Annotated in this window: 60 protein-coding genes (2 of these 60 running past the window's edge); 42 read left to right on the forward strand and 18 right to left on the reverse strand. The window is 71.0% G+C overall.

The genetic code is table 11. The features are described from left to right. The 12 genes from fbaA to BFN33_RS36630 form a co-directional block, all read left to right on the forward strand. Positions 1-291 carry the 3' portion of a class II fructose-bisphosphate aldolase gene (fbaA, locus tag BFN33_RS36575; RefSeq protein ID WP_069764494.1) on the forward strand. 741 nt of this gene lie to the left of the window's left edge, so only the last 291 of its 1032 coding nucleotides appear in the window; its start codon lies beyond the left edge, outside the window; it ends in the stop codon at positions 289-291. Between the two features lie 66 nt (positions 292-357). Further along, entirely contained in the window at positions 358-1827 is a 1470-nt protein-coding gene (locus BFN33_RS36580; protein WP_069764495.1) for an MFS transporter, read from the forward strand. 192 nt (positions 1828-2019) lie between these two features. Continuing rightward, a complete protein-coding gene (locus BFN33_RS36585; RefSeq protein ID WP_057614715.1) occupies positions 2020-2433 on the forward strand; it encodes a DUF3151 domain-containing protein in 414 nt (137 codons plus the stop codon). A gap of 149 nt (positions 2434-2582) precedes the next feature. Then, a complete protein-coding gene (locus BFN33_RS36590; protein ID WP_069764496.1) occupies positions 2583-3425 on the forward strand; it encodes a tryptophan 2,3-dioxygenase family protein in 843 nt (280 codons plus the stop codon). Then, a complete protein-coding gene (kynU, locus tag BFN33_RS36595; protein WP_069764497.1) occupies positions 3418-4614 on the forward strand; it encodes a kynureninase in 1197 nt (398 codons plus the stop codon). The genes BFN33_RS36590 and kynU overlap by 8 nt, the downstream gene beginning before the upstream one ends. Positions 4615-4782: 168 nt before the next feature. After that, positions 4783-5712, forward strand: a complete 930-nt coding sequence (locus tag BFN33_RS36600; protein ID WP_069764498.1) for an alpha/beta hydrolase — start codon at positions 4783-4785, stop codon at positions 5710-5712. A 245-nt stretch (positions 5713-5957) separates the two neighbouring features. Beyond that, entirely contained in the window at positions 5958-6929 is a 972-nt protein-coding gene (locus tag BFN33_RS36605; protein ID WP_069764710.1) for an alpha/beta hydrolase, read from the forward strand. Between the two features lie 10 nt (positions 6930-6939). Then, positions 6940-8175, forward strand: coding sequence for an acyltransferase (locus tag BFN33_RS36610; protein ID WP_069764711.1), 1236 nt, complete (start codon positions 6940-6942; stop codon positions 8173-8175). A 10-nt stretch (positions 8176-8185) separates the two neighbouring features. Then, on the forward strand, positions 8186-9538 hold the full coding sequence (locus BFN33_RS36615; protein WP_069764712.1) for a sensor histidine kinase: 1353 nt from the start codon (positions 8186-8188) through the stop codon (positions 9536-9538). Then, positions 9535-10218, forward strand: coding sequence for a response regulator transcription factor (locus BFN33_RS36620; RefSeq protein ID WP_069764499.1), 684 nt, complete (start codon positions 9535-9537; stop codon positions 10216-10218). The genes BFN33_RS36615 and BFN33_RS36620 overlap by 4 nt, the downstream gene beginning before the upstream one ends. Positions 10219-10317: 99 nt before the next feature. Continuing rightward, complete coding sequence (locus BFN33_RS36625) at positions 10318-11688, forward strand: sensor histidine kinase (RefSeq protein ID WP_256122954.1); 1371 nt, start codon at positions 10318-10320, stop codon at positions 11686-11688. Then, positions 11685-12350, forward strand: coding sequence for a response regulator transcription factor (locus BFN33_RS36630; protein WP_069764500.1), 666 nt, complete (start codon positions 11685-11687; stop codon positions 12348-12350). The genes BFN33_RS36625 and BFN33_RS36630 overlap by 4 nt, the downstream gene beginning before the upstream one ends. A 49-nt stretch (positions 12351-12399) precedes the next feature. Here the strand turns inward: BFN33_RS36630 and BFN33_RS36635 are convergent, their stop codons facing one another. Further along, a complete protein-coding gene (locus BFN33_RS36635; protein WP_079141211.1) occupies positions 12400-13470 on the reverse strand; it encodes a MerR family transcriptional regulator in 1071 nt (356 codons plus the stop codon). A gap of 92 nt (positions 13471-13562) precedes the next feature. Next, positions 13563-14030: a MarR family winged helix-turn-helix transcriptional regulator gene (locus BFN33_RS36640; RefSeq protein ID WP_062049298.1), complete on the reverse strand. Its 468-nt coding sequence runs from the start codon at positions 14028-14030 to the stop codon at positions 13563-13565. 102 nt (positions 14031-14132) lie between these two features. Here BFN33_RS36640 and BFN33_RS36645 point away from each other — a divergent pair, with 102 nt between their 5' ends. The 5 genes from BFN33_RS36645 (at position 14133) to BFN33_RS36660 (ending at position 17708) form a co-directional block, all read left to right on the forward strand. Then, on the forward strand, positions 14133-15347 hold the full coding sequence (locus BFN33_RS36645; protein ID WP_069764502.1) for an amidohydrolase family protein: 1215 nt from the start codon (positions 14133-14135) through the stop codon (positions 15345-15347). A 79-nt stretch (positions 15348-15426) separates the two neighbouring features. Then, positions 15427-15603: a DUF397 domain-containing protein gene (locus BFN33_RS50480; protein WP_079141189.1), complete on the forward strand. Its 177-nt coding sequence runs from the start codon at positions 15427-15429 to the stop codon at positions 15601-15603. A gap of 47 nt (positions 15604-15650) precedes the next feature. Then, positions 15651-16856 carry a cytochrome P450 gene (locus BFN33_RS36650; protein WP_069764503.1) on the forward strand — a complete coding sequence of 402 codons (1206 nt, stop codon included), beginning with the start codon at positions 15651-15653 and terminating at the stop codon, positions 16854-16856. Between the two features lie 152 nt (positions 16857-17008). After that, positions 17009-17461, forward strand: coding sequence for a DUF5707 domain-containing protein (locus tag BFN33_RS36655; RefSeq protein WP_069764504.1), 453 nt, complete (start codon positions 17009-17011; stop codon positions 17459-17461). A 19-nt stretch (positions 17462-17480) separates the two neighbouring features. After that, on the forward strand, positions 17481-17708 hold the full coding sequence (locus BFN33_RS36660) for a hypothetical protein (RefSeq protein WP_256122955.1): 228 nt from the start codon (positions 17481-17483) through the stop codon (positions 17706-17708). 41 nt (positions 17709-17749) lie between these two features. Here BFN33_RS36660 and BFN33_RS36665 read toward each other — a convergent pair whose 3' ends face one another. The 3 genes from BFN33_RS36665 to BFN33_RS36675 are packed head-to-tail and all read right to left on the reverse strand — an operon-like array spanning position 17750 to position 20501. Beyond that, a complete protein-coding gene (locus BFN33_RS36665) occupies positions 17750-17995 on the reverse strand; it encodes a hypothetical protein (protein ID WP_256122956.1) in 246 nt (81 codons plus the stop codon). 44 nt (positions 17996-18039) lie between these two features. Continuing rightward, positions 18040-19608: an ABC transporter permease gene (locus tag BFN33_RS36670; RefSeq protein WP_069764507.1), complete on the reverse strand. Its 1569-nt coding sequence runs from the start codon at positions 19606-19608 to the stop codon at positions 18040-18042. Then, positions 19605-20501 carry an ABC transporter ATP-binding protein gene (locus tag BFN33_RS36675; protein WP_069764508.1) on the reverse strand — a complete coding sequence of 299 codons (897 nt, stop codon included), beginning with the start codon at positions 20499-20501 and terminating at the stop codon, positions 19605-19607. The genes BFN33_RS36670 and BFN33_RS36675 overlap by 4 nt, the downstream gene beginning before the upstream one ends. A 74-nt stretch (positions 20502-20575) precedes the next feature. Between BFN33_RS36675 and BFN33_RS36680 the strand changes: the two genes are divergently transcribed. Next, positions 20576-21064 carry a GbsR/MarR family transcriptional regulator gene (locus tag BFN33_RS36680; RefSeq protein WP_069764714.1) on the forward strand — a complete coding sequence of 163 codons (489 nt, stop codon included), beginning with the start codon at positions 20576-20578 and terminating at the stop codon, positions 21062-21064. Here BFN33_RS36680 and BFN33_RS36685 read toward each other — a convergent pair. After that, the gene (locus tag BFN33_RS36685; protein WP_069764509.1) at positions 21061-22569 is read right to left on the reverse strand and encodes an APC family permease; all 1509 of its coding nucleotides are present in this window, start codon (positions 22567-22569) and stop codon (positions 21061-21063) included. The genes BFN33_RS36680 and BFN33_RS36685 overlap by 4 nt on opposite strands. A gap of 149 nt (positions 22570-22718) precedes the next feature. On the opposite strand from BFN33_RS36685, the gene BFN33_RS36690 reads away from it, so the two are divergent. From BFN33_RS36690 to BFN33_RS36720, 7 genes are all read left to right on the forward strand, one after another. Continuing rightward, the gene (locus BFN33_RS36690) at positions 22719-24107 is read left to right on the forward strand and encodes an ethanolamine ammonia-lyase subunit EutB (protein WP_069764510.1); all 1389 of its coding nucleotides are present in this window, start codon (positions 22719-22721) and stop codon (positions 24105-24107) included. Then, the gene (eutC, locus tag BFN33_RS36695) at positions 24104-24877 is read left to right on the forward strand and encodes an ethanolamine ammonia-lyase subunit EutC (RefSeq protein ID WP_069764511.1); all 774 of its coding nucleotides are present in this window, start codon (positions 24104-24106) and stop codon (positions 24875-24877) included. Before BFN33_RS36690 ends, eutC begins: the two co-directional genes overlap by 4 nt. A gap of 159 nt (positions 24878-25036) precedes the next feature. Then, positions 25037-25552 carry a SigE family RNA polymerase sigma factor gene (locus tag BFN33_RS36700; RefSeq protein WP_079141190.1) on the forward strand — a complete coding sequence of 172 codons (516 nt, stop codon included), beginning with the start codon at positions 25037-25039 and terminating at the stop codon, positions 25550-25552. Between the two features lie 53 nt (positions 25553-25605). Then, positions 25606-26043: a hypothetical protein gene (locus tag BFN33_RS36705; RefSeq protein ID WP_256122957.1), complete on the forward strand. Its 438-nt coding sequence runs from the start codon at positions 25606-25608 to the stop codon at positions 26041-26043. A 201-nt stretch (positions 26044-26244) separates the two neighbouring features. After that, positions 26245-26478 (forward strand): hypothetical protein, encoded by a 234-nt coding sequence (locus BFN33_RS36710; protein WP_069764513.1) that lies wholly within the window; start codon positions 26245-26247, stop codon positions 26476-26478. Continuing rightward, positions 26475-27227, forward strand: a complete 753-nt coding sequence (locus tag BFN33_RS36715) for an ABC transporter ATP-binding protein (protein ID WP_069764514.1) — start codon at positions 26475-26477, stop codon at positions 27225-27227. Before BFN33_RS36710 ends, BFN33_RS36715 begins: the two co-directional genes overlap by 4 nt. Positions 27228-27231: 4 nt before the next feature. Further along, positions 27232-29772: an FtsX-like permease family protein gene (locus BFN33_RS36720; protein WP_069764515.1), complete on the forward strand. Its 2541-nt coding sequence runs from the start codon at positions 27232-27234 to the stop codon at positions 29770-29772. A gap of 47 nt (positions 29773-29819) precedes the next feature. Here the strand turns inward: BFN33_RS36720 and BFN33_RS36725 are convergent, their stop codons facing one another. Continuing rightward, positions 29820-30668, reverse strand: a complete 849-nt coding sequence (locus tag BFN33_RS36725) for a diacylglycerol kinase family protein (protein WP_069764516.1) — start codon at positions 30666-30668, stop codon at positions 29820-29822. A gap of 188 nt (positions 30669-30856) precedes the next feature. Here BFN33_RS36725 and BFN33_RS36730 point away from each other — a divergent pair, with 188 nt between their 5' ends. Beyond that, positions 30857-32140 carry an adenylosuccinate synthase gene (locus BFN33_RS36730; protein WP_069764517.1) on the forward strand — a complete coding sequence of 428 codons (1284 nt, stop codon included), beginning with the start codon at positions 30857-30859 and terminating at the stop codon, positions 32138-32140. A gap of 159 nt (positions 32141-32299) precedes the next feature. Beyond that, entirely contained in the window at positions 32300-34108 is a 1809-nt protein-coding gene (locus BFN33_RS36735; RefSeq protein WP_069764518.1) for a bifunctional UDP-sugar hydrolase/5'-nucleotidase, read from the forward strand. Positions 34109-34332: 224 nt separating this feature from the next. On the opposite strand, the gene BFN33_RS36740 is transcribed toward BFN33_RS36735, so the two are convergent. Both BFN33_RS36740 and BFN33_RS36745 read right to left on the reverse strand, forming a co-directional pair. After that, positions 34333-34584 (reverse strand): hypothetical protein, encoded by a 252-nt coding sequence (locus BFN33_RS36740; protein ID WP_069764519.1) that lies wholly within the window; start codon positions 34582-34584, stop codon positions 34333-34335. Continuing rightward, positions 34545-35405 (reverse strand): NAD(P)H-binding protein, encoded by an 861-nt coding sequence (locus tag BFN33_RS36745; RefSeq protein WP_069764520.1) that lies wholly within the window; start codon positions 35403-35405, stop codon positions 34545-34547. The genes BFN33_RS36740 and BFN33_RS36745 overlap by 40 nt, the downstream gene beginning before the upstream one ends. A 182-nt stretch (positions 35406-35587) precedes the next feature. Here BFN33_RS36745 and BFN33_RS36750 point away from each other — a divergent pair, with 182 nt between their 5' ends. Beyond that, positions 35588-35881, forward strand: a complete 294-nt coding sequence (locus BFN33_RS36750) for a DUF3303 family protein (RefSeq protein WP_069764521.1) — start codon at positions 35588-35590, stop codon at positions 35879-35881. A 2-nt stretch (positions 35882-35883) separates the two neighbouring features. On the opposite strand, the gene BFN33_RS36755 is transcribed toward BFN33_RS36750, so the two are convergent. The 3 genes from BFN33_RS36755 to BFN33_RS36765 all read right to left on the reverse strand — a co-directional run bounded on the left by BFN33_RS36755 (position 35884) and on the right by BFN33_RS36765 (position 38813). Then, on the reverse strand, positions 35884-36534 hold the full coding sequence (locus BFN33_RS36755) for a hypothetical protein (RefSeq protein WP_069764522.1): 651 nt from the start codon (positions 36532-36534) through the stop codon (positions 35884-35886). Between the two features lie 130 nt (positions 36535-36664). Continuing rightward, positions 36665-37366: a GntR family transcriptional regulator gene (locus BFN33_RS36760; RefSeq protein ID WP_069764523.1), complete on the reverse strand. Its 702-nt coding sequence runs from the start codon at positions 37364-37366 to the stop codon at positions 36665-36667. A 91-nt stretch (positions 37367-37457) separates the two neighbouring features. Continuing rightward, positions 37458-38813, reverse strand: coding sequence for an aspartate aminotransferase family protein (locus tag BFN33_RS36765; protein ID WP_069764524.1), 1356 nt, complete (start codon positions 38811-38813; stop codon positions 37458-37460). A 169-nt stretch (positions 38814-38982) separates the two neighbouring features. On the opposite strand from BFN33_RS36765, the gene BFN33_RS36770 reads away from it, so the two are divergent. From BFN33_RS36770 to BFN33_RS36785, 4 genes are all read left to right on the forward strand, one after another. Next, positions 38983-39615, forward strand: a complete 633-nt coding sequence (locus tag BFN33_RS36770) for a type 1 glutamine amidotransferase family protein (RefSeq protein ID WP_069764525.1) — start codon at positions 38983-38985, stop codon at positions 39613-39615. Then, complete coding sequence (locus tag BFN33_RS36775; RefSeq protein WP_069764526.1) at positions 39612-40070, forward strand: MarR family winged helix-turn-helix transcriptional regulator; 459 nt, start codon at positions 39612-39614, stop codon at positions 40068-40070. The genes BFN33_RS36770 and BFN33_RS36775 overlap by 4 nt, the downstream gene beginning before the upstream one ends. Before the next feature lie 49 nt (positions 40071-40119). Next, positions 40120-40383: a hypothetical protein gene (locus tag BFN33_RS36780; RefSeq protein ID WP_069764527.1), complete on the forward strand. Its 264-nt coding sequence runs from the start codon at positions 40120-40122 to the stop codon at positions 40381-40383. A 124-nt stretch (positions 40384-40507) separates the two neighbouring features. Beyond that, a complete protein-coding gene (locus tag BFN33_RS36785) occupies positions 40508-42070 on the forward strand; it encodes a substrate-binding domain-containing protein (RefSeq protein ID WP_069764528.1) in 1563 nt (520 codons plus the stop codon). A gap of 18 nt (positions 42071-42088) precedes the next feature. Here the strand turns inward: BFN33_RS36785 and BFN33_RS36790 are convergent, their stop codons facing one another. Further along, positions 42089-42814, reverse strand: a complete 726-nt coding sequence (locus BFN33_RS36790) for an SLATT domain-containing protein (RefSeq protein WP_069764529.1) — start codon at positions 42812-42814, stop codon at positions 42089-42091. 240 nt (positions 42815-43054) lie between these two features. On the opposite strand from BFN33_RS36790, the gene BFN33_RS36795 reads away from it, so the two are divergent. The 3 genes from BFN33_RS36795 to BFN33_RS36805 all read left to right on the forward strand — a co-directional run bounded on the left by BFN33_RS36795 (position 43055) and on the right by BFN33_RS36805 (position 44748). Continuing rightward, on the forward strand, positions 43055-43399 hold the full coding sequence (locus tag BFN33_RS36795; protein WP_069764530.1) for a YbaB/EbfC family nucleoid-associated protein: 345 nt from the start codon (positions 43055-43057) through the stop codon (positions 43397-43399). Positions 43400-43496: 97 nt separating this feature from the next. Then, positions 43497-44096 carry a recombination mediator RecR gene (recR, locus tag BFN33_RS36800; RefSeq protein WP_020124031.1) on the forward strand — a complete coding sequence of 200 codons (600 nt, stop codon included), beginning with the start codon at positions 43497-43499 and terminating at the stop codon, positions 44094-44096. Continuing rightward, positions 44089-44748 (forward strand): DUF5063 domain-containing protein, encoded by a 660-nt coding sequence (locus BFN33_RS36805; RefSeq protein WP_069764531.1) that lies wholly within the window; start codon positions 44089-44091, stop codon positions 44746-44748. Before recR ends, BFN33_RS36805 begins: the two co-directional genes overlap by 8 nt. Before the next feature lie 100 nt (positions 44749-44848). On the opposite strand, the gene BFN33_RS36810 is transcribed toward BFN33_RS36805, so the two are convergent. After that, a complete protein-coding gene (locus BFN33_RS36810; protein WP_088245466.1) occupies positions 44849-45583 on the reverse strand; it encodes a sulfite exporter TauE/SafE family protein in 735 nt (244 codons plus the stop codon). Between the two features lie 112 nt (positions 45584-45695). Here BFN33_RS36810 and BFN33_RS36815 point away from each other — a divergent pair, with 112 nt between their 5' ends. After that, complete coding sequence (locus BFN33_RS36815) at positions 45696-45887, forward strand: hypothetical protein (RefSeq protein ID WP_069764532.1); 192 nt, start codon at positions 45696-45698, stop codon at positions 45885-45887. Positions 45888-45998: 111 nt separating this feature from the next. Beyond that, entirely contained in the window at positions 45999-46499 is a 501-nt protein-coding gene (locus BFN33_RS36820; protein ID WP_069764533.1) for an SgcJ/EcaC family oxidoreductase, read from the forward strand. Here the strand turns inward: BFN33_RS36820 and BFN33_RS36825 are convergent. After that, on the reverse strand, positions 46465-47805 hold the full coding sequence (locus BFN33_RS36825; protein ID WP_069764534.1) for a HAMP domain-containing sensor histidine kinase: 1341 nt from the start codon (positions 47803-47805) through the stop codon (positions 46465-46467). The genes BFN33_RS36820 and BFN33_RS36825 overlap by 35 nt on opposite strands. Beyond that, on the reverse strand, positions 47802-48488 hold the full coding sequence (locus BFN33_RS36830; RefSeq protein WP_069764535.1) for a response regulator transcription factor: 687 nt from the start codon (positions 48486-48488) through the stop codon (positions 47802-47804). The genes BFN33_RS36825 and BFN33_RS36830 overlap by 4 nt, the downstream gene beginning before the upstream one ends. Positions 48489-48701: 213 nt before the next feature. On the opposite strand from BFN33_RS36830, the gene BFN33_RS36835 reads away from it, so the two are divergent. The 4 genes from BFN33_RS36835 (at position 48702) to BFN33_RS36850 (ending at position 53197) form a co-directional block, all read left to right on the forward strand. Further along, the gene (locus tag BFN33_RS36835; protein ID WP_057612334.1) at positions 48702-49979 is read left to right on the forward strand and encodes an aspartate kinase; all 1278 of its coding nucleotides are present in this window, start codon (positions 48702-48704) and stop codon (positions 49977-49979) included. Further along, complete coding sequence (locus BFN33_RS36840) at positions 49976-51028, forward strand: aspartate-semialdehyde dehydrogenase (RefSeq protein WP_069764536.1); 1053 nt, start codon at positions 49976-49978, stop codon at positions 51026-51028. Before BFN33_RS36835 ends, BFN33_RS36840 begins: the two co-directional genes overlap by 4 nt. Before the next feature lie 376 nt (positions 51029-51404). Further along, complete coding sequence (locus BFN33_RS36845) at positions 51405-52061, forward strand: SigE family RNA polymerase sigma factor (RefSeq protein ID WP_176742543.1); 657 nt, start codon at positions 51405-51407, stop codon at positions 52059-52061. Positions 52062-52168: 107 nt separating this feature from the next. Beyond that, positions 52169-53197 (forward strand): hypothetical protein, encoded by a 1029-nt coding sequence (locus BFN33_RS36850; RefSeq protein WP_069764717.1) that lies wholly within the window; start codon positions 52169-52171, stop codon positions 53195-53197. A 63-nt stretch (positions 53198-53260) separates the two neighbouring features. Here the strand turns inward: BFN33_RS36850 and BFN33_RS36855 are convergent, their stop codons facing one another. Both BFN33_RS36855 and BFN33_RS36860 read right to left on the reverse strand, forming a co-directional pair. Continuing rightward, complete coding sequence (locus BFN33_RS36855; protein ID WP_069764538.1) at positions 53261-54067, reverse strand: SURF1 family protein; 807 nt, start codon at positions 54065-54067, stop codon at positions 53261-53263. A 43-nt stretch (positions 54068-54110) separates the two neighbouring features. Beyond that, positions 54111-54485: a nuclear transport factor 2 family protein gene (locus BFN33_RS36860; RefSeq protein ID WP_069764539.1), complete on the reverse strand. Its 375-nt coding sequence runs from the start codon at positions 54483-54485 to the stop codon at positions 54111-54113. 151 nt (positions 54486-54636) lie between these two features. Here BFN33_RS36860 and BFN33_RS36865 point away from each other — a divergent pair, with 151 nt between their 5' ends. Continuing rightward, a protein-coding gene (locus BFN33_RS36865; RefSeq protein ID WP_069764540.1) for a prolyl oligopeptidase family serine peptidase crosses the window boundary here: on the forward strand, positions 54637-55100 show its start. Its footprint extends 1360 nt past the window's final position; 464 of the gene's 1824 nt are visible here — the first part of the coding sequence; it begins with the start codon at positions 54637-54639; its stop codon lies off the right edge, out of view.

Raw genomic sequence — 55100 nt, forward strand, 5'->3', positions numbered from 1 at the left:
GACTTCGTCTTCCACGGCGGCTCCGGCTCCACGGAGGAGGAGATCCGCACCGCGCTGGAGAACGGCGTCGTCAAGATGAACATCGACACCGACACCCAGTACGCCTTCACGCGTCCGGTCGCCGACCACATGTTCCGCAACTACGACGGCGTCCTGAAGGTCGACGGCGAGGTCGGTTCCAAGAAGACCTACGACCCGCGCACCTGGGGCAAGCTGGCCGAGGCTTCGATGGCCGCCCGTGTCGTCGAGGCCACGCAGAACCTGCGCTCGGCGGGCACGAAGATCAAGTAAGGCCCATTACGGCTGATTACAGTGAGCCCGGTGCTACGGCACCGGGCTCGTTGTATACCTGGGGTCATGCCCGACGTCCGGTTGGCCTCGCCGCAAGGCAAGTGGATCCTGCTCACCACCATCCTCGGCTCCAGCATGGCGCTGCTGGACTCGACCGTCGTCAACGTCGCCCTGCCGGCCATCGGCCGCGACCTGGACGCCGACCTCGCCGCCCTGCAGTGGACGGTCAACGCCTACATGCTGACGCTCGCCGGGCTGATCCTGCTCGGCGGCTCCCTCGGGGACCGGTACGGCCGCCGCAAGGTCTTCGTCATCGGGGTGGTGTGGTTCGCGGCGGCCTCCCTGCTGTGCGGCCTCGCCCCGAACGCGGGCGTCCTCGTCGCTGCCCGGGCCCTGCAGGGGGTGGGCGGCGCCCTGCTCACACCGGGTTCGCTGGCGTTGATCCAGGCCACCTTCCACCCCGACGACCGGGGCCGGGCCGTCGGCCTGTGGTCCGGGTTCGGCGGAGTCGGGGCGGCCGTCGGCCCCTTCGTGGGCGGCTGGCTGGTGGACGGCCCGGGCTGGCGCTGGGTGTTCCTGCTCAACGTCCCGCTGGCCCTGGTGTGCGCGCCGATCGCCGTACGGCATGTGCCCGAGTCGGCCGACGGGCGGGCCGACCACGGCCGGTTCGACGTGCTCGGCGCGGTCTTGGGCGCGCTGGCGCTCGCGCTGGTGACGTACGCGCTGATCGAGGCGCGAGGCGGTTCCTGGGCCGTGGCGCTGGCGGCGGTGGCCGGGGTCGCGGCCGGGGTGGCCTTCGTCGCCGTCGAGAAGCGCCGTCCCGACCCGATGATGCCGCTCGGGATCTTCGCGTCCCGGCAGTTCACCGCGGTCAACCTGGTGACCCTGTGCGTGTACGCGGCCTTCGGCGGGTTCTTCTTCCTGGGCGCCGTCCAGCTCCAGGTGGTGGTCGGCTACTCGGCCCTCCAGGCCGGTACGGCCCTGCTGCCGACGACGGTCCTGATGCTGCTGTTCTCCGCCCGCTCGGGCGCCCTTGCCGACCGCATCGGGCCGCGCATCCCGCTCACCGTCGGCCCGCTGCTGTGCGCCGCCGGGATGCTGCTGATGCTGCGGGTCGGCCCGGGCGCCTCGTACCTGGCCGACATCCTGCCCGCGCTGCTGGTCCTGGGCGCCGGCATGGTCACCCTGGTCGCCCCGCTGACGGCGACCGTGCTGGGCTCGGTGGACGCCTCACGGGCCGGGCTGGCCAGCGGCATCAACAACGCGGCCGCCCGGGCGGCCGGCCTGATCGCGGTGGCCGCGCTGCCGCTGGTCACCGGGATGGGGGAGGAGGCGTACCGGTCGCCCACGGCGTTCGACAGTGCGTTCGGGCGAGCGATGACGGTGTGCGCGGGGGTGCTGGTGGTGGGGTCCGTGGTGGCCTTCGCGACGGTACGGTCGCTGCCGCCGGGGTGTCGTCGGCCGGAGTGCCGTACGTACGGGGCCGTGCTGTCGCCGCCGCTGGAGGGGGAGAGGACGCGGAGGCGACTGTCGTAGTGCGGGTGCGGGTGCGTTGTGGCTGGTCGCGCAGTTCCCCGCGCCCCCAAACAGGTGGGTACAGCTCGACAGGCCTTCCCTGCACCCACCCAGGGGCGCGGGGCTGTGACTTCAGTGGCTCCGCCACGGGGCGCGACCAGCCCCACGGACCCGCAGACGAAAACCCGCCCCCCGGCGAGGGACACTGGACCCATGTCCATTCACGAGAACCTTCTCGGGGGCCCGCCCCCGACCCACCTCCCCGACGACCCGGAGCCCCGTGAGCTCCTGGCCAACGGCACCGCGCCCGCGGATGTCGCCGCGAAGTACCCGACCTCCTCGCTGGCCTGGGCCCAGCTGGCCGACGAGGCGTTCGAGCGGGGCAGCGTCGTGGAGTCGTACGCCTATGCCCGTACGGGCTACCACCGCGGCCTGGACTCGCTGCGCCGCAACGGCTGGAAGGGCCACGGCCCGGTCCCGTGGGAGCACGAGCCGAACCGCGGCTTCCTGCGCGCCCTGCACGGCCTCGCCCGTGCCGCCGGTGCCATCGGTGAGCAGGCGGAGTACGAGCGCTGCTCGCAGTTCCTGAAGGACTCCTCACTCACGGCGGCCGAGACGCTGGGCTGATCCGTCACCGCTTTCCGGGCCCGCCTGTGTGACCAGGCGGGCCTTGCCATTTCCGGGGAGCATGGAAGAGGATGCCCGGCGGGGACCGGGGCCCCGTGTCGGTAACGGCAGGGCGGACCGCTACCCGGAGTACACAACAGGAGACAGCGATGTCGTCCCATGAGGCTCAGGAATCGCAGGAGCCGGAGACCCCGCATCTCGACTTCCAAGGCACGACGCCGTACGAGGACTACGTCAAGGCGGACGTGCTCACCCACCTCCAGCACACCCTCTCCGACGATCCCGGAGAGATGGTCTTCCTGGTCACGACCCAGGTCATGGAGCTGTGGTTCACCGTCATCGTGCACGAGTGGGAGACCGCGGCGGCCGCGCTGCGCTCCGACGACGTGCCCACGGCCGTCGCCGCGCTGAAGCGTTCCGTACGGGAACTGGAGGCGCTGACCGCCTCCTGGAAGCCGCTCGGCCAGCTGACGCCCGCGCAGTTCAACTCCTACCGCTCGGCGCTCGGCGAGGGTTCCGGCTTCCAGTCGGCGATGTTCCGCCGCATGGAGTTCCTGCTCGGCGACAAGTCCGCGTCCATGCTCGTCCCGCACCGGGGCGCGCCCCGCGTCCACGCCGAGCTGGAGAAGGCGCTGCACGAGCCGAGCCTGTACGACGAGGTGCTGCGGCTGCTCGCGCGGCGCGGGCACGCGATCCCGTCCGCCGTCCTGGACCGGGACGTGTCGCGCCGGTACGAGCCGTCGGAGGAGGTCGAGGCCGCCTGGACGGCCCTCTACTCCGGCCCCGAGAACGACGAACTGGCCCGCCTGGGCGAGGCGTTGACCGATGTCGCCGAGCTGGTGTGGCGCTGGCGCAACGACCATCTCGTCGCCACCCGGCGCGCGATGGGCTCCAAGGCCGGCACGGGCGGCTCCGCCGGGGTGGCCTGGCTGGAGAAGCGCGCGCAGAAGAACGTGTTCCCGGAGCTGTGGACGGCGCGGTCCCATGTCTGAACTGGTTTCGCGTGCGGAGAAGTTGGACGCTTCGGACGAACTGGCCGGCCTGCGCGCACAGTTCGTCCTGGACGACGTGGTGTATCTCGACGGCAACTCGCTGGGCGCGCTCCCGGCCGCCGTCCCGGGGCGTGTCGAGGACGTCGTACGCCGTCAGTGGGGGTCGCTCAGGATCCGGTCCTGGGACGAGAGCGGCTGGTGGACCGCGCCCGAGCGGATCGGTGACCGGATCGCCCCGCTGGTCGGGGCGGCGGCCGGGCAGATCGTGGTCGGCGACTCGACAAGTGTCAACGTCTTCAAGGCACTTGTGGGGGCCGTGCGGCTCGCGGGTGGACCGGACTCCGGTCGTGACGAGGTGATCGTGGACGCGACCACCTTCCCCACGGACGGCTACATCGCCGAGTCCGCGGCCCGGATGACGGGCTGCACCCTGCGGGCGGTGGCCCCGGCGCAGGTGCCGGGCGTGCTGAGCGGCCGTACGGCGGCCGTCCTGCTCAACCACGTCGACTACCGCACCGGGCGCCTGCACGACCTGCCCGGTCTCACGGCCGCCGTGCACGCGGCGGGCGCGATCGCCGTCTGGGACCTGTGCCACAGCGCGGGCGCCCTGCCGGTCGGTCTCGACGCGCACGGCGTCGACCTCGCGGTCGGCTGCACCTACAAGTACCTGAACGGCGGCCCGGGCTCACCGGCGTACCTCTATGTGCGCCGCGAGCTCCAGGACCGCTTCGACTCCCCGCTGCCGGGCTGGACCTCGCACGCCGACCCCTTCGGCATGAGCCCGTCCTACGCCCCTGCCGACGGCGCGCTGCGGGGCCGCGTGGGCACGCCGGACATCCTCTCCATGCTCGCCCTGGAGGCCGCGCTCGAGGTCTGGGACGGGGTGTCGATCGAGGCGGTGCGCGCCAAGTCCCTCGTTCTGACGGACTTCTTCCTGGAGTGCGTCGCGTCGTACGTCGGTGAGGGCCGCGTCGAGTGTGTGACCCCCCTGGCCCACGGGGAGCGGGGCAGCCAGGTCGCGCTGCGCTGCGAGGACGCGGGCGAGGTGATGGAGCGGCTCATCGAGCGGGGCGTGGTCGGCGACTTCCGGCACCCGGACGTGCTGCGGTTCGGGTTCACGCCGTTGTACGTCGGGTTCGCGGACGTGGAGCGGGCGGCGCGGGTGCTGGGGGAGACGCTCGTCCGCTGATCGCTCGTCGTGGCGTCGGGCCGGGGTGGCGTACACCCCGGCCTTCGCCGTCGCCACCGCCGCGTCCGCGCACGTCATCTGCCTGATAGCGTCCCGGCCAACGGCCGGATTCCCTTCCGGGAGGCTTCACGGTCCGTCAAATCCGTTTCACCGCTGAGAGGTTGGAGCATGCCGGACGACGCCGCAGCCCGTGCCGCCGCAGAAGCCCGTGCCGCGGCAGAGGAGGAGTCGGCCTTCTCGCACGCGGCGGTCGACCCCGACGTCACCGCGGCGTACGGCGCCGATCCCGACCAGGTGATCGACTTCTACGCCCCGCGCGAGGCGGTGTCTCCCGGGGGCGGTCTCGCGCCGCTCGTCGTCGTCCTGCACGGCGGGGCGTGGCGGGCTCCGTACGACCGGCGCCATGTGACCCCGTTCGCGGACTTCCTGGCGCGGCGGGGATTCGCGGTGGCCAATGTGGAGTACCGGCGGGGCGGGGTGTCCGTTCCGGGGCAGGGCGCTGCCGCCGGGGCCGTCGCGGGTGGCGTCGGCCCCGTCGCCGGGCGCTGGCCCGAGACCTTCGACGACGTGGCCGCCGCGATGGACGCGCTTCCGGCGCTCGTGCGGGAGTTCCTGCCGCAGGCCGACCCGCGCCGCATGGTGGTCACCGGTCACTCCGCGGGCGGTCACCTCGCGCTGTGGGCCGCGGCCCGGCACCTCCTGCCGGACGACGCCGCCTGGCGCATCGACCGCCCGGCTCCCTTGCGCGGGGTCGTCGCCCTGGCCCCGATCGCCGACTTCACGGTCGCCGAGAAACTGGACGTGTGCGGCGGGGCCTGCCGTCAACTCCTGGGCGGTGAGGAGGAGTTCACCGCGCGCGTGCCGTACGCCGACCCCGCCCTGCTGCTCCCCACGGGCATCGCGACCACGCTCGTCCAGGGCCGCGCCGACACGGTCGTCCCGCAAGCGGTCGCCGAGGCCTACGCCGACGCGGCGGCCAAGGCGGGCGAGGTGGTGGGCCTGACGCTGCTGGAGGACGTCGGCCACTTCCCCCTGATCGACCCGGCGGCGGACGCGTGCGCGGTGGTGGCGGAGGAGATCGCACAGTTGGCGTGGTGACGTCGGTTTCCGGCGTCTTTCCGCCCTTCCCGGCACCTGTCCGCCCCCTTCCCGCCTCCCGGTGATACCCGTAATACCTGAGAGCTACGACCTCAGAGAGCTCCCTGGCGTGACGCGGATGACAGTCTCCGCTCCGTAACTTCCCTTCCAGACAAGCCCGATGGCCGGGTGGACGGGGAGGGGCGAGGACTGTGGGGAGCAGCTCGAGGGGTTGGCGCGAGGGCCGCGGTGACGCGCGGCAGCACCTGGTGGACGACCGGCGCTTCCATCGATGGCGCCGGGCCCTTTTCGCCACCCTCATCACCGTCGCGGTGGTGGCCCCCCTCTCGGCGGCCGCCCGCCCGGAAATCCCCGCCCCGCCCCCGGCCGTCCTCCCGGGACTCACCGCCTCCACCCTCGACCGGGCCTACGCGGCCAACACCGCCAACGCGGCAGAGGCCGCCCGCATGGCCGCAACCCACGGGGACACCCACCGCGCCGAGGCGGATCGCGAGATGGCCGCGCCCGCCCGGCATCTGCTCGCCTTCGACGGCCGGGGCCCGGGAATGGCGACAGAGGTCCTCGGCGACCTCTCCCGCGCCGACCACGTGGCCGTCCTGGTGCCGGGCTCCGACACCTCACTGGACACCTACGACCGCTTCCGGGCGACGGCGACGGCCCTGCAGCGGCAACTCACCGGCACCGCCGACCACGGCACCCGGACCGCGGTGGTCGCCTGGCTCGGCTACCGCACCCCGGACACGATCAGCACCACGGTCCTGACCACGGACAGGGCGGACCAAGCGACCCCCCACCTGCGCGCGTTCATACGCCGACTCCAGGGCGTCGTCGGCCGCTCCACCACGGTCTCCCTCGTCTGCCACTCCTACGGCACGGTCGTCTGCGCCCGGGCCGCGAGCCACCTGGACATCGACGACCTGGTCCTCGTCGGCAGCCCCGGCACCGGCAAGGACACCGCCGCGGCCCTGCGCACCCACGCCCGGATCTGGGCGGCCAGGGGCAAGGACGACTGGGTCGGCGAGGTCCCCCATGTGAGGACCGACTTCTTCGGCGTCACCGTCGGCTTCGGCACCGACCCGGTCTCCCCGGCCTTCGGCGCCCACGTCTTCGCCGCCGGCGAGGGCGGCCACAGCGACTACTTCAGCCCGGGCTCGGTCTCCCTGAGCAACCTCGCCCGGATCGTCCTCGGAGACACCGCGGCGGTGACCCGTGCCTGAGACCCAGCGCATCCGGGGCGGCGTACGCGACGGCATACGTCACGGCATAGAGCACGGCGTTGACGGCATACGCCGGTCCGCCGGCCGGATCGACGCGGCGACGCCCGCCGGGCGGGACCGTGCCGTCGACGCCCTGCGCGCCTTCGCGATCCTCGGCGTCGTCCTGGGCCACTGGCTGGTGACGGCCCTGGTCGCCGACGGCGGCGCCCTGCATACCGCGAGCCCGTTGCAGCACATGCCCTGGCTGGCCCCGATCTCCTGGGCCTTCCAGACCCTGGCGGTGTTCTTCCTGGTGGGTGGCCATGTGGCGACACGCGGCTACACCTCGGCCCGCGCCCGTGGGACGACGTACGGACAATGGCTGACGAGCCGTCTGGCGCGGCTCTTCAAGCCGGTGGCGGTCGTCCTCATCCTGTGGACGGTGGCGGCGACGGCCCTGCTGCTGACGGGAGCTCAGTTCGAGACGGTCCGCACGCTGGTCAAGCTCGCGCTGTCCCCGATGTGGTTCCTCCTGGTCTTCAGCGCTCTGACGGCGGCGACCCCGCTGCTGCTGCGGCTCCACCCGCTGTGGCCGCTGGCCGTCGTCCTGCACGTGGACATCGTGCGCTTCGGGCTCGGCGGCCCGGACCGGCTCGGGTGGGTGAACCTGGCGGCCGGCTGGCTGGTGCCGTACACCCTGGGCGCCGCGTGGACGCGGGGCGACCTGGAGGGGCGGCGCGCCGGGTGGCTGCTGTTCGGGGGCGGTGCGGTGGTGACCGCGGTGCTCGTCGGGTGGGCGGGGTATCCGGCGTCGATGGTCGGGGTGCCGGGCGCCTCGGTCTCCAACCTGAACCCGCCGACGCTGGCCGCCGTCACCTTCGGACTGGCCCAGTGCGGTCTCGCCCTGCTGCTGCGTGACCGGTTGCGCAGCGGTATGCGACGCCCTGCGGCTTGGGCGGCGGTGGCGCTGGTCAACCTCTCCGCGATGACGATCTTCCTCTGGCATCAGACGGCGCTGATGGCCACCACGGCCACCGGCCTCGCCGCGGGCAGGTTGCCCGGCCTGCACACCGTCCCCGACGGACCGGGCTGGGTGGCGGCCCGGCTGGCCTGGCTCCCGGTGTTCGTCCTCGCCCTGGCGGTGTGTTGGTCGGCCTTCCGGTCCTTCGAGCAGGGGCCGCGCAGGGTCGGCGGCCGTCCGTCACGGGTGATCCGGGTCCACCGCCGTACGGAACCGGCCGCAGTGAAGGAGGCGCGGCGTGCCTAGGGTGGTCGGCGTGACGGAGACGGGGAGCCGGCAGCTGGTGGTCGGCCGTATACGGCGCTGGCTGCATGTGCTGCGCGAGGACCTGTGCACGCTCCGGGTCGATCCGCTGCCCCCGTCGGTGTGGCTGCGGTGGCTGCCGCACGGGGTGCTGTGCATGGTGGCCTTCGGGGTCACGTTCGACGCCGTGGCGCAACTCCCGGGCAGCGGCGGGGTGGGGCTCACACTCGCCTTCGCGATCGGTCTCGCACAGGGGGCCGCCGTCGTTTTCGCGCTGTGGCGGCCGGTCCCGGCGTGGTGGCTCTCGACCATCACCATGGTGGTCGGCGCCATCGAGGTGCGCCGCCAGTTGCTGGCCGGCGGCGCGCACGACTTCACCTGGCCCTGGAGCGCCGGCGGACTCATCGGGCACATGGCCGTGCTGCTGCTGCTCGCCCTGCGGGTGCCCATGCGCGTGGCCGTCGAGGCGCTGGCGGTGACCCTGCTTCTCACGTACCTCATCGAGGGCGTGCTGGGTGCGGCCGACTTCCAGCCCACAGGGGTGCTCGCAGTCACCCTGTTCACCGTGGTGGTGGTGCTGGGCACCGCCCTGCGCGGCCGCCGTGAGGCCCGCGCGGAGCTCGGCCGGCAGACCACCCTCACCGCGGAGGAGCGGGCCCGCCGCACCCTGCTGGAGGAGCGCAGCCGTATCGCGCGCGAGCTGCACGACGTCGTCGCCCACCACATGTCCGTCATCTCGATCCAGGCTCAGGTCGCCCCGCACCTCGTCGAGAACCCGTCCGAAGAGCTCCGGGAGAACCTCGACGGCATCCGGCAGAACGCGCTGGAGGCGCTGACCGAACTGCGCCGGGTCCTGGGCGTGCTGCGGGCCGAGCACCCCGAGACGCCGGAGCGGCCCGCCGACCCCGCCACCGGCACCGCGCCGCACGCCCCGCAGCCCACCCTCGACCGGCTCGACGCGCTGGTGGAGAACACCCGGGCGGCCGGAACGGCCGTCGAGGTCGATGTGCGAGGTGCCCGGCGGCCGCTGCCGCCCGGCGTGGACCTGTCGGCGTACCGGATCGTGCAGGAGGCGCTGAGCAACGTCCTGCGCCACGCGCCCGGCGCGACCGCCTCCGTCGCGCTCGTCCACTACGTGCACGGGGTGGACGTGCGGGTCGTCAACTCACGGCCCACCCGCAGCGTGCCGTCCTCCCCGGGCGCGGGGCACGGCCTGCTCGGCATGCGGGAGCGGGCCGCGATGCTCGGCGGCACCCTGCGCGCCGGCCCCCGGCCCGACGGCGGCTACGAGGTGGCCGCGTATCTTCCGACGGCACCCCCGGGCGCGCCCGACCAGGTCACCGACTCGAAGGACGACACCGCATGACGAGCGGCACGAGCAGCCCCATCCGCGTACTCATCGCCGACGACCAGCAGATGGTCCGGCAGGGCTTCAGCGTGCTACTGGGTGCCCAGCCCGGTATCGAGGTGATCGGCCAGGCGGTCGACGGCCTCGACGCGATCGCCAAGGTCGCCGAACTCGTCCCGGACGTCGTCCTGATGGACATCCGGATGCCCGAGCTGGGCGGCATCGAGGCCACCCGCCGCATCACGGGTGAGCGCCCGGAGATCAGGGTCCTGGTGCTGACCACCTTCGACCTCGACGAGTACGTCTACGAGGCGCTGCGGGCCGGCGCGTCCGGGTTCCTGCTGAAGGACGCCTCAGCCGAGCAGCTCGCCGAGGCGGTGCGGGTGGTGGCGGCCGGGGACGCCCTGCTCGCGCCCGGCATCACCCGGCGGCTGCTCGCCGAGTTCTCCCGCCTCGACAACCGGCCCCGCTCCCCGCTCAAGAGCCGGGTCGGCGAGCTGACCGAGCGGGAGACGGAGGTCCTCGCCCTGATCGCGCAGGGCCTGTCGAACGCGGAGATCGCCGAGCGGCTGGTCGTGGCCGAACAGACGGTGAAGACCCACGTGGGCCGCATCCTGGTGAAGCTGGGCCTCAGGGACCGGACGCAGGCGGCGGTGTTCGCGTACGAGTCGGGTCTGGTGCGACCGTCGGGCTACTGAGCAGCCGCCCTCCGGTACCCGTAGTACCTGAGAGGGACGCCGAAGGACCCGTCTCGCTGGTGACGACGGTGACCGCCGCCCGCGCCTACCTTTTTGACTGTGACCGAGACGACCGAGACATACATGACACCCCCGCACGGCGACAGCGGCGAGTTCGACGCGTACCAGCCCCGCAGCCCGGAGTTCAGGGCCGCCGTGGACGCCCTGCGTGGCCTGCGGCACGACTTGATCAGCGATGCGTTCGCCTATCGCCCGCTGCCCCCGATGCGCGTCGACAGGGGGCTCTCCCGCAGGTTGCCCGGCCGAGCGCGGGAGTACGTGGCCTGGACACCGCACGTGCTGATCACCGCGGCCGGCCTGGTCGCGATGCTCATCGGCTCGGCCAACAGTGACGCCGGCGAGATCACCAGTCTCTTCGTCGGCGTGCTCGCCCTGGCCCCGGTACTGCTGACCATGGTGCGGCCGGTCCTGGCCTTCTGGGTCTCGATGGGCGCGACCGCGGCCACCTACGCGGTGGCTTTCACCGCCTGGGACGAGTGGCCCTGGCTGGACGGCAGCTTCGCCTGCCACCTCATGGTGCTCACGCTGGTGGCCATACGCACCAGGCCGCGCACAGCGGCGTGGATGTGGCTGCTGACCGGGGTCTACGGCCTGATGTGGGAGGGAGCCTTCAGCGGCGGGCACTACAACAGCTCCGACACGGTGCAGCTGCTGTTCGTCTCCGCCCTGTCCCTGCTCGCCGTCAGCGTCTGGCACATACGCCGTGACGCCCAGGAGACGGTGACCGCCCAGCAGACGGTGACCGCGCACGAGCGCTCCCGCCGCACGCTGCTGGAGGAGCGCACGACCATCGCCCGCGAGCTGCACGACGTCGTCGCCCACCACATGTCGGTCGTCGCCATCCAGGCGGAAGCCGCGCCCTACCGGGTGGAGAACCCGCCCCCGGAGCTGGAGAAGGCGTTCGCCACCATCCGGGAGAACGCGGTGGCGGCCCTGACCGAGCTGCGCCGGGTCCTCGGAGTGGTCCGCGCCGAGGACTACGAAGCACCGGACGCCCCGCAACCCACCCTCGCCGACCTCGACGGGCTGCTCGACAATGTGCGGGAGGCGGGCCTGAGCGTCGACAAGGCGGTCACCGGGGCGGTGCGTGAACTCCCGCAGGGCGTCGAGCTGTCGGCGTACCGGATCGTCCAGGAGGCCCTGAGCAACACCCTGCGCCACGCCCCCGGGGCGAGCGCACGGGTCGAGATCGGATACGTCCTGGGCGGCCTGGGCCTGCGCATAGTCAACGGCCCGCGGCCCGAGCTGTCACTGCTGAAGCCTTCGCCCGGGGCGGGCCACGGCATCACCGGCATGCGGGAGCGGGTCTCCATGCTGAACGGCGAGATGACGGCGGGTGCCACGGACGAGGGAGGGTACGAGGTGGCGGTGTTCCTCCCGGTGCCGCTCAGGGACGAGGGTGACGCATGACGATCCGGGTCCTGGTCGCGGACGACCAGATGATGGTCCGCGAGGGTTTCTCCGTCCTCCTGAACGCGATGCCGGGCATCGAGGTGGTCGGCGAGGCCGTCAACGGCCGCGAGGCGGTCGACCGGGTCCGTGAACTCGCACCCGACGTGGTCCTGATGGACATCCGGATGCCGGAGCTGAACGGCATTGAGGCGACCAGGGAGATCGTCGCGGCGGACGGCACGGCGAAGGTCCTGGTCCTGACGACCTTCGACCTCGACGAGTACGTCTACCAGGCCCTGCGCGCGGGAGCCTCGGGCTTCCTCCTGAAGGACGCCTCGGCCCGTCAACTCGCCGAGGGGGTAAGGGTGGTGGCCTCCGGCGAGGCCCTCCTCGCACCCTCGGTCACCAAGCGCCTGATCACGGAGTTCTCCAAACTCTCCGAGTCCCCCCGCCTCATGTCCTCGGCGCACTCGGCCTACGGCGACCTCACCGACCGCGAGACGGAGGTCCTGATCCTGATCGCGCAGGGCCTGTCGAACTCGGAGATGGCCGAGCGGCTGATGGTCGCCGAGTCGACGATCAAGACCCACGTCAGCCGCATCCTGGTGAAACTGGGTCTCAGGGACCGTACGCAGGCGGCGGTGTTCGCGTACGAGGCGCGGCTGGTGACGCCGGGGTAGGGGGTGCGGTCCTCTCGGCGGCGTGGCGTGGCGTGTTGGCGGCTTGGCCTCAGTCCTCCAGGCGGACCGGCATCAGGATCGAGAAGCCGCTCTCGTCGTCGGGTCGGCGGATCGCGATCGGCGCCGTGGGGGCGGTGAGCTCCAGGACCAGCCGGTCCCGGGCTCCGGCGGTCAGTGCGTCGAGCAGGAACTCGCGGTTGACCGCGACGCGGTCCGGGTCGTCGGCGTCACCGTCGGCGCAGAGGACCACCGTGCCGTCATCCGTCACCCTGAGCACGCTGAGGTCATGCGTTCCGGTCTCGTCGCGGCGGACAGGACCCGTTTCCAGGGCCTCCCGGAAGTCCGCGAGCTCGACGAGGGCGCGGCGGTCACCGGTCTGGGGGAGGAGACGACGGTAGTCGGGGAAGTCGTGGTCGAGACACTGGCCGGCCGTCTGCCTGTCCCCGGCCTCCAGTGTCACGCGGTCCCCGTCGAGGGAGAGCCGCACGGATCCCTCGCCGTGCGCCAGCGCACGCATCGCGTCGGCGAGCGGGGTGGGCACGATGACCTGCACCCGGCTCCCGTCGTGTGCGTCGACGGCGGCCCTCGCGACGGCCAGGCGGTACCGGTCGGTGGCCACGACATGGAGGGTCTCGCCCTCGATGTCGAACAGGAGCCCGCCGAGCATGGGCAGTTCCGGGTCGGTGCTCACCGCGAAACGGACGGTGTCCAGCGCGGCCGCCAGTTCGGGTGCGGCGATGGTCAGCCGGAGGGTGGCGCTGCGGAGCGAAGTCATGGGGTTCTCCTGTTGATCGAGTAGCACTCGGAGTGCGGAGAACTCGCGGCGGGCATCGGACAGCCCCTGTTCGAGGCGGCGCAGGTGCGCCTCGAGCAGTTTCCGGACCAGATCGTTGTCCGTGCCGGACCAACTGGCCAGCACCAGGCGGATGTCCGCCAGCGGCATCCCGGCCCGGCGCAGGCGGGCCAGCAGCAGGGCCTCTTCGAGCTGCTCGGGCTCGTACCAGCGGTACCCGCTCACCGGATCCACCCAGGCCGGCACGAGCACCCCGGCACGGTCGTAGAACCGCAGGGCGCTCACACCCAGTCCGCTGTCGCGAGCCATCTCGCCAATGCTGCGCATGTCGTTCTCCACGCCCTGAACTCTGGGCCCTGCACAAGGTCGAGGGTCAACTCGGCTCGGGCACGTCAACAGGCTGGTGGGGCGCTGCTCGTTCAATCGCGGTGTGGGGTCCGCTTCCTGGACCAGGCGGTGGCGTCGGCTCCGTAGCGAGTCAGGAGCTGTGCGAACTGGGTCCGCTCCTCCGGTGACCAGGCTGCGGTGATCTCCAGGAACGCTTGTCGCTGTTCGGCGGCGAAGCGGTTGCGTTCGGCCTCACCGTGCTCGGTGAGTTCGAGCACGGTGCGGCGTCCGTCGGACTGGGATGCCGCCCGCCGCAGCAGACCGTCCGCTATGCAGGCGGCGACGGTCCTGCTGGCCACCGGCTGCGCGACGCCCATCTCGGCGGCAAGCCCGCCGACGGTCGTCTCGCCCGGAGCGTCGGCGATGACGTTGAGCACGAGGTTGCGGGAAAGGTCCTTGCTCGATGCCGGTACGCGTCGCCGCAGACGGGACAGCGCCGGGCCGATCTGATCCAGAGCCGGGTCGTCGGGGGGCTGCTCGGAGGAGGACGTGCTGCTCATGTGCCGAGTCTAGGTCCGACCGGCACATTTGCATACCGCTCGATAAGTGCATAGCGTTAGGTATGTAAATCTTGGACGAGCCAGGAAATGAGGCGGATCGCCATGGCGCTCACCGCGATCACCAACGCGCAGATCTTCGACGGGGAGAAGGCGGTCGGCGTGCGGACCGTGGTCATCGACGGCGGGAAGATCGCCCGCGTCGGTGGCGAGGCTCCCGAGGGCAGTGAGATCGTCGACGGCAGCGGCGCCACCCTGCTGCCGGGACTCATCGACGCTCACGTCCACTCCGCCCCGGGCTCCCTGGCGCTCGCCCTGCGGTTCGGGGTGACGACCGAACTGGAGATGCAGGGGATGAACACCCGGGAGAACCGGGGGGCCATCACCGACGACGACGCGCAGGCCGACGTGCGCTCCTCCGGCTTCGCCATCACACCGCCCCGTGGTCACCCGAGCGAGCTGATGCCCGAAGGGTTCCGGCCCAAGTGGGACCTTCCCCCGGTGATGCCCCTGATGCCGTTCTCCACCACACCCGAGGAGGCCGCCGCTTTCGTGCCGCAGCTCCTCGCCCGGGGCTCCGACTTCATCAAGTTCATGATCGACGACGGCAGCGTGGAGGGACATCCCGGGCTGCCCGTGCTCGACCAGGCCACCGTGCACGCCGGTGTCGCCGAAGCCAAGAAGTACGGCGCACTGACCGTTGCCCACGCGCTGACCGTGGAGGCCACCAGGACAGCCGCCGAGGCCGGCGTCGACGGCGTCACCCACGTGTTCATGGACCAGCCGCACACCGCCGAGATCATCAGCCTGATCAAGGACTCGGGCATGTTCGTCATCCCCTGCGTCACTCTCAACGCTTCGATGATGGGGATCACCGGCGGCGAACTTGCCGACGACCCGCGGGTCGCCGCACGCCTCGACGCCGCCTGGGACCGGACCCTGCGCTCCAGCTACGACCGCTACCCGCAGGGCAAGCTCCACGACGTGTACGACACCGTGCGCGCGCTGGATGCCGCCGGTGTCGACGTGCTGGCCGGCACCGACGCCTCCATACCCGAGACGTTCTTCGGGGGCCTGGCACACGGAGCGAGCCTGCACCAAGAACTGCAATACCTGGTGGCGGCCGGCCTCACACCCGAACGGGCCCTGCGCGCGGCCACGGCGACCACGGCCCGCCGCTTCCGCCTCAGCGACCGGGGCCGCATCGCCGAGGGCCTCCGCGCCGACCTCCTGCTGGTCGACGGCGATCCGACCAGCAACATCAGCGACACCCTCAACACCCGTGCCGTCTGGCGCCGCGGCACCCGCCTGGCGGCATGACCGCGGTCCCTCCCCTTCGAGGGAGGGGCTGAAGGAGTCGTCGCTGGACCCTTCGGAGTCCCGGGACGAAGGAACTCTGATGAACTGGCGAAAGTCCACCTACTCAGGCGGCGGTGAGGGCAATATCTGCGTCGAGATCGCGGAGGCGGGTCCCCGAATAGCCGTCCGCGACCCAAGGCCCCGGCCCGAGCCACCCTCTCCTTCCCCACCCTCTCCTTCCCCACCCCCGCCTTCACCGCCCTCATCGACCACCTGAAAGAACACCCCTGGTCAGAAGGCCGCCTCCCGGGCTAGCGTCCCCGTATGACCGCCTTCGATCCCTGGGACCCGGCGTTTCTCGCCGACCCCTACCCCGCCTACGCCGAGCTCCGCGCCCACGGCCGTGTGCAGTACTACGAGCCCACGAACCAGTGGCTCGTCCCGCACCACGCGGACGTCTCCGCGCTGCTCAGGGACCGCAGGCTCGGGCGGACCTATCAGCACCGGTTCACGCACGAGGACTTCGGGCGTACGGCACCGCCGGCGGAACACGAGCCCTTCCACACGCTCAACGATCACGGGATGCTCGACCTGGAGCCCCCGGACCACACCCGGATCCGGCGCCTGGTGTCGAAGGCGTTCACGCCGCGTACGGTCGAGCAGCTGAGGCCGTACGTGACCAAGCTGGCCGGTGAGCTGGTGGACCGGCTCGTCGCGGAGGGCGGCGGTGATCTGCTCACCGATGTCGCCGAGCCGCTTCCCGTCGCGGTGATCGCCGAGATGCTGGGGATCCCCGAGTCCGACCGGGCGCCGCTCAGGCCCTGGTCGGCGGACATCTGCGGGATGTACGAGCTGAACCCTCCGGAGGACGTGGCGGAGAGGGCCGTACGGGCGTCGGTCGAGTTCTCCGAGTACCTGCGGGAGCTGATCGCCGAGCGGCGCAAGAACCCCGGGGACGACCTCATCTCGGGGCTCATCGCCGCCCACGACGAGGGTGACCGGCTCACCGAGCAAGAGATGATCTCCACCTGCGTCCTGCTGCTCAACGCGGGCCACGAGGCCACCGTCAACGCCACGGTCAACGGCTGGTACGCCCTGTTCCGGAACCCGGAGCAGCTGGCCGCGCTGCGCACGGATCACTCCCTCGCCCCCCGGGCCGTCGAGGAGCTCATGCGCTACGACACCCCCCTCCAGCTCTTCGAACGCTGGGTCCTGGACGAGATCGAGGTCGACGGGACGACGATCCCGAGGGGTGCCGAGATCGCCCTGCTCTTCGGCTCCGCCAACCACGACCCGGCCACTTTCCCGAACCCCGAGCGCCTCGACCTCACCCGCGCCGACAACCCGCACATCTCCTTCAGCGCCGGCATCCACTACTGCATCGGCGCCCCCCTGGCCCGTATCGAGCTGGCCGCCTCCATGACGGCCCTGCTGGAGAAGGCCCCGACGCTGACCCTGGCGGCGGAGCCGCAGCGCAAGCCGAACTTCGTGATCCGGGGACTGGAGGGTCTGCGCGTCCACACCGCTTGAACACGGCTGACCGGCTGACGCAACAGCCGTTACTCAGAACGCAGTTGAGTACGCGTGCTCATACCCGGCGCTCGCCGCGCGGCCAGTATTGGAACCACGGCGCCGACGAGAGCGCCGGTGGGATCCAACTGAGTGTGTCGGGAGAATTTCTCATGTCGCGTCGTATCGTCGTGTCCGTCGCTGCCGGTGTCGTCGTCCTCGGAGGTGCCGGTGCCTTCGCCCTCGCCTACGCCGGGGACCAGTCGCCGGCGCTGGCGCACAGCACGGCTCGCTACACCGCTCCCGCCGCCGACCGCGACGGTTCGTTGACCTTCACCACCGACGTCACGGCGTCCTCCGACGTCAAGAGCGTGAAGGTGCTGGCCTGGCCGGCGAACTCGTCCTTCGCGAAGAAGGGGCTGACGGCCAAGGACATGGCCGGTGTCGAGTCCGCCGTCTGCAAGTCCTCGGGCGGGGACGTCGAGCGGTGCACCTACAAGGTGGCCGTCACCCGCGCCGACGCCGAAGGCTCCCCGAAGGGCCAGTGGCACGTGGCCGTCCTGGTCACCGCCAAGGACGGCGACACGACCCTGGACACCAAGGCCGCCGACTTCACGGTCGCCTGAGCCGAACGTAGACATCATCGTGGCGAACGAGCCGTGGCGGATGTCGGTGGACGGCGAGGAGTTCGAGGTCAGCCGGCCGGACGGCAGACCGGGAACCTACAACTTCACATGGCTGACCGGGCCCAACCCCGGATACGGGTTCGGGTTCAGCACCCACCCACCGGTGCCCGCCGACAGGGAACAACTGGAAGAGGCCGTGCGGGACTTCCTCGCGCAGGTGGACCCCGACACCGGCCACATCGAGTGATCACCGGTACCGGGTCGCAGCCGCACCGCTCGCCGAGGCCATCAGTCCTCCCTCGGCCGTCGCCGGCCCGTCAGCCGCACCAGCAGGGTGAGGACCAGGAGCGGCAGGAAGGCTCCGCCCAGCACCACCAACGGCAGCTCCGTCAGCAGGACCGAGAGATCCATGCCCTCGTTCTCGAAGCCGCCGCCCAGGTGGCGCCGGGTGCGGGGCATGGACAGCCACAGCAGCGGGGCCGCGGTCGCCCCCGCCGCCGACAGCGCGCAGCCCCCGCAGGTCACTCCATCCATATGCCGTTTCATGACTGGAGGGACGAGCGTCGCCCGGCCGCGGTTCAGGTCGTCAGGTCCCGGCGCCGCAATGCCGCCAGGCCCCCGGCCACCAGTACCGCCGCGAGCGCGAGCAGTACCAGTACCGGCCCCCACTCCATGTCCCCGCCCGGCAGCTTCGGCAGGTGGCCGAAGGGGGACAGGTCCAGGACCGTCCGCGGGACGTCGAGGGCCGGGCCGACCCAGCCGATCAGCAGCACCGCCCCGGCGACTCCCCAGGCCAGCGGAGCGACGCGCGGGGCCAGGCCGTACAGCAGGACCGCCAGTCCGCCGACCACCCACACCGCGGCCACCTGCACCAGGCACGCGCCCACAACGGGGCCGACCTCCTTGCCGTAGCCCACGGCGAAGCCGAGACCCGCGAGCAGCATGATGAGCGCCGAGCCTCCGAAGGCGATCACCAGGTGGCCCGAGGCCCACCGCAGGCGGCCCACCGCGTTCGCCAGCACCGGTTCCGCCCGCATCGACGTCTCCTCACCGTGCAGCCGCAGCACCGACGCGACGACGTACAGCGCGGCCACCAGCCCCAGCATCCCGGTCATCGAGGCGAGGAAGGCGTCCGTGATCCCGGAGTGTCCGCCCATCCGCTCGAAGATCTCGCGGGCCTTCTCGTTGTCGCCCACCAGATCGGCCACGCCGTCCGTCAGGCCGCCGTAGACCACCCCGGCCAGGAAGAACCCGACCGACCAGCCGAGCACGCTGCCCCGCTGGAGCCGCCAGGCCAACGCCCCTGCCGTGCCCAGGCGGCCGACCGAAGGTCCCGGGCGCGTCGGCACGAAGCTCATGCCCACGTCCCTGCGGCCCGCGAGGACGTAGGCCAGTGCCCCCTGGCCCGCGATCGCCGCCGCGAACAGCAGCAGCACCCACCAGCGTTCGCCCGCGAAGGGGCGCAACTGCGACAGCCAACCGAGCGGCGACAGCCAGGTCAGAACGGACGACCCGTCGGTGGAGGCCGCGTCCCCCGACGCCCGCAGCACGAAGGCCACGCCCAGCACTCCCGCCGTCAGGCCCCGGGCCAGCCGCGCGCTCTCCGTCAGCTGCGCGATGATCGCGGCCATCGTGGCGAAGAGCATGCCCACGGCGGCGAGCCCCAGGCCGAACGCCAGCGCGCCCATCACTCCCTGGTCCGCCAGACCCGCCGTCACCAGCAGGGCCGGCACACCGCTCGCCACCCCCGCCGCCAGCAGCGCCGCCGTCAGCGAGGCCCGTCGGCCCACCACGCCCGAGGAGAGCAACTCCTGCCGCCCGCTCTCCTCCTCGTCACGGGTGTGGCGTACGACGACCAGGAGACCGGTGACGGCGGCGAGCGCCCCCGCGTAGACGCCGACGCGCCAGGCGGTGAGGGCGCCGAGGGAGTCGTCGAAGACGGGGCCGATCAGTGCGCGGAAGGACGAGTTGGTGGCCACCTGGCGCAGCAGGTCGGCGCGCTCCGCCTCGGTGCCGTACATGCCCTTGAGGGTGTTCGGCATGGACAGGACCATCAGGGTGTTCACCGCCACCCACGCCGGGATCATCAGCCGGTCGCGGCGCAGGTTGAAGCGGAGCAGGACGCCCGTGCCCACCAGGGAGGTCATGACGTCGCCTCCTCGTTCTGGTAGTGCCGCAGGAACAGTTCCTCCAGCGTCGGCGGCGTCGACGTCAGCGAGCGCACCCCCGACTCGCTCAACTGCCGTAGCACCGCGTCGAGTCCGTCCGTGTCCACCTGCAGCCGGACCCGACGGCCCTGGACGTCGAGGTCGTGGACGCCCGGCAGATGTGCCAAACCGTTGGGGGTGCCCGCGAGTTCGGCCGTGACGCTGGTGCGGGTCAGGTGGCGCAGGTCGGCGAGGGAGCCCGTCTCGACCGTGCGGCCGCGCCGGATGATGCTCACCCGGTCGCACAACTCCTCGACCTCGCTGAGGATGTGGGACGACAGCAGGACCGTACGGCCGCGGTCCCGCTCCTCCTCGACACAGCGCTGGAAGACCTCCTCCATCAGCGGATCCAGACCTGATGTCGGCTCGTCCAGGATCAGCAGGTCCACGTCCGAGGCGAACGCGGCGACCAGGGCGACCTTCTGGCGGTTGCCCTTCGAGTAGGTGCGGCCCTTTTTGGTGGGGTCCAGCTCGAAGCGTTCGATCAGCTCGGCTCGCCTGTCGAGATCGAGGCCGCCGCGCAGACGGCCGTAGAGGTCGATGACCTCGCCGCCGGAGAGATTGCGCCACAGCGTCACGTCCCCCGGGACGTAGGCGATCCGGCGGTGCACCTCGACCGCGTCGGCCCACGGGTCGCGGCCGAGTACCTGCGCGGCGCCTGAGTCGGCGCGCAGCAGGCCGAGCAGGACGCGGATGGTGGTGGACTTCCCGGCGCCGTTGGGGCCGAGGAAGCCGTGCACCTCGCCGGTGGTCACCTCCAGGTCGAGCCCGTCGAGGGCCGGGGCGCCGCCGAACGACTTGTGGAGACCGGAGACGGTGATTGCCTTCGTCATGCTTCGGAACGTACGCTTCTTTCAGAAATTTGTGAAGTTAAGGAAGCGTATGAAGTCCCGTTAGGGTGGTGACCATGACGGATGCGGTGGAGCGGGACCCGGAGGCGGTCTCACGGTTCGTGGAGCGGTTCGCGGCGCAGCTCGTCGAGGCGGGGCTGCCGCGTATGCCGGCCCGGGTCTTCTCGGCGCTGCTCGCATCCGACAGCGGTGCTCTGACCTCCGCCGAACTGGGCGAGCGGCTCCAGGTCAGCCCGGCGGCCGTCTCGGGGGCGGTGCGCTACCTGGCGCAGGTGCACATGCTGTCGCGCGAGCGGGAGCCCGGCTCGCGGCGGGAGCGGTACCGGGTCCACTCCGACCAGTGGTACCAGGCGCTCACCAACCGCGAGGCGATCATCAAACGCTGGGAGGACGCCCTGCGCGAGGGAGTGGCCAGCCTGGGCGCCGGGACGCCGGCGGGACACAGGCTGGCCGAGACCCTCGCGTTCTTCGAGTTCATCGAGAAGGACGTGGCGGAGATGATGGAACGCTGGAAGTCCCACCGTGCCAGGCTCTTCGGGGCCTAGCGCTCCTTCGTCTCCTCCAGCACCGTCCGCCCCAGCAGCAGATACCGCTCCGGCGACCGCCGCTTCAGGTACTGCGCGTACCCGATGCCCAGCGCCGCGACGGCCGCCACCAGCCACGGCGTGGCCTTCAGTACCAGCGAACCGGACTCCGTGCCGGCCGCCGCGCTCATGTTGGAGACCAGCAGGACGACCACGGCGAGCATGGCGATGCCGCCGACCAGCGGGGCCGTGAGGGTCCGGAACCAGTGGCGGCTCTCCGGGTGGTGCGTGCGGAAGTACGCCAGCACCGCGAAGGAGCACACGGCCTGCACGATCAGGATCGCCATGGTGCCGAGGATGGCGAGCAGGACGTACGTGCCGCTGTACGGGTCCTTGCCGGCCGCCCAGAACGCCAGCAGGAGTACGGCCGTCACGATCGTCTGCACCAGGCCCGCGACGTGCGGAGAGCCGTGCCGGGGGTGGGTGCGGCCGACCGTGTTCTTCAGTGAGGGCAGGACGCCCTCGCGGCCCAGCGCGTACATGTAGCGGGCGGCGCAGTTGTGGAAGGCCATGCCGCAGGCCAGCGAGCCGGTGATCATCAGCCACTGCATGACGTCGACCGCCCAGTGGCCGACGTACTGCTCGGTGGGTCCGAAGAAGAGCTGCAGGGGGTTGTCGGTGGCGACCTTGACGGCGTTCGACTCGCCGGTGCCCGAGATGGCCATCCAGGAGACGAAGACGTAGAAGACGCCGACGCCCAGGACCGAGATCATCGTCGCCTTGGGGATGATCTTCTTCGGGTTGCGGGACTCCTCGCCGTACATCGCCGTCGACTCGAAGCCGACCCAGGACCAGAAGGCGAAGAAGAGACCGAGGCCGGCGGACGTGCCCTTGAAGGCGTTGACGGGGTTGACCGGGTCGAGGCTGAAGCCGTTGGGGCCGCCGCCGTGGAAGGCGACCGAGACCGCCATCGCGGCGAGGATCGTCACCTCGGTGGCCAGGAGTACGACGAGGAGCTTCTCGGCGACCGAGACACCGAACCAGGTGCCCATCGCGTTGACCGCGAGCATCAGGATCGCGAACGCCCACCAGGGGATGTGCACCCCGGTCTGGTCCTTCAGTGTCCCCGTCGCGAACGTCGAGAAGATGCCGATGAGCGCCGGCTCGAAGACGACGTACGCGAAGGTGGCGAGCAGCCCCGACGCCAGGCCCGCCGTGCGGCCGAGGCCGTAGGAGATGAAGCCGTAGAAGGCGCCGGTCGAGGTGATGTGCTTCGCCATCGAGGTGAAGCCGACGGAAAAGATTGCCAGGACGACCATTGCGACGAGGTAGCTCGCGGGTGCGCCGATGCCGTTGCCCGCCGACACCATGAAGGGCACGTTGCCCGTCATCGCGGTGATCGGCGCGGCGGTCGCCACGGCCATGAAGACCACGCCGAGCAGGCCGATGGCGTTGGGCTTCAGCCGGTGAACCGTGCCTGCCTCGTCCGTCCCCGCCGCCGGGGCGACTCCCTCATCCACTGCCATCGGGTGGCCCCTCTCCTTGTCCGTCCAGTACGTGCCGAACCGGAACTCTGTAGGCCGAATAAGTCGAGCAAGGGTCTGGGGGCGTTAAATGTTTGTCAACCAGACCTTTAGAAATCTGACCGCAACACGCGGCTCGTAGCGTCGTCGCCATGAGCTACACGTCCGTTCTCGGCGGTCGACACCACCGCTTCGACACCCTCGCCCGTCTGCTCGCCGCCGCGAGTTCCGAGCGCTCCGGCGACCGGCTGGCGGGACTCGCGGCCGCCTCCGAACAGGAGCGGGTGGCCGCGCGCTGGTCGCTGGCCGACGTGCCGCTCGCGGAGTTCCTGGCCGAGCCGCTGATCCCGTACGAGACGGACGACGTGACGCGGCTGATCCTCGACACGCACGACGCGACCGCCTTCGCGCCCGTGGCGGGGCTGACGGTGGGCGAGTTCCGGGAGTGGCTGCTGTCTCCCGCGGCCGACGCGGAGGCGCTGGCCGCCCTCGCGCCCGGGCTCACGCCCGAGATGGTCGCCGCGGTCTCCAAGCTGATGGGCAACGCGGACCTGGTCGCGGTGGCCCGCAAGGTGCGCGTGGTCACCGCGTTCCGTTCCACGATCGGGCTGCCGGGACGGCTGGCGACCCGGCTCCAGCCCAACCACCCGACCGACGACCCGGCGGGCGTGGCGGCGGCCCTCCTCGACGGGCTGCTGCTGGGCTCCGGCGACGCGGTGATCGGCATCAACCCGGCGACCGACAGCCCCAGGGCCGTACGGGACCTGCTGGAACTGCTCGACGGGGTGATCCAGAGGTACGCGATCCCCACCCAGTCCTGTGTGCTGTCCCATGTCACGACGAGCGTGGACCTCATGGCCCGGGGCGCCCCGGTCGACCTGGTCTTCCAGTCGATCGCGGGGACACAGGCGGCGAACGCGTCCTTCGGGGTGACGCTGGGCCTGCTCGACGAGGCGTACGAGGCGGCGCTGAAACTGGAGCGGGGGACCGTCGGGCACAACGTCATGTACTTCGAGACCGGGCAGGGCAGCGCCCTGTCGGCGGGTGCCCACCACGGCGTGGACCAGCAGACGGTGGAGGCCCGGGCGTACGCGGTGGCGCGGCGCTACGACCCACTGCTCGTGAACACGGTCGTCGGCTTCATCGGCCCGGAGTACCTCTACGACGGCCGGCAGATCCTGCGCGCCGCCCTGGAGGACCACTTGTGCGGCAAGCTCCTCGGCCTGCCCATGGGCCTGGACATCTGCTACACCAACCACGCCGACGCGGACGACGACGACATCGCCACGATGCTCACGATGCTCGGCGTGGCCGGCGCGTCCTTCGTGATCTGCACACCGGGCGGCGACGACATCATGCTCAACTACCAGTCCGCCTCGTACCACGACGCGTTGTACCTCCGGGAGGTCCTGGGCCTGCGCCCGGCACCGGAGTTCGAGGCGTGGCTGGCGTCGATCGGGCTGCTGGACGAGCGGGGGGCGATCAGGGGCGCGGCGGGCGGACATCCGCTGACGGCCATCGGAAGGGAGCTCGCGGCATGAGCGGCACGAGTCACAGTGGCACCGGTCAAGTCGCCCTGGGAGAGGGTGAGTTGTGGTCGTCCCTGCGTCGCCACACGCAGGCCCGGATCGGGCTGGGCCGCTCCGGCTCCGCGCTGCCCACCCGGCACCGGCTCGAACTCCAGGCCGCGCACGCGGCGGCCCGGGACGCGGTGCACTCGCCGTTCGACCCGAACGCGGTGGCGGCGGGGCTGGCGGGGATGCCGACGGTACGGGTCCGTAGTGCGGCCCCCGATCGGCTGACGTATCTCCAACGACCGGATCTGGGACGCCGGCTGCACGCCACCGACCGGGCGCATCTGCCGGTGGGGGAGTGGGACGTGGTCTTCGTCGTCGCCGACGGGCTGTCCAGCCGGGCGGTGCACGAGCATGCGGCGGCGGTCGTACGGCGGACGGTGGAGCGTCTGCCGTCGTGGGCCGTCGCTCCGGTGGTCCTCGCCGAGCAGGCTCGCGTGGCGCTGGGTGACGACATCGCCTCCGCGATGGGGGCGGTCATGGTGGTGGTGCTGGTCGGGGAACGTCCCGGGATGTCGGCGGCGGACTCGCTGGGGGCGTACCTGACGTACCGGCCGGTGCGGGGTGTGACCACTGACGCCGACCGCAATTGTCTGTCGAACATCCGGCCGCCGGCGGGGCTCTCCTACGAGGGGGCGGCAGGGAAGCTGGCGGGGCTGATGGGGCGGGCCCGGGAGCTGGGTGCCACGGGGGTGGCGCTGAAGGACGAGTCGGACGCGGTGGCTCCGCCGGCGTAGGGCCTCGTTCTCTCCTCGACGCCGGGCGGGCTGGAATCAGCCCGTCCGGCGTTTGACGTTCTCAACGGCACCGGGTCCTGTGACTCAGGTCTCATCGTGCGCGTGCAGCAGATCCTGGGCTGTCTCCGTCGAGGAGGGGTGACAGGAAGGGAGGAGCGTGTGGAGACGGATTTCGACGGTTTCGTCGCCGCCCGGTCGGCATCGCTGTTCCGGGGCGCCCTGGTCCTGACGGGGAACCGCGACGCTGCCGAGGACCTGGTCCAGGAGACCCTGGAGCGGGCCTGCCGCAAGTGGCGCGCGATCTCCGCCAAGGACGCCCCGGAGGCCTATGTGCGGCGGATCATGGTCAACCTGGCCAACGACCGCTGGCGCCGCTTCCGCCGTACGACTCCGCAGGCGGACGGCCCCGACCGGGCCGCCCGCGGCGACGAGTACGGACAGGTCGACAGCAGGGACCAGTTGGTGCGCGCACTGCAGCAACTGCCCATGCGGATGCGGACGGTCGTGGTGCTTCGCTACTTCCACGACCTCTCGGACACCGAGATCGCGGCCGACCTGGGCGTCTCGCCGAGCACGGTGCGCTCCCAGCTCGCCCGGGGGATCGAGAAGCTCAGAAACCAGTTCCCCGCACTCTCCGACCCTTCACCACGGCAGCACACGGAAGGAATCCGATGACTTCGTACGGCGACGCGCGGCCTTCTGGCTGCACACCTTTCGAAGAGGAACTGATGAACGCCATGAACGGCTACGCGAACTCCGCCGAGACACCCGACTTCGACGCGCCGACGATCATGCGCCGCACCCGGCGCCGCCGGACCATCGGCATCGCCGCCGTCGCCGCCGCCCTCCTCGTGGGTGGTGGGGGAACCGCTCTGGCCACCTCGGTCGCGGGCGGCTCGCACCAGGCGGCGAGCAGCACGGTCACCAAGAGCGACGCCACCACCCTGCTGTTCGACGATCACGGGGTGACCATTCCGATCGACTTCTCGCGCCTGGACCTGGTGTTCGCGAAGCAGCAGCTCCTGAAGACGCAGACCAAGCTCGGCACCGTCACGAAGAAGGCCGTCAAGAACTGCAAGCCCGGTTCGGTGGTGGGTGTCGACCCGCACGCCCCGAAGATCGTCAAGTCCGGCGACACGGTCAACCTGACCCTCTGCTCCGGCTGATCCTCTTCCGGCTGATCCGAGACGCCCGCCCCTGCGCCAATCAGGGGCGGGCGTCCGTCACATCGTCGCAGTAGCCGGGAAGTACAGCCTGCTGTACCTCGAACCGGGTGGACTGCGGGATCGGCCGAGGGGGGTCCTGATCCATAGCGTCGGTGGGGCGACGGCAGAAGCCGTGCACGAGGCCCGAGTTGAGGACGAGCGATGACGCACCCGAACCCCTACCGGCTGACCGACCCGCCCGCCGACGACCCGAGCGGCGTCTCCCGCGGGGACGTCCTGCGCTCCGTGCTGTGGGCGGTGGTGGTGGTCAGCACCGTCGCCAACATGGCCGCCTCCTACGGCGGAGCCCGCACCTGGGTGCACCTGCTGTGCGGTGCCGTCACCGTGCTCTGTGCCGGCACCCTGGTCGTGCGCAACCTGCGGGGACGCAAGTGAGCGCCCCCGTCGCGCCGCTCACCGCGCAGCAGACGCCCGCCATCGCGCTGGAGCGGGTCAGCAAGACGTACGCGGGCGGAGTGCGGGCCCTGGACGACGTGTCGCTCAGCGTGCGGCGCGGCGCCTTCCTCGCCGTCATGGGCCCCTCCGGCTCCGGCAAGAGCACCCTGATGCACTGTGCCGCCGGGCTCGACTCCCCGACCACGGGCAGCATCCGTATCGACGGCCACGAGATCGCCGGGCTCAACGAGACCCGCCGCACCGAACTGCGCCGCGAGCGCGTCGGTTTCGTCTTCCAGGCCTACAACCTGATCCCCTCCCTCAGCATCGAGGACAACATCACGCTGCCGCTGCGCCTCGCGGGCCGCCGGCCCGACGCCGACTGGCTGCGCACCCTGGTCGAGCGGGTCGGCCTGGCCGACCGGCTCACCCACCGCCCGGCCGAGCTCTCCGGCGGCCAGCAGCAACGGGCCGCCGTCGTACGGGCGTTGGCGGCCCGTCCGGCCGTCGTGTTCGCGGACGAGCCGACCGGCGCGCTCGACCTGCGCAGCGCCCACCAGGTCCTCGACCTGCTGCGCTCCCTCGTCGACGACCTGGGTCAGACGGTCGTGATGGTCACCCACGACCCCGCCGCCGCGGCCCGGGCCCACCGCACCCTCGTCATGGCAGACGGCTGCGTGGTCGACGCCCTGGACGCCCCCACCGCGCCCGAACTCGCGGACCGGCTCGTCGCGTTGGCGGGGAGGTAGCACCATGTTCCATCTAGCGGTCCGTATGGCCGCCCACCGGATCACCGCACTGCTCGCCGTGGCCTGCGCGGTCCTCGGCGGCGCCACGCTCATCACGGCCACCGCCGTCCTCGCGGAGTCCGGCGTGCGTTCCCATCTGCCGCCCGGCCGCCTCGCCGGCGCGGACGTCGTGGTGGCGGCCGACCAGGAGTTCCATCCGAGCGGCGACCTGCCCGTCGCCCTGCCCGAGCGCGCCACCGTCCCGGCCCGGCTCACAGACCGGCTGGCCGGGCTGCCCGGCGTCACCGCCGCGGTCGGCGCCGTCGACTTCCCGGCGGCTCTCGTCGACGCCCACGGCCGGGTCGTACCCGCCGGGGAAGACCCTCGGACGGCGGGCCACGGCTGGTCCTCGACGAAGCTGCTGGCCGCGCCGCACATCGAGGGCCGTGCCCCGGCCGGTCCCGGCGAGATCGCCGTCGACACCGCCACCGCGGCGGCCGCCGGGATCAAGGCGGGCGACCGCGTCCAGGTCGTCGCGGACGGCCGCACCGCCACGCCGTACCGCGTCTCCGCCGTGGTCGGCACACCGGGCGCGGGCGTCTTCTTCGCCGACGCCACCGCCGTACGGCTCTCCGGCCGGGCCGGCGACGGGCCGCGTGCCGGCACCGTCGACCTGATCGGCCTGAAGAGCGCGCCCGGCACCGCTGATCGGGTCACCGAGGCGGCCCGCCGGCAGGTGGCCGGCACCGGCCTGAAGGTCGTCACCGGACAGGACCGGGGCAACGCGGTGTCGCCCGGCGTGGGCGCGGCCCGCTCGCTGCTCGTGCTGCTGTCCGGTTCGCTCGCCGGGATCGTGCTGCTCATCACCGGGTTCGTCACGGCGGGCGCGCTGGGCGTGGCGGTCGCCGGGCAGCGCCGCGACCTGGCGCTGATGCGGGCGGTGGGCGCGACGCCGAGGCAGATACGGCGACTGGCCGCCGCGCAGTCGTCCGTCGTGGCGGGAGTGGCCCTCGTCCCCGGCGTGGCGCTCGGCTACCTGCTCGCGGGCCGGTTCCACGACGTACTGGCGCACCGGGGCGTCCTGCCCAGCGAACTCCCCCTGACCCTCAGCCCGTTGCCCGCCCTCGCCACCTTGGTGCTGACCGCCGCCTCCGTGCAGCTGTCCGCCCGGGCCGCGTCCTGGCGCACCTCGCGCATGCCGGCCACCGAGGCGGTCGCCGAGTCCCGCAGCGAACCGCGCACCCCGTCCCGCGTGCGCACCCGCGCCGGCCTGCTGCTCTTCGCCGCCGCGAGCACCATGTCCGTCGTCCCGCTGTTCTCGCGCACCGTCATCGGCGCCTCGGCCACGTCCCTCGCCGGCATCCTCGGCGCGATCGGTCTGGCCCTGGCCGGACCCGCCCTCATCAAGGCGCTGGGCAACGCGGCGGCCCGGCGCACCCGTGCCGGGGTCTCCGCGCCGACCTGGCTCGCGATGGCCAACCTGCGCGCCTACGCCCAGCGCAACGCCGGGATCGTCAGCCCCCTCGCGATGGCGGTCGTCTTCGTCCTGACGTACACCTTCGCCCAGACCACCGTCATGGCCGCCACCTCCCACGACACGGACACCGGCACGCTCGCCCCGTACCGGCTCACCGCACCGGCGCTGGGCGGTCTGCCCGAGGGCACGCTCACCGCCGTACGGAACACGCCGGGCGTACGGGCGGCCGCGCCGGTCACCACGACCACGGCCGTGTGGCAGTACGAGCAGTTCGGCGAGCCCGACAGCGAGGCCGCCTCCGCGATGATCCTCACGCCGGACGTGACGGACGTCCTCGACCTCGGCGTACGGGACGGCGGCCTCGACCGGCTCACCGGTGCCACCGTGGCCGTGAGCGGCGACGCGGCCCGCACCCGCGGGGCCGGGATCGGGAGCCGGGTGCACCTGGTCCTCGGCGACGGGACGCGGGTCGTCGCACGGGTCGTCGCCGTCTACTCCCGGGGCCTGGGCTTCGGCCCGATCGTCCTCTCCCGGGACCTTGCGGCCGGTCATACGACGACGGACCTGGCCCAGAGCGTGCTCGCGCGCACCGACGGCACGGCCGATGCCGGACACCGGCTCGCGGCGCTGGCCACCGCGCATCCCGGTCTGACCCTGACCACCACGCGGGCCACGCACGGCGGGAGCGACACCCCGCCCGAGGTGTGGATCAACCTGGTCGTGATCGTGGTGCTCCTCGCCTACCTGCTGCTGAGCATCGCGAACAAGCTGGTCGCGGCGACGGCCCAGCGCCGCACGGAACTCGCGGCCCTGCGGCTGGGCGGCACCACGCCCCGCCAGATCCGCGCGATGATGCGCCGCGAGGCCGCGGTCATCGCCGCCGCCGCGCTCACCGGAGGTCTGCTGCTGTCCGCGCTGCCGCTGGCGCTACTGGGGGAGGGCTTCCTCGGCCGTCCCTGGCCCGCCGGCCCGGTCTGGCTCCTGCCGGCCGCCGCGCTCACGGTCATGCTCACGGCGTTCCTCACCACCGAACTCCCCACCCGCCGCGCCCTGCGCATGCCACCGGCGGAGGTGATCCGCGCGCAGTGAGGTCGGCGTCTCTGATGCACCGACCGGCGCTGCGCTGCCCCCGCCCCTCACCGCCCCGGCAACACCAACCCCAGCGCCCCCTCCCGCACCGTCCACGTCCGTCTCCGTACCGGTCCCGCCACCCCCGCGTCCGCGCGGTAGCGGAAGTCCGCCCCGGTGACGGTCACCGTCCTGCCGGTGGCCAGCAGCGGGGACGCCTCCGCGCCCACCGACAGCGGGCGTACCTCCACCGAGGCCAGGCCGCCGCCGGAGCCGGGGGTCACCGAGACCGCCTCCAGGGGCTGGTCCAGGTCCACCAGCGTGACCCCGTCGACCTCCACCCGCAGCCGCGAGGGCGCGGGAAAGGCGAGCGCGGTCTCCCGGGCGGGCCGGGCCGGCACCAGGGTCCGTACGAGGGACTGGCAGGTCCGCAGCCAGGGCCGGGCGGCCTCCATGGGCTCCTCCCGGGCGGCCGGCGCGGGTATCCGCAGGGCGCCGAGGACCACCCCGTCGCTGTCGTCCACGAGCATGTCAAGGCGTCGCTCGGCCCCGTCCAGGACCGCCCGCGCGGCCGCCACCGCCCCCGTCGGCACCCCGAGGGCGTGCGCGACTCCGAGCATCGACCCCACCGGCACCACCGACAGCACACATTCGGCCAGCTCCCGCTGCCGGTGCAGCAGCACCACCGCCCGCATCAGCGCACGGTCGTCCCCGACGACCACCGGCCGCCGCGAGCCGCGCCGCGCCAGCGCCCGGGCGAACTCCTCGGGTCCGTCCGGCAGACACACCTTCGTCGCCGCACCCGCGCTGAGCACGTCTTTCACGATTCGTACGGACTCGCCGTCCGTCTGCCGGGCGACCGGGTCGATCACCACCAGCAGGTGATCAAAAGTCGCGGAAGTCGCCACCTCGGCCATGCCTCGCTTCCTCGGGTAGCATCTTTGTGCAAGAGCCCCTTGCGCTATTGCGCCAGGGGCTTCGTCTATTCCGGGGCATCCGGGTCCGACGGGCAGCGGCCGACGACGGCCGTGGTGCACGCGACGGAGGAACCGTACGCGTACGCCCCCGACCTTGGACATGCCCCGCCCGGAAGGGGTGTACGCGCGTGCCCGCACTTGTGCTGCTCGGTGCTCAGTGGGGTGACGAAGGCAAGGGAAAGGCAACCGACCTGCTCGGTGGCTCGGTGGACTATGTGGTGCGATACCAGGGCGGCAACAACGCCGGCCACACGGTAGTCGTGGGCGATCAGAAGTACGCCCTCCACCTCCTCCCTTCCGGAATCCTGTCTCCGGGGTGCACCCCGGTCATCGGCAACGGTGTCGTCGTCGATCCGTCGGTCCTGTTCTCCGAGCTGAACGGACTGAACGACCGCGGCGTCGACACCTCCAAGCTCCTGATCAGTGGTAACGCCCACGTCATCACGCCCTACAACGTCACCGTCGACAAGGTGACGGAACGCTTCCTCGGAAAGCGCAAGATCGGCACGACGGGGCGCGGCATCGGACCGACCTACGCCGACAAGATCAACCGCGTGGGCATCCGCATCCAGGACCTGTACGACGAGTCGATCCTGACCCAGAAGGTCGAGGCGGCCCTCGACGGCAAGAACCAGCTTTTGACCAAGGTCTTCAACCGCCGCGCCATAGAGGTCGGGCAGGTCGTCGAGGAGCTGCTGGGCTACGCGGACCGGCTCAAGCCCTACGTCGCCGACACGGTCCTGGTGCTCAACCAGGCCCTGGAGCAGGACAAGGTCGTCCTGTTCGAGGGCGGCCAGGGCACGCTCCTGGACATCGACCACGGCACGTACCCCTTCGTCACCTCCAGCAATCCCACCGCGGGCGGAGCGTGCACGGGTGCGGGCGTCGGCCCCACGAAGATCAGCCGGGTCATCGGCATCCTCAAGGCCTACACGACCCGGGTCGGTTCGGGCCCGTTCCCGACCGAGCTGTTCGACGAGGACGGCGACGCGCTGCGCCGCATCGGCGGTGAGCGGGGTGTCACCACCGGCCGTGACCGTCGCTGCGGCTGGTTCGACGCGGTGATCGCCCGGTACGCGACCCGCGTCAACGGCCTCACCGACTTCTTCCTCACCAAGCTCGACGTCCTCACCGGCTGGGAGCAGATCCCGGTCTGTGTCGCGTACGAGATCGACGGCGAGCGCGTCGAGGAACTCCCGTACTCCCAGACCGACTTCCACCACGCGAAGCCGGTCTACGAGTACCTCCCGGGCTGGAGCGAGGACATCAGCAAGGCGAAGTCCTTCTCCGACCTCCCGAAGAACGCCCAGGACTACGTGAAGGCGCTGGAGGAGATGTCCGGCGCCCCGATCTCCGCGATCGGCGTGGGCCCGGGCCGGGACGAGACGATCGAGATCAACTCGTTCCTGTAAATCCCTTTTGTTCGAAGGCTGTTGGGCCGGTCATGGACTTCCTTGACCGGCCCATGGCTTGCTCCTGGTTCCGCGGGCAACCGGCGGGACGGGACTATCTACGCGGGTAGTTCCGTCGCGCCTCCCTCTCGCCCGCCTTCCCCTTCCAGGAGTCCTTCCATGCCCGTCAGTCCCCTGAACCGCCGTGCGTTCGTGAAGAAGTCGGCCGTCACCGGCGCGGCCGTGGCCGTCGCGGGGGCGGCGGGAGCCCCCGCCGCCCAGGCCGCCGATCACCAGCCGGTGAAGAAGAACCGCACCTGGTCGTTCTCCGTCCTCGGCACCACCGACCTGCACAGCCACGTCTTCGACTGGGACTACTACCTGGACAAGGCCTACTCCGACAGCAAGGGCAACTCCGTCGGCGTCGCCCGGGTGGCCACGCTCATCAAGCAGCAGCGTGCCGCCAAGGGCGAGGAGCACGTGCTGCTCGTCGACGCCGGCGACATCATCCAGGGCACCTCACTGGCGTACTACTTCGCGCGCGTGCAGCCCATCACCGCCAAGGGCGCCCCGAAGCACCCGATGGCCGTCGCCATGAACCACATGCGCTACGACGCCGCCGCCCTCGGCAACCACGAGTTCAACTACGGCATCGAGGTGCTCAGGAAGTTCGAGAGCCAGTGCCGCTTCCCGCTGCTCGGGGCCAACGCCCTGGACGCGAAGACGCTGAAGCCCGCCTTCCAGCCGTACACCGTGAAGCGGATCTGCGTGCCGGGCGCCCCCGACATCAAGGTCGGCATCCTCGGCCTCACCAACCCCGGAATCGCCCTGTGGGACAAGGACAACGTCAGCGGGAAGATGGTCTTCCCGGGCCTGGTCGAGCAGGCGAAGAAGTACGTGCCCCGGCTGCGCGCGCTCGGCTGTGACGTCGTCTTCCTGACCGACCACTCGGGGCTCGACGGTTCCTCGTCGTACGGCGACGAGCTTCCGTACGTCGAGAACGCCTCCAACCTCGTCGCCCAGCAGGTCCCCGGCATCGACGCGATCCTGGTCGGCCACACCCACGTCGAGGTGCCGTCGTACACGGTCAAGAACGAGGAGACCGGCGAGGACGTGCTGCTGTCCGAGCCGTACTGCTGGGGCTACCGGCTCAGCGTCTTCGACTTCGAGCTGGAACTCGTGCGCGGGCAGTGGAAGGTGACCAAGAAGACCGCCCAGACCCTGAACCCCAACACGGTCGACGAGGACCCGGAGATCAAGAAGCTCCTGGAGGCCGACCACGAGCTGGTCGTGAAGTACGTCAACACGGCCGTCGGCACCTGCACCGAGGACCTCTCCGCGGCGGAATCCTGCTGGAAGGACGTCCCCATCATGGACTTCATCCACCAGGTCCAGATGGACACCGTCAAGGCGGGCCTGTCGGCCTCCGACGCGGCCCTCCCGCTGATCTCGGTCGCCGCGCCCTTCTCCCGCACCGCCGACATCCCCGCGGGCAGCGTCACCATCAAGGACATCGCCGGGCTCTACATCTACGACAACACCCTCTACGGCAAGAAGCTCACCGGCGCCCAGCTCAAGGACTACCTGGAGTACGCGGCGAAGTACTACCACCAGGTGCCGGCGGGCACGGCCGTGGACACCTCGACGCTGACCAACGCCAACAGCTTCTGGGACTACATGTACGACACCGCCGCGGGCGTCTCGTACGACATCGACATCGCACAGGCGGAGGGCTCGCGGATCAAGAACCTGGCCTACGGCGGGACTCCGGTCACCGCCGACCAGGTCTTCGTCGTCGCCGTCAACAACTACCGCGCCAACGGCGGCTCCGGCTACCCGCACATCGCCGCCGCGGACATCGCCTACAGCTCCACCAACGAGATCCGCCAGCTGATGATCGACTACGTGACCTCGAAGGGCGCGCTGGACCCGAAGGACTTCGCGGTCACCAACTGGAAGCTGACGCAGGGCGGCACGCCCGTGTTCTGACGGGGACTCCGGTCGGCGGGCCGAAGTCCCCTTCACCGCCGGCCGGTTCAGCAGCCGGTCGCCCAGATGTGGGAGTCACCGCGGTCGTTGGCCACGCCGTTGTAACCGGCCCTGCCGTTCGACGAGATCCCCCCGGTGATCGACAAGACCCCGGCGGTCACCCGGCATCCGGCCGGCTGGACCCGTCGCCGGCCAAGGGCGCCCCCACGCCCACCGGAGACGCCTCACGGCGGCACCGGGTCGTGCACACTGCCGTAGGCCACCGCCCGGTTCGCGGTGACCCGGTCACGCCACTCCTGCCCACGGTGCTTGAACACCACGGCGGCGTCCAGCAGGTACCGGCCGTGCGGGGCGTTGGCCAGGTGCGTCCACCCCCACCACGCCCCGCGCCGGCGCTGCCTGAATCCGCAGGGCAGGGGCGGCGGGCGGGCTGTACCTAGGGCCTCGGGAACTCCGCCGCGTGCGCCCGCGCCCACCGGGCGAACGTCCGTGCCGGGCGCCCCAGCACCTTCTCGGCCGTCGGCAGCACCTCCGAGCCCCGGTCGCCGTCCAGGGTGCGCCGCATGATGGCGTCGACGACCTCGGGAGGGAAGCCGTAGCGAGACATACCGGCGCGGGCGGCGTCGGTGGACACAGGGCGGACGCGCAGGTCGCGGCCCAGGACCTCGCCGAGAACCGCCAGCTCCTCCGTGGGGGTGAGGGACTGCGGGCCGCTCAACTCGTAAACGGCATCCGTGTGTTCGCCCGTGGTGAGGGCCAGTGCCGCGATCTCCGCCAGGTCCGACGGGTCGATGCTCGCCGCCGGGCGGTCCGCGAAGGGGATCGCCACCTCGTCGCCGGTCCGCAACTGCCCGGCCCACTGAAGGGCGTTGGACATGAAGCGGCCCGGGCGCAGCAGGGTCCAGGCGAAACCGCGGGCCGGGTCGGTCACCGCCGCCTCCGCCGTGCGCTGCCAGCGGGCGATCGGGTCGTCGCCCGTCCCGCCGTCCAGCGTGGACAGCTTCACCACCCGCCGTACTCCCGCGCGTTCCGCCGCCGCGGCGAGCGCGAGGTCATGGGTGGGCTCGGGGGCCGTACCCACCGCCTGCGCCGACATCAGGAAGGCCCCGCCCACGCCCGCGAAGGCCGCGGCAAGGCTCTCCGGGTCCGCCGCGTCGCCGTACACCGCCTCCGCGTCGGCGGGGAACCGGGCTTGTGCCGGCCACCGGGTCATCGCGCGCACCGGCTCCCCGGCCGCCGCGAGCAGCCGTACCAGCTCGCTCCCCACGTGGCCCGTCGCTCCGGTCACCAGGATCATCGCCGTCTCCCCTCATGGATGGCTCGTGGATGAACCCAGCGTGCGCGCGGAGGCGGCGGTCGACGTCGCACCGGGGGAGGCCGTGCGGCTGCTCCCGCGGGAGTAGCCAGGCAGAAATGCCGCATACAGGCATATTCTTGGACTGTGCATCTCTGCGTGTCGATCCGGAGAAGGTGAGTGCGATGCGCGTACTGCTCAAGGTGTCCATGGACACGGAGAAGGCGAACGAGGCCATCAGCCACGGAACCCTGTCGAAGCTGATCGAGGCGTCGATGGAGCAGATCAAGCCCGAGGCGACCTACTTCACCGCCGAGAACGGTCAGCGCACCGCCTACATGGTCTTCGACATGCAGGACAGCTCACTGATGCCGGTGATCAGTGAGCCGTTCTTCCAGAACCTGGGTGCCAAGGTCACCTACACCCCGGTGATGAACTACGAGGACGTGCAGAAGGGGCTCTCCCAGCTGGGGCGCTGACCTCAGCTGAAGATGATCATCGAGCCCTGGGCGAGACTCCGGGTCGCCGCCGCGTGCAGCCCCAGCCAGACATGACGTTCCCGGGCGAAGGGGCTGGGATCGTACGGCGCGGGGACGGCCGGCTCCTCCAGTTCCGTGGGGGCGCGCGGCGGCTCGGGGGGCGCCGGGGGGTTGGCCGGGTCGATGCCGATCACCGGGGCCACGAACTCCAGCTCCCGCAACAGGGCCTGCGAGGAGCCCAACGGGCCGCCGCCCGCGAGGAGTTCCTCGCTGGCCAGCGGGTGCGGGAAGTCGACGGGGACGTACGCGCCCGCGTGGTCGTAGTGCCAGACCAGATGGGACTGCTGGGCCGTCGTCTCGAACATCTCCAGCAACTGCTCGTAGTCACCGCCGAGTTCGTCGACCGGGGTGACCGGGAGCCCGCAGACCTGGAGCAGATAGGCGCGGCGCAGGAAGTGCAGGGCGTCGTAGTCGAACCCGGCCACCGGGGCGACCTCGCCGGACAGGCCCGGCATGTACTGGTACACCGGCACCGGCGGCAACCCGGCCTCGGCGAGCACCTTGTTGTATTGCGCGAGTTCCTCGGCGAACGGGTTGTCCGGGGTGTGGCACAACACGTCGACGAGCGGGACCAGCCACAGGTCACAGGCCAAAAGACAGCTCCTCGGATACTCGCGGTGCGCGGATGTCTTCACACGGTGGTCAGGGAAGGGTAGTCGCTGAAGTGCCGGGTCGGGGCCCCTCGTGCGGGTCGTGCTGGTCCTTTACCCGTGCCGGAGGCGCTCAGTCGGCGGTGAGGCCCTCGATGAGAGTCAGATAGTGGCCGTTGTAGGCGGTGAGGAGCTTGCGGGCGGTCGTGGTGTCCCGCCGGTACAGGGCGTCGGCGACCTCGGGGTGCCCGGACCACAGGCTGCCGCGCAGATCGGTGAGCCGGCGCAGGTGCTGGACCGTGCACACCCAGGTCTGCACCCGCAGCCGGTGCAGGAAGTCGGCGAGGTAGGGGTTGCCGAACAGGATGCTCAGCTCGCGCCAGAAGCGCAGGTCGTAGCCGATCAGTACGGTCAGGTCGCCCGCGACGGCGGCCCGCTGGGCCTCCTCGCCGCGCCGCCGTACGCCCGCCACGGCCGCGGCGGTGCGGGGCTCGTCGAGCTGCTGGAAGATGCGGTGGCCGGCTTCGAGCGCCTGGAACATGCCGTCCGTGACCAGGCTGCGGGCCTCGATCATGCCGTGGAAGTCGGCGAGGGAGTACTCGTGCACATGGAAGCCGCGGTGCTGGTCGGCCTCCAGGAGCCCCTGCGCCGACAGGTCGACGAGGGCCTCGCGCACCGGGGTGGCGGAGACGCCGTACTGCTCGGCGATCTCCTTCACCGTGAACTCCTGCCCCGGCTGGAGCCGCCCGGCCAGCACCTCGTCCCGCAGCGCGTCCGCGATCTGCTGCCGCAGCGTACTGCGGGTGACGGCACCGTTGCTGCTGCTGCCGGGCATCGTCGGGCGCCTCCCTCGCGCAGGTGCAGATGGCGTGCTCGTACATATGTATACGAGCACGCCACCTTACGCGTTCGAACGCCGGGAGTGCTTACTCCGTGTACTCGTCCGCCACGGAGAGCGCGCTGTCCAGGGCGGCCAGCCCCTCCTTCAGCTCCGCCTCGCTGACGTTGCACGGCGGCACCACGTGCGTCCGGTTCATGTTGACGAAGGGCCAGATGCCCTGCTTCTTCGCGGCGGCCCCGAACGCGGCCATCGGGGCGTTCGCCTCACCCGCCGCGTTGTAGGGCACGAGCGGCTCGCGGGTCTCCCTGTTCTTCACCAGCTCCAGCGCCCAGAACATGCCGACGCCGCGCACCTCGCCGATGCTCGGGTGCCGCTCGGCGAGCTCCCGGAGCGCGGGCTCCAGGACGGCCGTACCGAGGTGCCCGGCGTTGTCGACGACGCCCTCCTCCGCCATGACGTTGATCGTCGCGACGGCGGCGGCACAGGCGAGGGGGTGCCCGGAGTAGGTGAGGCCGCCGGGGTAGGGCCGCTTGCCGAAGGTGTCGGCGATCTTCTGCGAGATGGCGACCCCGCCGAGCGGCACGTATCCGCTGTTGACGCCCTTGGCGAAGGTCATCAGGTCGGGGGTGACGTCGAACAGGTCGGCGGCGAACCACTCACCGGTGCGTCCGAACCCGGCCATGACCTCGTCCAGGATGAAGACGATGCCGTACTTGTCGCAGATCTCGCGGACACCGGCGAGGTAGCCGGGCGGCGGGACCATGATCCCCGCGGTGCCGGGGATGGTCTCCAGGATGATCGCGGCGACGGTGGCCGGACCCTCGAAGGCGATCGTCGTCTCCAGGTGCTCCAGCGCCCGCGCGGTCTCCTGCTCCTCCGTCTCGGCGTAGAAGCGGGACCGGTACAGGAAGGGTGCCCAGAAGTGCACGACCCCGGCGGAGGCGCTGTCGGAGGCCCAGCGGCGCGGATCCCCGGTGAGGTTGACGGCCTGCTGGGTGCCACCGTGGTACGACCGGTAGGCGGAGAGCACCTTGGCCCGCCCGGTGTGCAGCCGGGCCATCCGGACGGCGTGCTCGACCGCGTCGGCACCGCCGTTGGTGAAGAAGATCTTGTCCAGGTCCCCGGGCGTCCGCTCGGCGATCAGCCGGGCAGCCTCCGACCGCGCCTCGATCGCGAAGGCGGGCGCGAAGGTCGTCAGCGTGGCCGCCTGCTCCTGTATCGCGGCGACGACCTTCGGGTGCTGGTAGCCGATGTTGGTGTAGACGAGCCCGCTGGTGAAGTCGAGATAGCGGTTCCCGTCGTAGTCCCAGAAGTACGACCCCTCCGCACCGGCGACGGCGAGCGGGTCGATGAGCTCCTGCGCGGACCAGGAGTGGAACACATGAGCACGGTCCGCGGCCTTCACGGCGGCGCCGACCTCGGGGCGGGGCTGAGGGGTCATACGAGTGAGCGTAAATGTCCGCGATGCGGAAGCGGTATGGGCGTCCTGTCTGTGGACGGCGGGTTTCCACGACAGGTTGTCCAGGGCTCCACCATTGACAGCTTGCTGTCGTGATGACAGCATATTGTCATCTAGGTGGTAGTCAAGGCCCGGGTCCGAGGAGGCAGCCATGAGCCGCAAGCCTGTGCATCTCGCCGTGTACGACACCTACGCCGACTGGGAGACGGGGTACGCCACGGCCTATCTCGCCCGCGCCGGGTACGAGATCCGGACGGCCGGCCCCACGCGGGAGCCGGTGACCTCCGTCGGGGGGTTGCGGGTGCAGCCCGCGTGCGCCCTGGACGACGTACGGCCGTCCGAGAGCTCCCTGCTGATCCTGCCGGGCGCCGATCTCTGGACAGAGACATCAGCCGCTGACGCGGCGGGCGGCGACGACCTCGCCCCCTTCGCCCGCAAGGCGCGGGAGTTCCTCGACGCCGGGGTTCCCGTCGCTGCGATCTGCGGCGCCACCGCGGGGCTCGCGCGCGAGGGGCTGCTGGACGACCGGGAGCACACCAGCGCCGTGTCCTTCTATCTGGCGGCCACGGGGTACGGCGGCGGCGAGCGGTACGCCGACGCGGACGCCGTCACCGACCGCGGGCTGATCACCGCCGGGCCCACCGAGCCCGTGGCGTTCGCCCGGGAGATCTTCCGGTTGCTCGGGGTGTACGACGGCGAGGTGCTGGACGCCTGGTACCGGCTGTTCCACGACTCCGACGCGGAGGCGTACGCCGTGCTGGAGAAGGCGCAGGCGTCCGGATGAGCCGGGAGCGACAGGATCTGCTCAGCCGCAGCGCGCTCGGGGTGTTCCGGCTCAACGGCCAGTTCCTCACCGTCGCCGAGGAGTTGGCCGGGCCGTCCGGGCTCACCGCCGCCTGGTGGCAGGTGCTCGGCGCGGTGCTCGGACAGCCGCTGCCGGTCGCCGGGATCGCCCGGGAGATGGGCATCACCCGGCAGAGCGTGCAGCGCATCGCCGATCTGCTGGTGGCGCGGGGGCTGGCCGAGTACCGGCCCAACCCCGCCCACCGGCGCGCCAAGCTCCTCGCGCCGACGGAGGAGGGGCTGGCCGCCGTGCGGCGGATCGGCCCGGGCCACGCGGCCTTCGCCGACCGGCTCGCGGAGGCCTTCGGGGAGTCCGAACTCGCGGAAGCCGTAGGGGTTTTGGAGCGGCTGTCCAAGGTACTGGACCAGATCTCGACGGGGGACGGACAGACGTAGACACTGGTCTTCTGTCGGGCAGGTGTGCGGTATCGGGGGAGGGCCTGCGATGGACGAGCCGGAGGAACACGCCTCTGCCGACCCTGAACACCACGACTCCCGGGAACGCCACTCGTCCGGCACGTACCTGGCCCCGTACGTGCCGGAGCCGGAGCCGGAGGGGGATGCGGGGTACCGCAGCCGTTCCGTCACGGCCGCCCTCGTCGCCGTCGCGCTGGTGGTCGCCGTGGGTGCCGGCGGCACGGTCTACGCCGTCCTGGGCGACGGCCCCGGCGAGACACCGACCGCTCCCTCGGCGCCTGCCTCGCCCTGAAATCCCCTCCCGCGTACGCCGGTTGAACGTCGGACGAACTTCGTCCCACCAACCCACGGGGCTCGCTCGTACAGCCGTACGGTGATCGTACGAGCGAACTGCGGGAGTTGCGGGGGCACCCACAGTGGAGTGGTTGAGTGCGGAGAACGTCGTGGCGGTGGGTACCGCCTTCCTCGGCATCGTCGCGTCCGGGGTCATGGTCTGGTACGAGCGCCGGGTGCCGCGCCGCAAGCGCATCGGCTACCGCGTCCAGATGGACAATCCGATCGGCGACGACGTGCGGCGCGGGCGGGCCAACGTGAGACTTGGCCTCTTCGACGAGGCACCGGACATGTCGGACGCCACTCTCGTCCTCCTCCGCATAGAGAACGACGGCTCGCAGGGCATCGACCGCGACGACTACACGGGCCCCGAACGGCACGGCCTCACCGCGGTGTTCAGCGACCGCACGGTCCGCGGCGTCTCGGTCACCCAGCCGATCGACACCGACCACCTCATGGACCACTTCACCCCCGACCGGGGCTTCGGCTACGAGGGCAACCGGCTGCGCATCCCGCGCGTCCCGCTCAACCGCGGCGAGCACTACAAGCTGCTCGTGCTGCTGTCCGGCGGCGACGTGGGCCGTCCGATCCGGATGACCGGCGGCATCCGGGACGGCGAGGTGCACCCCAACCGCAGCGCCACCCCCGACGAGATCCCGCCCGTCCTCAGCCCGGCGGCACGGATCTTCACCGGGCTGCTCACCCTCTCCGTCCTCGTCCTCGCCACGATCGTCGTCGCCCGTGACGACACCCCGCCCCCGCTCGGCTGCGAGACGGGCACGGTGACGGTGACCGGCTCCACCGCCTTCGCCCCGGTGATCGCGACCCTCGCGAAGGAGTACGAGAAGGACTGCGAGGGCGCCGACATCACCGTCGAGGCGCGCGGCAGTGAGGCCGGGGTGTCCGCGCTCGCCGCGACCGGTGCCCGTTCGGCGAAGGACGCCCGGTCCGTGATCGCCTTCTCGGACGGCCCGATGGGCGACCGGCTGGGCCTGCACGGCGAGAAGATCGCCCTCTCGGTCTTCACCCTCGTCGTCAACGACGGCATCGACCTCGGCTCGCGCGGTCTGACCCGGGCCGAGGTGGAGCGCCTCTACCGGGGCGAGGTCAGGCGTTGGAGCGACCTGAACGCCTCCCGCCCCGCCGGTCTCCCGCGCCTGCCCGATCTGCCGGTCGTCCTGGTCAGCCGGGACGCGTACTCGGGGACCCGGCAGATCTTCCAGGACCGGGTGCTGGCGGGCGCCTGGGAGATGACCCCTACGACGTCCCTGGACTGCGACCCGCTGACGGACAAGGCGGTGGCCGCTGCCGCCCGCGCCCCTGTCACGCGCTGCGAACTCGCTTCCACGAAGGACGTGCTGGACAAGGTCGCCGCCCAGCCCGGCGCCCTCGGCTACAGCGAACTCACCCTGGCCACCGGCCACAAGGGCGTACGCCGCGTGCCGCTGGACGGCCGGGCGGCCTCGGCGGACCAGCTCGGCCAGTACCCCTACCGGGGCGTCGAGTACGCCTACACGTACCGCTCCCCGACCCCCGGTTCCCTCACCGCCGGCTTCCTCGCCTACCTCGACGAGGGCACGAGCCAGGACGTGATCCGCGAGCAGGGACATCTGCCGTGCGGGCGGGCGGCGGGGCTGTGCGACTGAGCCTGTGCTGAGCGAGGGTCACCTGGGCTCGGGCGGGCGCTGCCGGGGCATGTTCGGGCGGGCGGGCGGACCCGGCGGCAGGGGGAACCGGCCCTGGGCGGCACCCGGGTCCTGACGGCCGCCGGACGTCACCGCCCCCTGGATGCCCATCGGGGCCGAGCCGTTGCGGAACTCCACGATCCAGTCGGCGGTCTCCACCCGGATCAGCTCCGTCACGTCCTCCGAGAAGCGGCGCAGCACCCCCAGACAGCGCTCGGTCGCCTCCGCCGCCGTGCCCTCCGCCGGCCCGAGCACCTCCCGCACACTCTCCGAGGCCCAGTCGAACTGCAAGGCCAGAAGACGGCGCTGGACGGCCTGTGCGGTGGCCACGTCCCTTATCCAGCCGGACGTCACTCCGAAGTACCGGTCGACGGCGACGCAGGCCACCGCGACCAGCAGTCCGAGATACCCCCAGGGCGCGACCCCTGCTCCGGCCACCCCCGTCAGATCCAGCAAGGGCAGCACGGCCCCGGTCACCGCCCCCGCCGCGGCCCCGCCCCGCAGGGCCCGCGCACCCCGTCGCTTCCACACCCGGTCCGCGAGATACCAGGCCGCCGTCTCCAGCGCGCCGTGCTCCACCCACCGGTACAGCTCGTCCAGCCGCACGGCGGGCTCGCCCCAGTCCCCGAGCGGAAACGTCCGCCCGGCCAGATCGGCCCGCCCGTCCTGTGGCAGGCCCTCGGGCTGCATCTCCGGCTGACCCACCCGGCGCTCCCTACTGATCGGTCACCCTGCGTGACGCCTGATGCTGATGTGCCGGACCCTTCCTACCGCCCAATGGGTGGCGAAGGGGGTTCTTTGGTGACTTTTCCGCTCGGAAGAGGGCCTTGATCAGGTATAGGCCTCTACGTCGACTCACTCGAAAGAGTGCTGGGGCGACGGCCACGTGGAACACGTAGGCTCATCACAGACGGAAGACCAAGGCGGAAAGCACAGGAGCTGATCGTGATCCCCGGTGGTGGCCAGCCCAACATGCAGCAGCTGCTCCAGCAGGCCCAGAAGATGCAGCAGGACCTGGCGAACGCGCAGGAGGAACTCGGCAGGACCGAGGTCGACGGCCAGGCGGGCGGTGGTCTGGTGAAGGCCACCGTCACCGGCGCCGGAGAACTGCGCGCGCTGAAGATCGACCCGAAGGCGGTGGACCCGGAGGACACCGAGACCCTCGCCGACCTGATCGTGGCGGCGGTCCAGGCGGCCAACGAGAACGCCCAGACCCTCCAGCAGCAGAAGCTCGGCCCGCTCGCCCAGGGTCTCGGCGGCGGCAGCGGTATCCCCGGGCTGCCTTTCTAGGCGAGGGGCCTGTCTTTCACCGTGCCCGTCTTTCGTTGGCGGGCATCGGCCAACTAGCGTACGTACTGCAAGGAACCCCAGGAAGGACGGCAGTCCGTTGTACGAAGGCGTGGTTCAGGACCTCATCGACGAACTGGGGCGGCTGCCCGGCGTCGGTCCCAAGAGCGCCCAGCGGATCGCCTTCCACATCCTCCAGGCGGAGCCGACGGACGTACGGCGTCTCGCGCAGTGCCTGATGGAGGTCAAGGCGAAGGTCCGCTTCTGCGCGACCTGCGGCAACGTGGCACAGGAAGAGCTGTGCAACATCTGCCGCGACACCCGCCGCGACCTCTCCGTCATCTGTGTGGTGGAGGAGCCGAAGGACGTGGTCGCCATCGAGCGCACCCGTGAGTTCCGCGGCAAGTACCACGTCCTGGGCGGCGCGATCAGCCCGATCGAGGGTGTCGGTCCTGACGACCTGCGGATACGAGAACTTCTCGCGCGGTTGGCCGACGGTACGGTCACGGAGCTCATCCTGGCCACCGACCCGAACCTGGAGGGCGAGGCCACAGCGACGTACCTCGCCCGCATGATCAAGCCCATGGGCCTCAAGGTCACCCGCCTGGCCAGCGGCCTCCCGGTGGGTGGCGACCTGGAATACGCGGACGAGGTGACCCTCGGCCGCGCCTTCGAGGGGAGACGACTCCTAGATGTCTGACGCCACACTGCACGAGACCGCCCAGGACCCCGACGACTTCGCGGTCCAGATCGCCGACCAGGTCGAGAGCTTCCTGGTGGCCGTCATGGAGGTGGCGAAGGGCGACGAACCCGACTCGGCCGTCCCCTTCCTCCTCCTGGAGGTCTCCCAGCTCATGCTGGCCGGCGGCCGCCTGGGCGCCCACGAGGACATCGTCCCCGACGAGCGCTACGAGCCCGACACGGGCCCGGACGCCGACGTGGACGAACTCCGCGAGAACCTGGCCCGGCTGCTGGAGCCGATCGACGTCTACTCGGAGGTCTTCGACCCGTACGAGCCGCGCACCGCGCCGGTCCCGGCCCGTATCTCCGACGACCTGACCGACGTCATCACCGACCTGCGCCACGGCATGGCCCACTACCGCGCGGGCCGCACCTCGGAGGCGCTGTGGTGGTGGCAGTTCTCGTACTTCTCCAACTGGGGCTCCACGGCGTCGGCGACGCTGCGCGCGCTCCAGTCGGTCGTGGCGCATGTCCGCCTGAACCAGCCCCTGGAGGAACTGGACGGTCTCGACACCGACCAGGCGATCGGCGACGAGACGCTGGAGTTCGAGGCGGGCAAGGTGATGGTGGAGGAGATCGCGGGTCCGCTGGGGCTGCGATCCCCGAAGTAGCCTCTGGGTGACGCGGGTCAGGGGGGCGTGGCGTTGCTGTTCGGCGTCCGGAGGTCACTTCGTGGGTCTCCGACGCCGATGGGCGCGACCGTCGGCGCGGTCATTGAAAGGCCAGATCCCACAGTCCCTTTCCCACGGCCGTGACCCCGCCCAGCAGGGCGAGTGACAGCACCAGCAGGCGGGCCCGCCTCTCCGGCATCCGGGACGCGAGCCCCCTGCCGATCAGGCCGCCCGCGCCCATCGCCCCGATCACCAGGAGCCACCGCACTCCAGTGAGCTCCGGCACCCCGTTCGACGCCACCGAGAAGGCGTTCACGATCACGCCGTAGAACATCGCGTTCGGGACGAACTCCCGTACCGTCCAGCCCGCGTTGACGGCGTAGAGCGAGAACGGCGGGCCGCCCACCCCCGCCGCGGAGTTCATGAACCCGCCCGCCGCACCCGCGAACACGGCGCCTCGGGTGCCGCGCAGCGCCGCCACCCGGGCACCCCTCATGACGAGGAGCACCGCCGCCGTCACCAGGCTGCCCATGACCAACAGAAGCCAGGACTCGGGGAGCTGACGGGTCGTCCAGGTGCCCGCGGGGACCGCGCAGGCCGCTGCCAGACAGAAGGGGAGCATCGCGCGGGGTCGTACCAGGCGCCATCCGCCGGCCAGGCCGATCAGACAGATCACCCCGGCCGCGCAGTTGGCGAGTATCACGCCTTCCGCCGGGCCGAGGAGCAGGACCAGGGCCGGTACGGAGACCAGCGCGAAGCCCATACCGGTGAGCCACTGCACGGAGGAACCCAGCAGCACGATGGCCGTCAGCAGCACGTCACCTGTCACAGGCATGGTGTACCCCACTACACCGCGGGTTCGGGAGAGCACCCCCTCGTGGCGGCCCCCGCGAAACGGGATCGTTGATCTCACCAGGTCAACCGCTCCGTACCGAAGGAAAACCGCCATGAAGGCCCTGCTCTCCTCCACCCCCGTCCTCTGGTTCCTCTTCCTCTTCAACCTGGCCGTCGCCGCGGTCGCGCCGTTCGTCGTGGACGGAACGCAGGGAGTCATGACCGCCGTCGGAATGGGCGTGGTGTCGCTCGGCGCCGGGGTCAGCCTGCTGCGCGGACAGCGACCGAGCAGGCACGGTGCGTGAATTGGGGAGGTCCTGTCCCTCCGCTGTATCGCGGCTGCACGGGTCCTAACCAGCGCGAAGAGAGTCTGGAGCCACTTCACGGCACAGCCTCTCACCGCACTGGAGACAGCGATGACCCGTCGTTCCATGACCAAGCGCGCAGCCATAGTCACCGCGACCGTGATCGTCGCCGTCGGCACGGTCGGAACCGTAGCCGCCACCGCCGGGACCGACGCTCCCGGGAAGCCTGCCAAGAAGGAGATCGCGGGCCTCTTCAACGGCTGGAACGCGGCCCTGCGGACCGGCGACGCCGACACGGTCGCGGACCGGTACGCCAAGGACGCGGTCCTCCTGCCCACCGTCTCCAACAAGGTCCGCACCGACCGCGCCGGCATCGTCGACTACTTCGAGCACTTCCTTCAGAACAAGCCGGTCGGCAAGAAGGTCCACACGATCATCAACGTCCTCGACAGCGACTCCGCGATCGACACCGGCGTCTACGAGTTCACGCTCACCGACCCGGACACCGGCGCCAAGCGCGTCGTCGAGGCCCGCTACACATACGAGTACGAGAAGCGGGGCGGCCAGTGGAAGATCGTCAACCACCACTCCTCGGCGATGCCCGAAGGCTGATCTCCACCTTCAGACCGCCCCCCGGCGCATCCGCCAGCGCCACGGTTCCGCCGTCGTCGGTCACCAGCTGTTTGACGACGGCGAGGCCGAGACCCGAGCCGGAGCGTCCGGTCAGGCCCTGACCGCGCCAGAAGCGGTCGAAGGCGCGGGACTTGTCGGCGTCGGACATGCCGGGTCCCTCGTCGAGCACCGACAGCACCACCCTGTCCGCCCGCGACTCGAACTCGACGGTGATCCGACCGCCGTCCGGCGAGACCTCCAGGGCGTTCGAGAGCACGTTGTCCAGCACCTGGTCGAGATGACCGGGGCCGGCCAGCACAGACGGCCGGTCGTCGACGACACTCCCCCTGAGCGCGATGGTGACTCCGCGCTCGTCGGCGGCCGGCCTCCACACCGTCAGCCGTTCGTCCACGATCTCCCTGAGCGGCAACGGCTCCGCGGCCGTCACCTTCGCCTCGGCACGGGCGAGCACGAGAAGGCCGTTGACCAGGCGGCTCATCCGGACCACCTCCGCCGTCGCCTGCTCCACGTCCTCCCGCACGAACTCGTCGTCCACGCCGTCCGCGATGTTGTCCAGCGACAGCCGCAACGCCGTCAACGGCGTCCGCAGTTGATGAGACGCGTCCGCCACGAAGATCCGCTGCGAGGCCACCAGCGTGTCCAGGCGTTCCGCGCCCTGGTTCAGGGTGCGGGCGAGCGTCTGTGTCTCCGGCGGGCCCGTCACCGGGGACCGCGCGGTCAGGTCGCCGTCACTGAACTTGCTGGCCATCGCGTTGAGTTCGCGCAGGGGAGCGGTGATACGGCGGGCGGCGTACGCCCCGATCGCGGCGGCCGCGGCCAGCACCAGCACGGCGAGAGCGGCCCGGAAGCCCCAGATCTGCCGCAGCCGCCTGGTCATGTCGGAGGTCGAGTAGACGATCCGTACGGCCGCGTCGTCCTTCGCGGGGACGGTGACCGTCAGGTGTCTGCCCCAGACGAAGTCGGAACCCCAGTCGGTCGTCGACTCGTTCTTCTGCACGGCCCGCTTCAGCGCCGCGTCGGCTGCGGGAACCGGCAGCGCGGGGTCGCAGTTCGCGGTGGGGGTCGCCTGGACGTCGCCGTACGCCGTGGCCACCTCGGTCAGGGCCTCGCACGAGGTACTGGTGCCGTTGCTCAGCAGCAGCGCCATGGTGTTCGCCTCGCGCAGGACCGACTGCCTGGTGTCGTCCCGCAACTGCTTGGTGAGCGTGAAGGCGACCGGGACGGTGAACAGGAAGATGGCCACCGCGACCAGCAGGATGTAGCTCCGGATGAGCTGCCGGTTCATGACACCCCGTCGCCCTCGGCGATCTCCAGCCGGAAGCCCACGCCCCGGACCGCCTCGATGACGACCGCCCCGGCGAGCTTGCGCCGCAGCGCCGCCACATGCACGTCCAGCGTCTTGGTCGGCCCGAACCAGTTCGCGTCCCAGACCGCCTCCATGATCTGCTCGCGCGACATCAGCGCACCGGGCTCCTCGGTGAGGAAGGACAGCAGTCCGTACTCCTTGGGCGCCAGGGACACCTCCTCGCCGTCGAGGCGGACCCGGGCGGCCTTGCGGTCGATGGTGAGGCGGGAGCCGTACGCGTCGGGGCCCGCCGCGGCGACCTCGCCACGCGGCTGGACGCGCCGCATCACGGCTCGTATCCGCGCGATGACCTCACGGACCCCGAACGGCTTGGACACGTAGTCGTCGGCGCCGAGCTCCAGGCCGACCACCCGGTCGGTCTCGTCGCTGCGCGCGCTGATCACGATGATCGGCACGTCACCGCGCCCGCGCAGTTCCCTGCACACGTCGAGGCCGTCGGTGTCGGGCAGACCGAGATCGAGGAGTACGACGTCGTAGGGGCCCTCGTGGCTCAGCGCGGCGCCGCCGGTGGAGACCCACTCGACCTCGAAGCCGTACCGGACCAGGCCACGTCTGAGGGACTGGGCGACCGGCTCATCGTCTTCCACCAGGAGTACGCGCACAGCCGCACCCTAGTGCTTGAAACTTAATTCACACCTGTCACATGGGCCACACATCGTCGTGTGACGCGGTGCACTTTTCCCGAGGTCCCCGGATGGGCATGCGCTGACCTGGGCGTCCGAACCTCGCGATATCTCACGATGCGATACCGCGGAGGTGAAAATCGGGCGCTCGTTAAACTGAGCCGACACACACGGACTGAGCGAGGAGCGCACGTGGGCCTTGTCGTGCAGAAGTACGGAGGCTCCTCCGTAGCCGATGCCGAGGGCATCAAGCGCGTCGCCAAGCGAATCGTCGAAGCGAAGAAGAACGGCCACCAGGTGGTCGTCGTCGTTTCCGCGATGGGCGACACGACGGACGAGCTGATCGATCTCGCCGAGCAGGTATCTCCCATGCCTGCCGGGCGTGAGTTCGACATGCTGCTGACCGCCGGAGAGCGTATCTCCATGGCGCTGCTGGCCATGGCGATCAAAAACCTGGGCCACGAGGCCCAGTCCTTCACCGGCAGCCAGGCCGGCGTCATCACCGACTCGGTCCACAACAAAGCCCGGATCATCGACGTCACGCCGGGCCGGATCCGCACGGCCCTCGACGAGGGCAACATCGCCATCGTCGCCGGCTTCCAGGGCGTCAGCCAGGACAAGAAGGACATCACCACGCTCGGGCGCGGTGGCTCCGACACCACGGCCGTCGCCCTCGCCGCCGCGCTCGACGCCGAGGTGTGCGAGATCTACACCGACGTCGACGGCGTGTTCACCGCCGACCCGCGCGTGGTGACGAAGGCGAAGAAGATCGACTGGATCTCCTTCGAGGACATGCTGGAGCTCGCGGCCTCCGGCTCCAAGGTGCTGCTCCACCGCTGTGTGGAGTACGCCCGCCGCTACAACATCCCGATCCACGTCCGGTCGTCCTTCAGCGGGCTGCAGGGCACATGGGTCAGCAGTGAGCCGATCGAGCAAGGGGACAAGCCGGTGGAGCAGGCCATCATCTCCGGTGTCGCGCACGACACCTCCGAGGCCAAGGTGACGGTCGTCGGCGTGCCCGACAAGCCGGGCGAGGCCGCCGTGATCTTCCGCACGATCGCGGACGCCGAGATCAACATCGACATGATCGTGCAGAACGTCTCCGCCGCCTCCACCGGGCTGACGGACATCTCCTTCACGCTCCCCAAGGCCGAGGGCCGCAAGGCCATCGACGCCCTGGAGAAGAACAAGGCCGGCATCGGCTTCGACTCGCTGCGCTACGACGACCAGATCGGCAAGATCTCGCTCGTGGGCGCCGGCATGAAGACCAACCCGGGTGTCACGGCCGACTTCTTCACCGCCCTGTCCGACGCCGGCGTGAACATCGAGCTGATCTCGACCTCCGAGATCCGTATCTCGGTCGTCACCCGCGCCGACGACGTGCCCGAGGCGGTCCGTGCCGTGCACAGCGCCTTCGGGCTGGACTCCGACAGCGACGAGGCCGTGGTCTACGGAGGCACCGGCCGATGACCGCCAGGCCGACGCTCGCGGTCGTGGGCGCGACCGGAGCCGTCGGCACGGTCATGCTCCAGATCCTGTCCCAGCACGCGGACATCTGGGGCGAGATCCGACTGATCGCCTCCCCGCGCTCGGCCGGCCGCAAACTGGCCGTGCGCGGGGAGCAGGTCGAGGTGGTGGCCCTGTCGGAGGAGGCCTTCGACGGGGTCGACGTCGCCATGTTCGACGTACCCGACGAGGTGGCCGCGCAGTGGGCGCCGGTCGCCGCCGCCCGCGGTGCCGTCGTCGTGGACAACTCCGGCGCCTTCCGGATGGACCCGGATGTGCCCCTCGTCGTCCCCGAGGTCAACGCGCACGCGGCCCGGATGCGGCCGCGCGGGATCATCGCCAACCCCAACTGCACGACCCTCTCCATGATCGTGGCCCTGGGCGCGCTGCACGCCGAGTTCGGGCTGCGGGAACTGGTGGTGTCCTCGTACCAGGCGGTGAGCGGTGCGGGCCGGGCCGGTGTCGAGACCCTGAGGCGGCAGCTGTCCATGGTCGCGGGCACCGAGCTCGGGACGCACCCCGGTGACGTACGGCGGGCCGTCGGCGACCACACCGGGCCGTTCCCGGAGCCGGTCGCCCTCAACGTCGTCCCGTGGGCGGGTTCGCTGCGCGAGGACGGCTGGTCCTCGGAGGAGATGAAGGTCCGGGACGAGACCCGCAAGATCCTGGGCCTGCCCGCACTGCCGGTCGCCGTGACCTGTGTGCGGGTCCCGGTGGTCACCGTGCACTCCCTCACCGTCCACGCCCGCTTCGAGGGCGAGGTCACCGTCCGCAAGGCGCGCGAGATCCTCGCGACCGCCCCCGGGGTCGTCCTCTTCGACGATCCGGCGGCCGGGGAGTTCCCCACGCCCGCCGATGTCGTCGGCACCGATCCCACCTGGGTGGGGCGGGTGCGGCGGGCGCTCGACGACCCCACCGCGCTCGAACTCTTCGTGTGCGGAGACAATTTGCGCAAGGGCGCCGCGCTCAACACCGCGCAGATCGCGGAGCTCGTGGCGGCCGAGCTCGTGTGACGTTCGTCCGGTGGCAGATCTGTCGTACGCAGTTGTGCCTACGGGAAAAGTCCTGGCCATGGCCGGAACGCTTTGTAGGATCTGTGTGCGACATGTGGTGCGACTAATGGTCCGTACCACTTGATCCCGGCGCTTTGGCGTCCGAAGATTTTCCTCCCCGCTCTCCGCAACCGTGCGAAGGGCGGGGAGCGTCTTTGCGAACGCCCTTTCAGGGGGCGCGGGGATGCATCCGAGGCGTGGGGACGCCTCGGCCATTCAGGACACAGGGGAAGAGCGGGTAGGGCATGAGCGCGTTCGACGCACGGTCAGTTGTGCTGCCTGAGAGAAGATGGACGGCTGCGTACAACCCTCACCGGGGTGAGCGTGTCCAACTGTCGTGGCTCAGGTACTCGACTTCCCTGCCGCGCCGAGCGGCGCGGCTGTCCTCCGACCCCGCAGGCCCGGGGCGCCCGGCGGCATGCCGGTGATCGCGCCGATGCCCGCAGCGCGGCCCGCCCGCATACCCAGTCAGCGTGACGGCGCCGAGGAAGAGGCGGCAGCCGGTACCACCGTCGACCACCTCACCGAGACCTACCGGGCGCACTACCGCTCGCTGCTGGGCCTCGCCGCTCTCCTGCTCGACGACACCGCCTCCTGCGAGGACGTCGTCCAGGAGGCCTTCATCCGCGTCCACTCGGCACGCAAACGCGTCCGCGACCCGGAGAAGACCCTCGCGTACCTGCGGCAGACGGTCGTCAACCTCTCCCGCTCGGCCCTGCGCCGGCGCATCCTCGGACTCAAGCTGCTGTCCAAGCCGATGCCCGACATGGCGAGCGCCGAGGAGGGGGCGTACGACCAGCTGGAGCGCGACTCGCTCATCAAGGCGATGAAGGGCCTGCAGCGCCGCCAGCGCGAGGTCCTGGTCCTGCGCTACTTCGCGGACATGACCGAGGCCCAGGTCGCCGACACGCTCGGCATCTCGCTGGGCTCCGTGAAGGCCTACGGCTCCCGGGGGATCGCGGCGCTGCGGATCGCGATGGAGGAGCCGGTATGAGCGGCGAGGGTGACTCCGAGGAACGGCGCCATGAACCGTACGACTGGCATGAGCCGACCTGGGTCGGCAAGCAAGAGCACAAGCAATCGCACGCTGGGAACGGAACTGTGAACCACGGCCCCGACGATCCGATCTCCACGGGGGAGTTCGACTCGGACGAGCTGGCACTGCGACGGATGCTGCACCAGGCGGTCCAGGAGATGGAGCCGCGTGACGGCAGCCTGGACCATCTGCGCAAGGCGGTACCGGCCCGGCGGGCACGCAAGCGACAGGCCGTCGTCGGTATGGCGGCCGCTGCCCTCTTCATGGGCACCGCGATCCCCGCCGTCGTGCACGTCTCCTCCACCGGCACCAGCGCCAACACCTCCAACGCCGGGCACGCCTCCCAGATGCAGGGCGGCGCCGGCCAGGGCAAGCAGGAGGCGGGCGGCGAGTCCACCTCCGGCGGTTCCGCGGGCAAGACCGAGGACAAGGGCAAGGGCGAGTCCAAGGACGCCGACAAGGGCAAGTCCGCGGGCGCGAGCACCGGAGCGAGCAGCGGTACCGACCCCTCCGCCACGACCGCCGCGAGCGCCCCGGTCTGTACGGCCGCACAGCTCGGCACACCGACGGCGAACACCGCGGTGCCCGACGCCTCCGGGACGGTCTACGGCACGTTCCACATCACCAACGGCTCCACCGCCGCCTGTACGGTCGCGGGCCCCGGCATCGTGACCCCGACCGCTCAGGGCGCGGCCGACGCGAGCAAGATCGGCGCCGCGCGGCATGTCTCCGGCGACGTGGCGTCGGCCGGGCTGCCCGACCCGTCCCAGGAGGTCTCCCAGCTGCTGCTGCAGCCGGGTTCCTCCTACGACGTGAAGTTCGCCTGGGTGCCGTCCGAGACGTGTCCCACCACGGAACCCTCGACCGACCCCACCCCCGACCCCACGACCTCCCCGGACGCCTCCAGCAGCGAGGGCTCCTCCACCGGCGGCGACACCGGCACCACCACCCAGCTCCTCACGGATGGCGGCACGGCCGACGGGAGTGTCCTGGTGACGAACACGGCGGAGGGCGGCGGACCGTCGGTGTCGACGACGGTGTCCAACGCGTGCGCGGGGGTTGTGTACTGGACGGGCCTGCTCACGTCGTCCTGACAACGTCGTGACGGTCTGAACGGGCGTTGACGAGGCTGAACGGGCGTCGGGGGACGCCCGGGCTCAGGCGCTCGCCTTCTCCTGAGGCTGCTCCTGGTCCCGCTGTTCGTCGTCCGGGAGGATGCCCAGTTCCGCGTCCCGGATGAACTCCACCTCGCGGCGCAGCAGGCGGAACCACATGAAGACCACGAAGCCGGCGAAGACGAACCACTCACCGGTGTAGCCGAGGTTCTGGAAGGCCTTGAGGTCCAGCCCGCTGTCGGCGGGCGCGGTCGCCGGTACGGCCGTCATCCCGGAGTCACCGGTGTTGAGGGTAACCCACGCGTCGTACACGCCGTACGGCACGAGGTTGATCAGCGAGGCCGCGCTGATCGCCGAGGTCTGGCCGGCCGGAAGACCGCCCTGGGCGCTGACGCCGTTGTCGCCGGGGGTCTCCGACGCCTGCAGCGCACCGGTGACGGTGACCTCGCCCTTCGGCGCGGCCGGGACCTTCGCCGGATCGGGCGTGCCCGGCAGCCAGCCCCGGACCACGGGCAGGGCCTTGCCGCCGTCGGTGCGCAGCAGCGTCAGGACGTAGTAGCCGTCCCGGTCGTCCAGTTGCCGGTCGGGGACGAGCAGCTGCTTGTCGTAGCGGCCGGTCGCGGTGGTCTGCTTGCCGGAGGTCACCTTGTCCACCGGCAGCAGCTCGACCAGCGGTCGCGCGGCCTCCCGCGCATCGGTGGTGACCTGCTGCTCGGCGTCCCGGCTCGCCGTCATCCGGTCCTCGAACCGGCTCAGCTGCCACGACCCCATGAAGATGCAGAACGGGATGGCGAGCAGCACGAAGACATTGATGCCGAACCAGCGGGGCGTCAGCAGAAACCGGTACACACTCCCACGGTACGGGGCCGCTCCGGGGCGGCGGGGCGCGGGGTCAGAACCGTTCCGTCAGGTGGTCCCGGCCGGCCGGGGGCTCGTACGGCTCCGGCCAGAAGTCGGTGATGGCGGATATACGGCCGCTCTCGTCCCCGGTGAAGAAGGAGATGGCGTACATCTCCTCCAGACCCACCGTGAAGTGAGCCCAGGTGACGACCTGGCCCGGTTCGGCGACGATCCGCTCGACCCGCAGATGCCAGTCACCCGGGTACTCACGGTTGAACTCGACGTACCGCTCCCGTCCGCTGATGCGCTCACGGGTCTGCGGCAGGGTGTACACGACGTCCTCGGCCAGCGTGTCCGCGAACGCGGCCCAGTCGCGGGCCTCGGCAAGGGCCCAGAAACTCTCGACGGTCTTGCGCAGATCGGTCATGGGGACGAGTCTGCACGCCGCCACTGACAACGGGCCCGGGCCGCCCTTTTCGACCTGGTCGGAAGGCGTTCGGGTAAGCGGCTGGTAGAAGTTTTCCACAGGCTGGGGACCTCGTCTGCGGATTGTCTGTGAAGGCAGGCAGTATGGGGTCATGACTGAGAGCAACGGGTCCGCCGCGGCCGAGCGGAAGCACGACATGCCGGACTGGGAGAAGCGCTTCCGGGCGCCCCGGGTGTCCCTGCCCGACTGGGCGGAGGACGCCCCCGACCGCTCCTTGTTCGTCTCCAACGCCACGGGGACCTACGAGCTGTACGCCTGGGACAGAGCGACGGGCGGACAGCGCCAGGTCACGGACCGGCCGAACGGCACCACGGACGGCGTGCTCTCCCCGGACGGCGCCTGGATCTGGTGGTTCGACGACAAGGACGGCGACGAGTTCGGCGTCTGGCGCCGCCAGCCCTTCGAGGGCGGCCCGGACGAGCTCGCCGCGCCCGGCCTGGGGGCCTCCTACCCGGCCGGCCTGGCCCTGGGCCGGGACGGCCGTACGGCGGTCGTGGGCTGTTCGACCGACGACGAGGGCACCTCCATCCACCTCGTGCGCACCGGCGAGGACCC

The sequence above is a fragment of the Streptomyces sp. LUP47B genome (genome assembly GCF_001746295.1).
Taxonomy (GTDB): domain Bacteria; phylum Actinomycetota; class Actinomycetes; order Streptomycetales; family Streptomycetaceae; genus Streptomyces.

Excerpts from the sequence above, each read along its gene's own strand:
- BFN33_RS36735 (WP_069764518.1), top strand. The coding sequence starts at position 32,300 with ATGCCCGTCAGTCCCCTGAACCGCCGTGCGTTCGTGAAGAAGTCGGCC.
- BFN33_RS36590 (WP_069764496.1), top strand. The coding sequence starts at position 2,583 with ATGTCGTCCCATGAGGCTCAGGAATCGCAGGAGCCGGAGACCCCGCAT.
- BFN33_RS36640 (WP_062049298.1), bottom strand. The coding sequence starts at position 14,030 with ATGAGCAGCACGTCCTCCTCCGAGCAGCCCCCCGACGACCCGGCTCTG.
- BFN33_RS36705 (WP_256122957.1), top strand. The coding sequence starts at position 25,606 with ATGAACGCCATGAACGGCTACGCGAACTCCGCCGAGACACCCGACTTC.
- eutC (WP_069764511.1), top strand. The coding sequence starts at position 24,104 with ATGAGCGGCACGAGTCACAGTGGCACCGGTCAAGTCGCCCTGGGAGAG.
- BFN33_RS36820 (WP_069764533.1), top strand. The coding sequence starts at position 45,999 with ATGACCCGTCGTTCCATGACCAAGCGCGCAGCCATAGTCACCGCGACC.
- BFN33_RS36665 (WP_256122956.1), bottom strand. The coding sequence starts at position 17,995 with ATGGATGGAGTGACCTGCGGGGGCTGCGCGCTGTCGGCGGCGGGGGCG.
- BFN33_RS36810 (WP_088245466.1), bottom strand. The coding sequence starts at position 45,583 with ATGCCTGTGACAGGTGACGTGCTGCTGACGGCCATCGTGCTGCTGGGT.
- BFN33_RS36720 (WP_069764515.1), top strand. The coding sequence starts at position 27,232 with ATGTTCCATCTAGCGGTCCGTATGGCCGCCCACCGGATCACCGCACTG.
- BFN33_RS36690 (WP_069764510.1), top strand. The coding sequence starts at position 22,719 with ATGAGCTACACGTCCGTTCTCGGCGGTCGACACCACCGCTTCGACACC.
- BFN33_RS36760 (WP_069764523.1), bottom strand. The coding sequence starts at position 37,366 with ATGCCCGGCAGCAGCAGCAACGGTGCCGTCACCCGCAGTACGCTGCGG.
- BFN33_RS36860 (WP_069764539.1), bottom strand. The coding sequence starts at position 54,485 with ATGACCGATCTGCGCAAGACCGTCGAGAGTTTCTGGGCCCTTGCCGAG.
- BFN33_RS36805 (WP_069764531.1), top strand. The coding sequence starts at position 44,089 with ATGTCTGACGCCACACTGCACGAGACCGCCCAGGACCCCGACGACTTC.
- BFN33_RS36750 (WP_069764521.1), top strand. The coding sequence starts at position 35,588 with ATGCGCGTACTGCTCAAGGTGTCCATGGACACGGAGAAGGCGAACGAG.
- BFN33_RS36680 (WP_069764714.1), top strand. The coding sequence starts at position 20,576 with ATGACGGATGCGGTGGAGCGGGACCCGGAGGCGGTCTCACGGTTCGTG.
- BFN33_RS36620 (WP_069764499.1), top strand. The coding sequence starts at position 9,535 with ATGACGAGCGGCACGAGCAGCCCCATCCGCGTACTCATCGCCGACGAC.
- BFN33_RS36630 (WP_069764500.1), top strand. The coding sequence starts at position 11,685 with ATGACGATCCGGGTCCTGGTCGCGGACGACCAGATGATGGTCCGCGAG.
- BFN33_RS36725 (WP_069764516.1), bottom strand. The coding sequence starts at position 30,668 with ATGGCCGAGGTGGCGACTTCCGCGACTTTTGATCACCTGCTGGTGGTG.
- BFN33_RS36815 (WP_069764532.1), top strand. The coding sequence starts at position 45,696 with ATGAAGGCCCTGCTCTCCTCCACCCCCGTCCTCTGGTTCCTCTTCCTC.
- BFN33_RS36645 (WP_069764502.1), top strand. The coding sequence starts at position 14,133 with ATGGCGCTCACCGCGATCACCAACGCGCAGATCTTCGACGGGGAGAAG.
- BFN33_RS36710 (WP_069764513.1), top strand. The coding sequence starts at position 26,245 with ATGACGCACCCGAACCCCTACCGGCTGACCGACCCGCCCGCCGACGAC.
- BFN33_RS36745 (WP_069764520.1), bottom strand. The coding sequence starts at position 35,405 with ATGATCCTGGTGACCGGAGCGACGGGCCACGTGGGGAGCGAGCTGGTA.
- BFN33_RS36600 (WP_069764498.1), top strand. The coding sequence starts at position 4,783 with ATGCCGGACGACGCCGCAGCCCGTGCCGCCGCAGAAGCCCGTGCCGCG.
- BFN33_RS36765 (WP_069764524.1), bottom strand. The coding sequence starts at position 38,813 with ATGACCCCTCAGCCCCGCCCCGAGGTCGGCGCCGCCGTGAAGGCCGCG.
- BFN33_RS36655 (WP_069764504.1), top strand. The coding sequence starts at position 17,009 with ATGTCGCGTCGTATCGTCGTGTCCGTCGCTGCCGGTGTCGTCGTCCTC.
- BFN33_RS36650 (WP_069764503.1), top strand. The coding sequence starts at position 15,651 with ATGACCGCCTTCGATCCCTGGGACCCGGCGTTTCTCGCCGACCCCTAC.
- kynU (WP_069764497.1), top strand. The coding sequence starts at position 3,418 with ATGTCTGAACTGGTTTCGCGTGCGGAGAAGTTGGACGCTTCGGACGAA.
- BFN33_RS36670 (WP_069764507.1), bottom strand. The coding sequence starts at position 19,608 with ATGACCTCCCTGGTGGGCACGGGCGTCCTGCTCCGCTTCAACCTGCGC.
- BFN33_RS36685 (WP_069764509.1), bottom strand. The coding sequence starts at position 22,569 with ATGGCAGTGGATGAGGGAGTCGCCCCGGCGGCGGGGACGGACGAGGCA.
- BFN33_RS50480 (WP_079141189.1), top strand. The coding sequence starts at position 15,427 with ATGAACTGGCGAAAGTCCACCTACTCAGGCGGCGGTGAGGGCAATATC.
- BFN33_RS36780 (WP_069764527.1), top strand. The coding sequence starts at position 40,120 with ATGGACGAGCCGGAGGAACACGCCTCTGCCGACCCTGAACACCACGAC.
- BFN33_RS36585 (WP_057614715.1), top strand. The coding sequence starts at position 2,020 with ATGTCCATTCACGAGAACCTTCTCGGGGGCCCGCCCCCGACCCACCTC.
- BFN33_RS36580 (WP_069764495.1), top strand. The coding sequence starts at position 358 with ATGCCCGACGTCCGGTTGGCCTCGCCGCAAGGCAAGTGGATCCTGCTC.
- BFN33_RS36675 (WP_069764508.1), bottom strand. The coding sequence starts at position 20,501 with ATGACGAAGGCAATCACCGTCTCCGGTCTCCACAAGTCGTTCGGCGGC.
- BFN33_RS36840 (WP_069764536.1), top strand. The coding sequence starts at position 49,976 with ATGACCGCCAGGCCGACGCTCGCGGTCGTGGGCGCGACCGGAGCCGTC.
- BFN33_RS36770 (WP_069764525.1), top strand. The coding sequence starts at position 38,983 with ATGAGCCGCAAGCCTGTGCATCTCGCCGTGTACGACACCTACGCCGAC.
- BFN33_RS36825 (WP_069764534.1), bottom strand. The coding sequence starts at position 47,805 with ATGAACCGGCAGCTCATCCGGAGCTACATCCTGCTGGTCGCGGTGGCC.
- BFN33_RS36775 (WP_069764526.1), top strand. The coding sequence starts at position 39,612 with ATGAGCCGGGAGCGACAGGATCTGCTCAGCCGCAGCGCGCTCGGGGTG.
- BFN33_RS36635 (WP_079141211.1), bottom strand. The coding sequence starts at position 13,470 with ATGCGCAGCATTGGCGAGATGGCTCGCGACAGCGGACTGGGTGTGAGC.